Source organism: Nonomuraea salmonea (assembly GCF_042428605.1).
GTDB lineage: Bacteria > Actinomycetota > Actinomycetes > Streptosporangiales > Streptosporangiaceae > Nonomuraea > Nonomuraea salmonea.
In genome coordinates, this window is record NZ_JBHMCF010000029.1 from 739,327 (window position 1) to 783,059 (window position 43,733).

Genomic DNA, 43,733 nt, shown 5'->3' on the forward strand with positions numbered 1-43,733 from the left:
TGCATGGTGAGCGGCAGCTCGCCGAGCGGCCCGTACAGGGTGACGCGGAGCGGGCGCAGGCGGGAGCGGCGCAACGACCACCGCCGGGGGTCGGCGGCACCGGCGCGGGTGCGGCGGTGCACCTCGTCGAGGTCGATGCCCAGCGTGGCGAGCAGCGCGCGGGGGTCGGGCAGCGCGGCGTGCCGGCGCACGTCGGCGGGGGCGGCGGTGAAGTGCTCCAGCCGGAACGGCCGCACCTCCGCGAGCCCGAGCAGGAGCGGCCCGGTGTCGAGCGCGGGCAGTCCCGCGTCCAGCGCGTGGATCCCGCCCGCGACCACGGCCGCACGGGCACCCTCGGCGAACCTGGCGAACATCATCGGCTTCTCCCCGTCCTGCGTGCGTGCTTGCGGTGCGCCGACTGCCGCCGGACTCCCAGCGCGTCGGCGATCTGCTCCCAGGACCAGCCCTGCGCGCGGGCGGTGGACACGTGGACCGCCTCCAGCTCCTCCAGCAGCGCCCTGAGCGCGGCCACGGCCCGCAGCCCGTCATGGGGGTCGCGTCCTGCGGCCGTCTCGGCCAGTTCCTTGACGTCCATGGTGTCAGCATGCGCTGACACGAGGCCGTCTGTCAACACATGCTGACAGTCGTCCTCATGGTGAGCGCCGCGTCGTCCAGCGTGAGCGCGACCGAGACGCGGCCCAGCTCCGACGTACGGGTGAGATGGGTGCCGCCGCACGGGATCGACGCCTCACCTTCCGGCAGCGAGCAGTGCCACGTGCGCCGGGCGGTCAGCTCGGGCCCCGGCACCTCCACGCGTACGGGCGCGTCGGCGGCCACCCACCCCGCCAGCAGCTCGTTCACCTGCGCGGCGACCTGCGCGGGGTCGAGGTCCTCGGCGGAGAAGCCCTTCTTGCGCAGGGACTTGCCGAGCCGGTAGACGTCCACGCTGCCGTGGGGCTCGATGCGGGAGGAGGTGATCGCGGCCTGGTCGAAGTCGGGATTGCCGAGCGAGTCCGGCCGCGCCTCCTTGCGCCACCGATCGGCCAGCACGGCGTTGAGCGCGAGCGCGGCGAGGTGGCAGGCGGTGTGGCCGGCGGACAGCGCCGTACGGTGCTCGCGATCCACCGAGAGGTCCACCTCCTCGCCCACGGGCAGCGGCGACTCGGTGACGTGGACCACCAGCCACTCCCACCCCTCGGCGCCCCGCCGCACGGGGATGGCGGGACCCAGCAGGATCTCGCCGGAATCGTCGGCCGCCCCCGTCACGCAGTCGAGCACCGGCAGGCCGCCGAGCGTGCCCCGGTCGGCCGGCTGGTCGGGCCAGGTGTGATCAAGAGGATGGAAAGGGGTCTCGGACACGACGAGACCGTGCCTGCCCCCCTCAACCGGCACGGTCCCGACGATCTGTGAGCGGCCGCTGGTCAGGCCGCTGGGAAAGGTGACGACAGTGGATTTCACCCGGTCATTCTGGCAGCGTCGCGCTCGTCCTCCAGATAGCGGGCGCGGCCGGCGTACAGGCCGGTGAGGAGCTGGACGACGAGGACGACGAAGATCATCCCGAACGGCAGCGACCAGCCCCCGGTCGTCTCCCGCAGCACGCCGACCAGCAGCGGCCCCGCGCCGGCGATGAGGTAGCCGGCGCTCTGGCCGAAGGCAGACAGGGCGGCCGTGCTCTCCGGCGTACGGGTGCGCAGCCCCAGCATCATCAGCGCCAGCGGGAAGGAGCCCATGCCCACGGCCACGAACACCACCCACACCATGGCCGTCGAGGCCGGCGCGAACCACAGGCCGAGGAAGCCGACCGCGTAGAACGCGACGAGCCCGACGACGGGCGGCCGCTGGTCGCGGAAGCGCGAGGCGACCATGGGGACGACGATCGAGACGGGGATGTTCAGCGCGGTGAAGACGCCGAGGATCAGCCCCGCCTCGGGGGTGGTGTAGCCGTTGTCGGTCAGCATGGCGGCGAGCCAGCCGAACATGATGTAGGCGATCATCGACTGGGTGCCGAAGTAGATGGCGATCATCCAGGCGAGCCTGCTGCGGAGCAGGGTGCGGATGCCCGCGTCCCGGCTCCCGGTGTCCCGCTCCGGCTCACTGCGCAGCAGCGCGAGCCACGGAATGGCGGCGACGAGCGCCAGGGCCGCCCAGACGCCGAGCGCGACGTGCCAGTCCCCCGCCGCGCGCTCGATCGGCACGGTCGCGGCTGCGGCGAGCATCGTGCCGACCGCCAGGGCCGTGGTGTAGACGGTGGTCATGATCCCGGTACGCGCCGGGAAGTGCCGCTTGATCAGCGTCGGGATGAGCACGTTGCCGACCGCGCCACCGGACAGCGCGACCGCGCTGCTCACCAGGAACACGGGGGCGGAGCCGACCAGCGACCTGACCAGCAGCCCGGCGCCGAGCGTGATGAGGGCGAGCAGCAGCAGCCGGTGCTCGCCGATCCGCCTGGCCAGCGTCGGGGTGATCGCGCCGACGCTGGCGAAGGCCAGCACGGGCAGGGTGGTCAGCAGGCCGGTGCCGACGCTGGACATGCCGAGCCCGGCGGCGAGCTGGTCGAGCAGCGGGCCTACGCTGGTGACCCCGGTGCGCAGGTTGAGTGCGGCTAGGACGATCCCCAGGACGAGGAGCCAGGCGAGGCGGGTGTTGCTGCCACGGGACTCTTGTGCGAGCACGGTCATGCTGGGGAGGTCCTCCATTCATCAAATCATGGGACGAATGACCACCCTAACAGGAGTGAAATGTCGCTTTATTCCTGGCAGCGGAGAACCCCCGGACAGGTCCGGGGGTTCTCCGCGCTTTCGGGGTACCGCGCCTGACCGGTCAGAGCACCGGCCTGGGCGGCATCGCGGGGGGCTCGTTCGGGGGAATCGGGCCGGGAGGAGGCAGGGTGCCTCCGGGCTCCTGGCCGCCGCCGCCGATCGTGCCGGGGGGAACGGGCTGGCCACTGCCGCCGTACGTGGAGCCCTCCTGATGCGGCCCCGGGACGTCGCCGCGCCAGGCGCCGGTCTCGCCGCCGCGCGACTCGATGAACGTCTTGAACCGCTTGAGGTCGCCGACCACGCGCATCCTGACGAGCTGCAGCCAGTCGCCGGCCGTCTCGATGAACCCCTCGGGGTCGTACTCCATCTGGAGGGTGACCCTGGTGGTGTTCTCGTCGATGCGATGGAAGGTCACCACGCCGGCGTGGTGGGGGCGCTCGACGCTGCGCCAGGCGACGCGCTCGTCCGGGTGCTGCTCGGTGATCTCGGCCTCGAACTCGCGCCGGACACCGGCGATGTCGGCCACCCAGGCCGTACGCGTGTCACTGAGCTGTTTGACCGATTCCACACCCTCCATGAACTCGGGGAAGCTTTCGAACTGCGTCCACTGGTCGTACGCGACGCGTACGGGGACCCTGACGTCTTCGGAGTGTTCGATCGTGCTCATGGGATCAGCCACTGCCCAGGCACGTCCGGCGTTAACGCCGGCGCCACAGCCAGAAGAGGCCGACGAGGGGCAGCACGAGGGGGATGAACAGGTAACCCTTGCCGTACGCGGACCACACGGTTTCGTCGGGGAAGGCGGCCGGGTCGAGCACGCTGAGCGTGCCGATGACGAGCACCCCGGCCAGCTCGATGCCGAGCGAGACGAACGCCAGCCGGCGGGCGCCGCGCCACAGCGCGACGGTGAGCAGGATGTAGACCGCCGCCGCGAACGCCGACAGGCTGTACGCCAGCGGCGCCTCGCCGAACCTGGTGGCGATCTGCACGCCCGCCCGCGCCCCTGCCGCCAGCGCGAACAACCCGTAGACGGCGATCAGCGCACGCCCAGGCCCGGTGCCGATCGAGCCGGTCACGCCACGCCCTGCCAGATCTGCAGCAGCCTGGCCGTCATCACCGCGATCGCGAACCCGGCCACGGCCAGGATCGCCGAGCCCCACCTGCTGCGCTCGGCCAGCGCGAGGAACACCGCGGCGGGCGGGATCAGCACCTCGCCGCCGACGTAGCCGAACAGCGTGGCCTTGTCGCCGGGCCCCGCGCCGCCCGCCACCCCGGCGATCACGAACCCGGCCTGCACCAGCACCGCCACCTCCAGCAGGGCGAAGCCGACCAGCAGCACCATGCCCATCGGACGGTTGCGGATCGCGACGATCAGGCTCATCAGCATCAGCAGCAGCGAGCCGGAGATGACGATCGTGGAGACGGTGGTGTTCATCGGGGGTAAGGCTATCGCCCAGGGGCCCCGCCCCCGCTGACGACCGGCCTCGTGACGTCGTCGCCGACGCCCGGCCTCACCGGCCTTCCGACGCCCTCACCGGCCTTCCGGCGCCGCCGACGACCCGCCTCACCGGTCTTCCGGCGGGGGCCGGTCGCGCAGGTGCGCCTCGATGCCGTCGAGCACCCAGCCGAGCCCGCGCTCGAAGTTGTCGTCGGCTCCCTGCACGCCCTGCTCGATCATCGGCCCCAGCAGGGGGAACTCACCGCCCGCGATCAGCTCCCTGACGTGCGGCTCGGCCGGCGCGGCCCGCTCGGCCTCGCTGATGCCCGCCTCACGCGACGCCGCGCGCTCCAGCGCCTGCCTGATCACGAAGCCGGTCATGTAGTCGTTGAACGCCGCGAGGATCCGCCAGGCCGTCAGCCGCTCGACGCCCAGCTTGCCGATGGCCGCCAGCTTCTGCTCGACGTGCCGCAGCCCGTTGGGGCCGACCGCGACGCGCTGCGAGATGAGATCGACCCGCCAGGGGTGGCGGCGGACGAGGTCGCGTTCGAGGCGGGCGAGCAGCAGCAGCGCCTCGCGCCAGTCGTCAGGGAGCGGCTCTGCGGCGTGCGCCTCGGCGGCGATCTCGTCGGCCATCAGCGCGAGGAGGTCCTCCTTGCGCTCGATGTGGGAGTACAGCGTCATCGTGCGGGCGCCGAGCTCGGCGGCCACGCGCCTGATGGAGACCGCGTCCAGTCCTTCGGCGTCGGCGAGCGCGATGGCGGCGGCCACGATCGCCTCCCTGGTCAGCGCCGGGCGGCGGGGCGGTGCGGGCTTCGACCATGGAGACGTCACGGGATACAGCGTACGAGGGTGATACGGTGTACGACATGCGATACGCCGTACGAACTCCCCTCTGGGCCACCGGCACCGCCGTCCTGCTCGGCGTGATCATGACGATGCTCGACACCACGATCGTCAACGTCGCGCTCGGCACCCTTGCCCGCGCCTTCGGCTCTTCCCTGTCCGAGATCCAGTGGACGGTCACCGGTTACCTGCTGGCGCTGTCCATGACGGTGCCGGTCACCGGCTGGGCGACCGGGAGGTTCGGCGCCCGCCGCGTCTGGCTGACCGCTCTGGTGCTGTTCGTGGCCGGGTCCGCGCTCAGCGCCGCCGCCTGGTCGGTCTGGAGCCTGGTCGCCTTCCGCGCCGTCCAGGGGATCGGCGGCGGCCTGCTCATGCCGGTCGGCCAGGCGATGCTGGCACAGGCGGCGGGCAAGGAGCGCATGGGCCGGGCGATGGCCGCGCTGTCCGTGCCGGCGATGCTGGCGCCGGTGCTCGGGCCGCCGCTCGGGGGCGTGATCGTGGAGGGGCTCGGCTGGCGGTGGCTGTTCCTGATCAACGTGCCGATCTGCGCGCTCGCGCTGGTGGCCGCGCTCGTCCTGCTGCCCGGCGGTCCTGGCGAGCGTCCGCAGCCGCTCGACGTGGCCGGGCTCGCGCTGCTCTCCCCCGGGCTCGCGGCCGTCGTCTACGGGCTGTCGGAGCAGGGCGGCGCCGCGCTCGCCGTGCTGCTCGCCGGAGTGGTGCTGGTGGCGGCGTTCACGGTACGGGCGCTGCGCCGCCAGGGGACGCTGCTCGACCTGCGGCTGTTCGGCGACAGGACGTTCACCGCGGCGGTCGGCGCGCTGGTCTGCTACTCGGCCGCGCTGTTCGGGTTCACCGTGCTCGTGCCGCTGCACGCCCAGCTCGCCGCCGGGGGCAGCGCGCTGGACGCGGGCCTGCTGCTCGCGCCCATGGGCGTCGGGGCGGCGATCACGATGCCGCTGGCGGGCCGGCTCACCGACAGCAAGGGGGCGCGCGGCGTCGGCGCGGCAGGGGTGGTCGTCGCGGTGGCCGGCATCGCGGCGTTCACGCTGCTCGGCGGCGGTCTCGCGCCGATGTTCCTGCTGGGGCTCGGGCACGGGCTGGTGTCCACGTCGGTGATGGCGGCGGCGTTCACGACGCTGGAGCGGGCCGCGATCCCGGCGGCGACCACGCTGAGCACCATCGCCGTACGCCTGGCCGCGCCGTTCGGCGTCGCCGTGCTGACCGTGCTGCTGCAGGCGTTCACCCGGGCGGGCGTGGCGCAGCCGTTCACGTACGCGTTCTGGGTGGTGGCGGCCCTGACCGCGGTCTCGCTGGTGCCGATCGCGCTCATAGGATCGAAGGCGTGGAGAGAATCCTCGTCAGCGCCTGCCTGATGGGCCGCAGGGTGCGCTACGACGGCGGCGCCAAGACCAGCTCCGACGCGCTGCTCGCCGGGTGGCGGGAGGAGGGGCGGCTGGTGCTGTTCTGCCCCGAGGTGGCGGGCGGGCTGCCCGTCCCGCGTCCGGCGGCCGAGATCGAGGGCGGTCTGGGCGGCGCCGCCGTGCTCGACGGCACGGCCCGCGTGCTCGCGACCGACGGCGCCGACGTGACCGCGGCGTTCGTGGCGGGCGCGCGGGGCGCGCTCGCGGTCGCGCGCTCCCAGCAGGTCCGCATGGCGGTGCTCAAGGAGGGCAGCCCCTCCTGCGGGGTCCTCACCGTCTACGACGGCTCCTTCTCCGGACGCCGCGCACCGGGCCAGGGCGTCACGACGGCCCTGCTGGAGTCACACGGCATCCGCGTCTTCGCGGAGGACCAGGTGGCCGAGGCCGCCGACTACCTGCGCACCCTGGAGGCGTGACCGGACCGCATCCGAGGCCGGCGGCCGGCGCGCCCTCTCGCCGGTCATCCGCGCACGCGGGAGGCGTAGAAGGCGGCCGCCAGGCCGGCGGTCAGCGCGGCGGCCATCACGCCGTGATACCAGAGCAGCACCACGGTCGTCCCGCCGCCCGGGCTCAGGGTCGTCGCCGCGATACCGAGCAGCACGCCGCCCAGCGCGGCCGCGTGCCCGTAGAGGAGGCCGTCCCAGGCCCACGCCCGGCGGGCCGCCGCGCCGTACGCGCCGATGGCGACGGCCACGGCGCACAACGTCTCGACGACGACGGCGGGCGCGATCACCGGCTCACGGAGCGGGCCGATCCCGACCCCGGCGTGCGCCAGCGCGAACGTCAGGAAGACGAGCGCGTACACCGCCGAAGAACCGGCGAGCACCCGGCGGAGCAGATCCATGCGCCCCACACTCCCACCCGGCTGCCCCGCGGTCATCGTCCCTAGGGAGACGGCTCCGCTACGCCGTGCGGTGTAGGCAGCAGCCGCCTCACCAGCCGGATCACCTCGTCGATCGTCGCCGCGGCGTCGTCGTCGGTCTCGCACGCGGCCACCTCTCGGCCCGCCTCGCCCATCATCGTGGTCAGCAGCACCACCAGCACGTGGCTCTCCCGCGTGTCCGCGAGGCCGAGCACCCGCTTGTTGCCGCCGATCCAGCCCCACCCGCGCTGCCGGCGCAGCGTGGTGAACTCCGCGGGCCCGTCGCTCTCCAGGAAGAGCCTCGCCACCTCGCGCTGCTCCCACGTCCCTTCGAGATAGGCGCGGGCGCCCGCGAGAAAACGTTCTGAGGCGCCGTCGGCAGCCTTGGCCGCCCGCGCGGTGCGTTCCTCCTGCCCGCGCGTGAACTGCTCCCACAACGCCAGGAACAAACCGGGCTTACCGCCGAAATGGTGATAAAGACTGCCGACGCTGATGCCCGACGCCGCCACGATGTCGGCCACCGTGGCGTCGGCGTACCCCTTGGCCAGGAAGACGTCGCGAGCCGCGCGTAACAGCGTGTCGCGCGTGGCTCCGGAACGGCTCCACTGCCGGCTCTTCATGGCCGCCTCCGGGCGCTCCGCGACGCATCGATTTTCACCGTCACCACCCTAAAGGAGCCCTGAATGGGCATTCCCCGTTTCCGCCCAACGGGAAATCCAGCAATCCCGTTGGCGCCGAAACCTTCGCGGGCGTTCGCGAGTCGAAGAGGTGGGACGCGTTGAAAGGTGAGAGATTCTTGCGAACCTTTCTCCCTCAACGCGTAGGGGGTCCGATTTTTCACATAATCGGGAAACGGGGAAAGGGACACGCACGATGCCTGTCGACCTGACCAACGAACGACCTCTCGCCTGGGACTCGGCCGCGCTCGACGCCGACACCAAGGCGATGCTCGACAATCTGCAACCGAACATCCTGCGCGCCCACGTACGCGAGCACCTGTCCGTACTGTTCGTCCGGTTCAACGACGTGGCCGAGGGCCGGGCGTTCCTGCGCCGCCTCGCCACCACGAAGATGAAGTCGGCCCGTCAGCACCTGCAGGAGATCCGCGACTTCGGGGCAGGACGAGGGCCTGGCACCCCTTACGTCGGGGTCGGCATCAGCAAGGCCGGCTACCGCGACCTCGGCCATTCCGTCGAGGACGTCCGCACGTTCGACGACCCGGTCTTCCGCGACGGCATGAAACGCCGCACCGCCGAAGTCAACGACCCGCCCGTCGAGGAGTGGGAGCGCACCTACCAGCGGGAGATCCACGCCGTCATCCTCATCGGCGACGCCGAGGGCGGGCCCGTCGACCGGCTGCGCGAGGAGATACTCGGCGACCTGCCCGAGAGCGCCAGGCTGCTGGGCGAGGAGCGCGGCCAGGGCATGCGCAACCCGGCGGGCGACGGCATCGAGCACTTCGGCTACGTCGACGGGCGCAGCCAGCCGCTGTTCGTCAAGGACGAGGTGGACAAGGAGCCGAAGAAGCACTGGGACCCGGCGTTCCCGCTGTCCAACGTCCTGGTGCCGGACCCCTTCGCCCCGAACCCCAAGCGCCACCACGGCAGCTACCTGGTCTTCAGGAAGCTGGAGCAGAACGTACGGGCGTTCAAGGAGATCGAGCGCGACCTCGCCGACAGCCTCGGCCTGAAGGGCGCCGACCGCGAGCGGGCGGGCGCCATGCTCGTCGGCCGCTTCAAGGACGGCACCCCGCTGACGCTCAAGTCGAGGCCGGCCGGCGGCCCCGTCGCCAACGACTTCACCTTCGACGCCGACGACGGCTCCAAGTGCCCGTTCTCCGGGCACGTCAGGAAGACCAACCCGCGCTCGTTCGGCCGTGAGGTGGTCATGGCGCGGCGCGGGCAGACGTACGGCGAGCGTGCCGACGACCCGTGGGACGACTCCCCGCCGGAGGAGCGCCCGAGCGGCGAGGTGGGCCTGCTGTTCATGGCGTTCAACGCCAGCCTCCTCGGCCAGTTCGAGTTCATGCAGCAGACCTGGGCGAACAACCCCGACTTCGAGATGCCGGCCACCGGGCACGACCCGGTCATCGGTCAGGGTGACCGCGACATCAAGGTGCGCTTCCCCAAGGTGTGGGGCAAGCCGGAGATGTCGGTCCCGCAGCCTCAGGTGCCACAGACGGTCACCATGAAGGGCGGCGAGTACTTCTTCGCCCCCTCCCTGGCCTACCTGCGGAATCTCTGACGTCAGCGGCCCTCCTCCGGCGGCATGAGCACAAGGATGTACGCCGGGTTCACTCCGCCGGAGGAGGCAGGCCGGGGGGCGCGTTCCGCACACTTGTCCCCATGACCATCGCACTGCTGCTCACCCTCGCGGCCCTGGCGGTGATCGACAGCACGAGCTTCGGCACCCTCGGCATCCCCGTCTTCCTGCTGCTGACCACCGACCGTGACCGAGGCCGCCGGCTGCTGATCTACCTGGCCACCGTGGCCGGCTTCTACTTCCTGGTCGGCGTGGCGCTCATGCTGGGCGCGAGCGCCTTCATGGAGGCGTTCGGCGACGCGCTGCAGAGCAGGACCGCCTACATCGTGCAGCTCGCGGCCGGCGTCGGGCTGTTCGCGCTCAGCTTCAGGTTCGACCCGAAGCGGCGGGCCAAGCGGGGCCGGCCCGAGCGCGCGTTCGTCCCCAGGACGGGCGGGCCGCGCACGATGGTGCTGCTCGGGCTGACGGCCGGGGCCCTGGAGGTGGCCACGATGGTGCCGTACCTCGCGGCGGTCGGGATGATGACGAGCGCCGGGCTGGCGGCCGGGCAGTGGCTGCCGGTGCTGGGGACGTACGTGCTGGTGATGATCGTGCCCGCGCTGGCGCTCATGGCGCTGCGCGCGGCGGCGGGCGGCTGGCTGGAGCCCAAGCTGGAACGGCTGCGCGCCTGGCTCGCCAAGCACTCCGCGTCGATGGTGGGCTGGGCGCTGGCGATCATCGGGTTCCTGCTCGCCCGCGACGCCGCCTTCTCCCTGTTCTTCCAGCCCTCCTAGCCCCAGGGGGCGCGCTTCACCTGCTGCTCGGGCCCGCCTAGGATCGGGCTTCGGAGGGTGAAGATGCTGCGGGCGTTCTTCCGTACGGAAGCGGGCGGCACCACCGTGCTGCTCGTCGCCACGGTGGTGGCCCTGCTGTGGGCCAACTCCCCCTGGGGCGACAGCTACGAGGCGTTCTGGCACATCAACACCGGCCTGTCGTTCGGCGACGCCCACTTCATGCTCGACCTGCGCCACTGGGTCAACGACGGCCTCATGGCCGTCTTCTTCTTCCTCATCGGCCTCGAGGTCTCCTACGAGGTGCGGCTCGGGCAGCTCAGAGACCGGCGGCTGCTCGCGGTGCCGGCGGTGGCGGCGTTCGGCGGCATGCTCGTCCCCGCCGCCGTCTACCTGGCGCTCAACTTCGGCGGGCCCGGCGCGTCCGGCTGGGGCGTGCCGATCGCCACCGACACCGCGTTCGTGCTGGGCGTGCTGGCCGTGGTCGGGGCCCGGTGTCCCGAGCCGCTGCGCGCCTTCCTGCTGACGCTGGCCATCGTCGACGACGTGCTCGCGATCATGATCATCGCGATCTTCTACACCGACTCCCTGGCCCTGCCCGCCCTGCTCACCGCCGTGGTGCTGCTCGCGGCCATCCTCACACTGCGGTGGCTGAAGATCTGGCGGGCGCCGGCGTACATCGTGCTGGGGTTCGCGCTGTGGGTGGCCACGCTGGAGAGCGGCATCCACCCCACGCTGGTCGGCATCGCGCTCGGCATCCTCGTCTTCGTCTACGCCCCCACCGACCACAAGCTGCTGCTGGCCGGCGAGGCCGTCCAGGGGTTCACCAGCTCGCCCACCGCCGAGGCCGCCAGAGAGGCCACGCGGCGGGTCCAGCGGGCCGTGTCGGTGAACGAGCGGCTGCAGCTGCGCCTGCACCCCTGGAGCAGCTACGTCATCGTGCCGATCTTCGCGCTGGCCAACGCCGGGGTGCGGCTCGACGGCGAGACCCTGAGCGCGGCCATGACCTCGCCGATCGCGATCGGCGTGGCGCTGGGGCTGGTCCTCGGCAAGTTCGTCGGCATCGCGCTCGGCACCTGGCTGCCCCTACGCCTCAAATGGGGCGTCCTGCCCGGCAACCTCGTGTGGGGCCAGCTGCTCGGCGGGGCCGCGGTGTCCGGCATCGGGTTCACCGTCTCGCTGTTCATCGTGGACCTCGCCTTCGACGACTCCGCCCTGCACGACCAGGCGAAGATCGGCATCCTGGCCGGGTCGCTGCTGTCGGCCGTCCTGGGCTGGGTGATCTTCCGCCTCGCGTGGGACCGCGGCGGCGTGTGCGCGCCGCCCGACGCCGAGCCGTCAGAAGACCTCCCCAAGACGCTCGCCGTGCCCGTGGGGCCCGCCGACCACGTGCGCGGGCCCGCCAAAGCCAAGATCACGATCGTCGAGTACGGCGACTTCGAATGCCCCTACTGCGGCCGCCTCCAGCCCATCCTTGAGGAGGTCCGCAGGAGCAACCCCGACGTGCGGGTGGTCTTCCGCCACTTCCCGATCCGCACCCTGCACCCGCGCGCCGCCCCGGCCGCCATCGTCGCCGAGGCCGCCGCCGACCAGGGCCGCTTCTGGGAGATGCACGACATCCTCTACGCCAATCAGCGCTTCCTCACCGACGCCGACCTGGAGCACTACGCCGCCCAGCTCGACGTCGACCCCTGGACCGACGTGCCGCGCCACGTCGCCAGGATCGCCGTGGACGAAGAGTCGGGGCAGGCGAGCGGGGCGCGCGGCACGCCCACGCTCTTCCTGAACGGCGTGCGCTACGAAGGCGGCCACGACCTCGACTCGCTCACACGTGCGGTGGAAGATCTCCGCGAGTCCGCGTAGCGTCGTCGAGTCACTTTCGTCCCCTTTTGGAGATCTCACCGGATGACCATGCTGACCGTCATCATCAACATCGCGAATCTGCTCCTCATGGTCATCGTTCTGGGTGGTGGCATCGTCATGATGGCGATGCGCAGGAAGGATCACGGGCGAGGGGCCGGCCTCGGCATCGCCGGGTGCGTCGCGCTCCTCATCGGAGCCGTCGTCCTGACCGCCATCCAGTTCTCCGTCACCACGCTGGTCACCGAAATGGGGAGAACGGCGTACGAGATCATCTTGCCGCTGGGCAACCTGCTCGTGATCATGCTCCAGGTGACCGGCACGGCCCTGCTGGTCTTCGGCGTGGTCGCCCGCCGCACCCCGCAGCCCGCCGCCACCGGCCCCCAGCCCTGGCCCACCCAGCCCGGCCAGCACCAGCAGCCGGGCCACCACCCGGAATGGCAGCCCACCCACCCCGGCCAGCAGCCCGCCTGGCAGCCCCAGCCCGGCCAGCAGGGCCCGAGGCCGTCCGAACCCGGCGCGCAGGCGCCTTGGCAGCCCGAGTCCGGCCAGCAGGCGCCTTGGCAGCCCGAGTCCGGCCGGCAGGGGTCGTGGCCGTCCGAGCCGGGCCCGCAGGGGCAGCCTGGTCAGCCTGGTCAGCCTGGTCAGCCGCAGAATGGGCAGCCGCAGCCCGGTTGGTCGCCGCAGCAACCCGGACCCGGCCAGCAGCCCGGCGGATCGTCCCCTCAGCAGGGCTGGCAGCCACCGGCCCAGGGCTACCAGCAGCCCCCGTCCTGAGCAGCGCCTGGGGCGGTCGTTTCAGGGGCGTGGGTGCGCGCCGAGGTAGTCGTCCCAGGTGATCGTGCCTCTGGGGTGTGCCTCCGTGGTGAGGTGGCCGGCGCGGAAGGCGCGCCCCGAGGCGCCGGGCAGTCGTAGGCGGAGCACCGGCCGCCGCAGTCCCCGCGCCCGCTGCCACCGCCGTACGGCATCCTCCATGGGGAGCACCTCGGGCCCGCCGTACTCCTCGATCGTGCCGCCGGGCCCGCGAGCGACGAGCGCGAGGAGGCGCCCGGCCACGTCCCGGACGTCCACGGACTGCATGGGGACGCCCGGGTCGGCGACCATGAAACCGAACCCGGCCATCCCCTTCAGCCCGGCCGCCACGAACTCGTGGAACTGGGTGGCCCGCAGGATGGTCCACGGCACGCCATCGTCACGGACAAGCCGCTCAGCCTCCACCTTCGTCCGGAAATATCCCCACGGCACCCGATCCACGCCCACGATCGAGACGTAGACCAGATGCCGCACCCCGGCCGCCCGAGCCGCCCGCAGCAGCGCCGCCGTGCCGCCGAGCTCCACCCGCCGGGTATACCTGCCCTTATAGGGGGCCGACGCCAGATGCAGCACCACGTCGGCCCCCGAAACGGCCTCGGCCACGCCGGCCCCGGTGGTCAGATCCGCCACCACCCACCGCACGTCCCCGGCCGCGGCCCTGGGCACCCGGCTGGCGGCCCGCACGTCGTACCCCGCCCCGACCAGCTTCTCCAGCACGACCCGGCCGAGCCGCCCGCTGCCTCCGGTCACCAGAACAGTTTCCATGCAGGCTGGACGACGCAGCCGGGAGAAGTGTGACAATGTGGGCGTAAATCCCTACTGCGCACGATCGTCTGAGGGGATCATGACGCGAGAGCAACCCGGCCCGCACGAGCCCGACCCCAACCAGACGATCAGGCACCGCTTCCCGCATCCGGCCCCACCTCCGCAGGGCCCACCGGAGTCGCCCTACACGCAGCGCCTCCCGTACACCCCCGACATGCTCCCCGACGTCCCCGTCTACGAGACCAAGCCGCCCAGGTCCGCCTGGTGGTGGGTGATCGTGGCGGGCGGGCTCGTCCTGCTGATCGCCGCCGTGGCCGTCGCCGTCGTCCTGTGGATCCGCAGCAACGCCGACACCACGTCAGGAGCCCTCCCCCACCCGGCCGCCGCGCAGACCGTCACGGGAGCCGCGTAGTCGGTCACGCCCGGCTGAAGTCCATGGTCCAGTTCGTCTCCCACGTACGCCCGCCGTCCCCCGAGAACGCCTGCTCCCACCGGGCCGCGCCGGCGCCCGGCACCGTCCAGACGAACCTGCACCGCACCCGCCGCCCCGCCACGCTCTCCTCACCGTGGAACTCCCCACGATCCCCCTCGAACCCGCCCACCATGGCCGAGGTGTCCAACCGGCCGGTGGCGCTGTTCGCCCAATAGATGGCCCACTGCCCGGCCCGCTCGTCGTACACCCGCACGGTCATCCCGCTGAACCCCTTGGTCGGGAACACGATCTCATCCACACTGGCCGCGCCGTCGAAGTGCCGCGTCGCCACCGTGAAGCCGGGGAACTCCTCCCATTCGTCGCTTCCCGACAGAGGCTTGATGAGGCGGCGGCTGGTGACGTTCCAGCGGCCGGCGAAGAAGTCGAAGTCGTTCATGCGGAGCACGGTATGCCCGGGTCACTGACAGGTAATGTCAGTGATGTGCGCGCCTCCCGCCTCGTGTCCATCCTCCTGCTGCTGCAGACGCGCGGCCGGATGACCGCGCAGGAGCTGGCCGACCGGCTGGAAGTGTCCGTACGCACGATCTACCGCGACGTCGAGTCCCTCCACGCGGCGGGCATCCCGTTGTACGGCGACGCCGGCCCCAAGGGCGGATATCAACTCCTCGACGGCTACCGCACCCGCCTGACCGGCCTGACGGCCGACGAGGCCGAGTCCCTGTTCCTCGCCGGCCTGCCTGGCCCGGCCGCTGAGCTGGGCCTCGGGGCGGTGGTGACGGCCGCACAGCTCAAGCTGATGGCCGCGCTGCCGGTCGAGCTGCGCGACCGCGCCGGACGCATCCAGGAGCGCTTCCACCTCGACGCTCCCACCTGGTACCGCGACCGGGAGCCGGTGACCCATCTGCCGGCCGTGGCCGACGCCGTCTGGAACGAGCATCCGATCCAGGTGCGCTACCGGCGCTGGCGGGCACCGCAGGAGGTGGAGCGGCGGCTGGAGCCGTACGGGCTGGTCGTCAAGGCCGGGCGGTGGTACCTGGTGGCGCGGGCGGGCGAGCACGTACGCACGTACCGCGTCTCGCAGATCCTCGACCTGCATCCGCTGCCCGGTACGTTCACCCGGCCTCCGGAGTTCGACCTGGCGGCGTACTGGCAGGGCTACCTCGCCGAGTTCGAGGCCCGGCTGCGCTGGGGCGAGGCGGTCGTACGCCTGTCACCGCGCGGCCTGGAGCGCCTGGCCGACCTGATGACGCCGGGCGTGGTGGCGGCGGCAGGGGAGAGCGCGTCGCCGCCCGACGAGGAGGGCTGGACGCGGGTGACGGTGCCGATCGAGTCGATCGAGCACGCCGTGGGCGAGTTCCTGCGTCTGGGCATCGACGCGGAAGTGCTGTCACCGCCCGAGTTACGCGACCGCCTGGCCGAGACGACGTACGAACTGTCCGCCCGCTACAACCCGCCCTGACGCGTGCGCGATGTCACACTTCCGGACGGAATCCCGGCGCGGCATCCCAGGTTGCACCGATCGACTGACCAAAAGGCCAGCCGAGCCCATACGCCCTTGGCGGAGGTTCTCATGAAGGCATGGTCACGCTGGCAGGACTGGGTCACCCTGGTCGCCGGCATCTACGCGGCACTCTCCCCGATCTGGGTCGACGGCGCGTCGGGCGCCGCCGCCGCACTGATCGTCCTGGGGGTGCTCACCGCGCTCACCTCGCTCGTGTCGCTGGCGAGACCGGGCATCGTGGCGACGGAATGGCTCAACGCCCTCTGGGGTGTGCTGCTGTTCGTCGCTCCGTGGGCCGTCACGTACACCGAGGCTCTGGGGGCGACCGTGACGTCCTGGATCGTCGGAGTCGTCACCCTGGTCCTCAGCCTCACCGCCATACCTGCGAGCCGCGCCGCACATCGTCAGGCAATCCAGCACTAACCGCTCATCCAACGGCCGGGCCCCGCGCCCGGCCGTTGGCATGACATCCACAGAACGACCCGGACAACAGCTCCCCATCCACAGAACCCGCGGAACGTGCGCCTCCAGCTGCCGCGCCGGCTCACCCGCAAGCCGATGCCCCGGCCACGTGGGTCGTCGTGACCCTCCTGGAGATCGTCCTCGCCCCGCTGTGGTGGCTCACCCCGCCGGCCCTCACCATGGGCCTGCACGAGCCGCTGCCGGCGACGCGAAAGGCCCTCCTCGTGGAGCCGATCCTGACCCCCTGCGCCTGTCGCAGGGCCTGACCGTATACGAAAAGGGCCGCTGAAAACTCAGCGGCCCTGACGCGAAAAGGGTGGAGCTATGGGGATTCGAACCCCAGACCTCCTCCATGCCATGGAGGCGCGCTACCAACTGCGCCATAGCCCCTGGTCACCGCTCCGAGTCCACCCGTTGCGGCGCTCCGAGAGCATATAGCCATCCGCCCCCATTCACCTAATCGCCACCCACCCCGCCCCCGCACCCCAACCACACACCAACCCAGGCCGGACATCCACCATGAACCGGCAGCCAGGCATCGACCGGCGACCCGGCATCGATACCCGCCCGGGCATGGTGCCGCCGGGTTCGGCCGTTACTCCGGCCGCACCCGGCGGGTCAGCCGCCCAGGGACCACTCCCAGGCGGGTCATACCTCCGCATCCGGTTTGTCGTCGCTGCGTACCGGCTCAGGCAGGGTGCCGGCGTTGTGTTCGAGCAGCCGCCACCCCCGGCGCCCTTCCTGCAGCACGGACCACGAGCAGTTCCCCAGCCCGCCCAAGGCGGGCCAGAGCTGCTCGGGCAGCCCCAGCAGCTCGCAGATGCCGAGCCGCAGGGCGGCCCCGTGCGAGGCCACGACGAGCAGCCCGTCGGCGTCCAGGCGGGCCGCCCAGCGCCGCATGGCTCCGGCGACCCTGGTGGCGACGTCGGTGACGGGCTCGCCGTCAGGCGCCTCCCAGGCGGCGTACTCCTCGGGCCACCGTGCGGCGATCTCCTCCCGGGTGAGGCCTTCCCACTGGCCTCCGCCACGTTCGCGGAAGTCCTTGTCGATCGCCACGTCGAGCCCGACGATCCGGCCTAGGGCGAGCGCGGTGTCGTTGGCCCGCTGGAGGTCGGAAGAGACGATCATGGTCGGCCGCAGCGAGGCCAGCAGCGAGGCAGCACGTGCGGCCTGCGCGACGCCGGTCTCGTCGAGGGGGATGTCGGAGTGGCCCTGGAAACGCTGCTCGACGTTCCACAGAGTCTGCCCGTGACGCAGACACACGATCCTTTTGCTCATGCAGATTGCTCGCAATCGACACGAGACTCCACGTTGTGTCGGTCGGTCACGCGCGCGCCCGCTGGAGGTTGGCCTGCATGACGCTCTCCGGCAGGGTGATGGCCGGGCAGTCCTTCCACAAGCGCTCAAGCGCGTAGAACGTACGGTCCTCTTCGTGTTGTACGTGCACGACGATGTCGATGTAGTCGAGCAGCACCCACCGCCCTTCACGCTCGCCTTCACGGCGTACGGGCTTGGCGTCGGCCTCGGTGCGCAGCCGCTCCTCGATCTCGTCGACGATGGCGCGGACCTGACGGTCGTTGGTGGCGGAGCAGAGCACGAAGGCGTCGGTGATGACGAGCTGTTCGCTCACGTCGTAGGCCAGGATGTCATCGGCCAGCTTGTCGGCCGCGGCCTCCGCGGCGATGCGCACGAGCTGGACGGATCTGTCAGATGCGGTCACGATGCGGGTCTGTCCTCCTGTGTCGGCAGCATGCCCTTATGTTGAGGGTACCCTTCCAGGCCGAAACCCCTCACCTACGCCACGAGGACGCCCTGAGAAGGCTCATCCGGCCGCGTGATACAGCCCTCGCTTGTTGATGTACTGAACGATTCCGTCGGGCACCAGATACCAAATGGGCTCGCCCTTTGCGACCCGCTGACGGCATTCGGACGAAGAGATGGCCAGGGCGGGGATTTCCAGCAAGGTCACGCGGCCTTCCGGCAGGCCGGGGTCGTGCAGGGTGTGCCCCGGCCGGGTGCAGCCGACGAAATGGGCGAGCTCGAAGAGTTCGTCGGCGCTCTGCCAGTCGAGGATGGCGCCGAGCGCGTCGGCGCCGGTGATGAAGAACAAATCAGCGTCAGGACCGTAAATTTCCGCAATATCACGCAGTGTGTCGATCGTAAACGTCGGTCCCGGCCGGTCGACGTCCACCCGGCTGACGGAGAAGCGCGGATTCGAGGCGGTCGCGATGACCGTCATCAGATAGCGGTCCTCGGGCGCCGACACCTCGCGCTCCGACTTCTGGTACGGCCGCCCCGTCGGGACGAAGACCACCTCGTCGAGCTGGAAGTGGTGAGCCGCCTCGCTGGCGGCGACGAGGTGGCCGTGGTGGATGGGATCGAACGTCCCACCCATCACACCTACTCGCCGCTTCCCCTGCATACCAGGCGCGTTCATCATGAAACGGACCTTACGCGGACGCTCCCGGACAACATGACAGCACCCCCCTGCACGATGACCGCGCATCACTTCCGTTGCGGACGTAGCATGCCGGGCATGACGACCACCCCGGACCGCAGCCGCGTCCAACTGCCAGGCATCTCGTCCCGAGCCTACGAACACCCAGCAGACCGGTCCGCCCTGGTCGCTCTGCGTAAGTTGAGTGGGTTCGACACCGTTCTCAAGCAGATGTCCGGCCTCGTCAGCGAGCGCCGGCTCCGCCTGATGTACCTCGCGTCCGCCGTACGCGTGAGCGAGACCCAGTTCCGCTCCCTCTACGACATGGGCCGCGACGCCGCCTACACCCTCGACCTGCACCGCATCCCGGAGATCTACGTCCAGCAGGACCCGCAGGTCCAGGCCAAGGCCATCGGCTTCGACGACCCGTTCATCGTCGTGACCACCGGCCTGCTCAACCTCATGAACGAGGAGGAGCAGCGCTTCGTCATCGGCCACGAGACCTCGCACATCCTGTCGGGGCACGCGGTCTACCGGACGATGCTCGACATCCTCACCCGCCTCGCCACCCGCGTCGCCTGGATCCCGCTCGGCTACATCGGCCTGCGGGCGATCGTCGCGGGCCTCGAGGAGTGGTACCGCAAGTCCGAGCTGTCCTCCGACCGCGGCGGCCTGCTCGTCGGGCAGGACCCCGAGGCGGCCAAGCGCGCGCTGATGAAGCTGGCGGGCGGCGACTACACCCACGAGATGAACATCGAGGCGTTCCTGGAGCAATACCAGGAATACGACACCGCGGGCGACCTTCGCGACGGCTTCCTCAAGGTGCTCAACCTGCTCGGCACCACCCACCCGTTCGCGGTGGTGCGCGTGGCGGAGCTGGACAAGTGGCAGCGCAGCGGCGAATACGACCGGATCATCGGCGGCGACTACCCCCGCAGGGAGGACGACGCCAATGCCAGGGTCACCGAGGAGATCAAGGCGGCGGCCGAGTCCTACCGCGCGTCGTGGCAGCAGTCGCAGGACCCCTTCATCGGCGTCCTCCGCGACGTGGCCGAGGGCGCGGTCAACGCGGGCGAGCGCATCTTCAACCGCTTCTCCCGCCGCGACGGCGGCCAGGGCTGAGCACCGCCTCGCCACCGCGCGGCGGATCCGCCTGATCGGCCGCGCCGGCCCGCCGCACCACGGCGGCGGGCCACCACCGGCCCAGCAGAAAGCCCGCACAAGGACAGCCCGCACGAGGACAGCCCGCACGCCACTCGGCCAGGCGCCGAACGCCGCCGCGGGGAGCGCGGGTCAAAGCAGCAGGGCGATGGCTCGGACGGCCGCCGCGCACAACGCGACGAAACCGCCCAGCACGGCCAGCGCCCGCAACCCTTCCCTGCGCAGATCGGGCAACCGCTGACCGATGCGCTCGATCTCGCGGCCGGTGATCCCGCCGCAGAGCATCCCGAACACCACGCCTGCCACGGTCACGGGCGCGGCCTGCTGCCACCAATCGGGGGTGATCTCCCCGCCGCCGACGGCCCACAGCGCTCCGCCCGCCGCCACCGCGACGGGCACGCCCGGCCAGACGACGGCGGTCGAGGCCGCCCCGGTCAGCGCGATCGGGAAGGACAGCACGCGCAGCGCCACCCGCGTACGCCGCGAGCTGCGCTTCCTGACCATCCAGTGCCCCATCCACAGGGTCCTGGTCAGCACCACGAACGCGGTCGTGATGGCGATCGAGGCGATCGGCCAGATCACCGACACCACCACGCACGGCACGGCCAGCACCGCGAGCAGCAACAGCGCCCCGTTGCCCGCGGGCAGCGTGGTGTGCGACTCGCCGCGCAGCCCGGCGGCCTTGCGCCGGTCCTGCGTGGCCGTCCTGCTCCTGACGGCCGCCGCCGTACGCTGCCGCGACGCGGTGACCTTGGCCCGTGGCCCGGTGTTCTTGCCGTCACCTCCGGTACGCCCGCGCGGCGCCGGCACCTTGCCCTCGGCCCGGCTCCGCGCGAGCGCCGACCCTCCGCCGTCGGGCACCGCCCGGTTCCCGGACCGCCCGCTCTCAGGCGTGACCCGCCCGGAACGGTCCGGCACGGCCCGCCCGGTACGCCCGTTCTCGGGCGCGGCACGTCCGGAACGCCCGCTCTCAGCGCGCCCGGTACGCCCGCTCTCAGGCAGCGCCCGGCTGCCGCGCCCGCGCGGCGGCGGCACCTTGCCCTCGGCCGGCACCGCGTTGGGCCGGCTCCTGGCCCTGGCCTCGCCGCGCGGCGTGGCCGCCTCCTCGGCCGTCCTGCTGCGCACGGCCGTGCCCTTGGGCGGAGTGTCCTCCGCGGAGTCGGCGGCACGCCCGGCGGCGGCCTGAGGCTCGGGCTCGGCCGCGCTCGTGGCCTTGGCCAGCCGCGACAGCCGGTCGGCCAGCAGCGCCGCCGTGGGCCGCTTGCCCGGCTCCCTGTTGAGCGCCGCGCGCACCAGCGGCAGCAGCTGGACCGGCACGCCCTTGAGATCGGCCTGCCCGTTGAGCACCGCGTACATCTGCGCCTCGGCCGTGCCCCGCCCGAACGCCGGCCGCCCGGTCGCCGCGAACGCCACCGTCGCGGCCCAGGCGTGGATGTCGGCCGGCGAGTCCACCTGCTCGTCGGCGAAGATCTCGGGAGCGGTGTAGCCGGGGGTGCCGAGGAACGTACCGGTCATGGTGAGCCGCGTCGCGTCGAGCACCTGCGCGATGCCGAAGTCGATGAGCACGGGCCCCCGCGCGCCCATGATGATGTTGCCCGGCTTGAGGTCGCGGTGCACGACGCCGGCCGCGTGGATGATCGCCAGCGCGGCGGCGATGCCCTGCGCGAGATCGACGAGGTCGGAGACGTCGAGCGGCCCGTTCTGGCGCACCCGCTCGAGCAGCGTGACGCCCTCGATGTGCTCCATCACGAGGTACGGCCGCGCGCCGTCGAGGTCGGCGTCGAGCACCTTGGCGACGTACGGGCTCTCGACCCTGCGCAGCGCTCGCACCTCGCGCTCCAGGCGGATGCGCGAGGTCTCGTCTTCGGCTAGGTCGTGCAGGACCTTGAGCGCGACTCGCTCACCGCGGCGGGTGGTCGCGAGGTAGACCTCGCCCATGCCACCCCGGCCGAGCCGCTCGACCAGGCTGTACGGCCCGACCTTGCCGAGCTTGCTCACCGTCCCTCCCCGCCCGGCGCGCCCATAAGGGACACAACCCTAGCGCCGGTGAGCGTGTCGCCGCGTGAGGCACGCCGAAGGTTTATCGGCGTGTGTGGTCGGAGAGCATGCTGTCGAGCCGCGCGGTGGGCTCGTCCGACAGCTGCCGACGTCCTTTCCTGCGCCAGTTGACGTGGCCGCGGCTCTCCAGCCACAGCATCAGCCGGTCGGCGCCGAAGAGCACCGCGGCGGAGAAGACGAGGGCGACGACGATTTCCATGTGCCCCAGTCAAGCGACGCCACCCGGCGCCGGTCAGGCCGACACGCCGACTAACCGGCCACCACCGTACCCTCTGACGTGCGCAAATGCCCCTCACCCGTATAGATCCACTTGGTGGAGGTGAGCTCGGGCAGCCCCATCGGGCCGCGCGCGTGCAGCTTCTGGGTGGAGATGCCGATCTCCGCGCCGAACCCGAACTCCCCGCCGTCGGTGAACCGCGTCGAGGCGTTGACCGCCACCGCGGCCGAGTCGACGAGCGCGACGAACCGCCTGGCGGCCCCCTGCGACCGGGTGACGATGGCGTCGGTGTGGCCGGAGCCGTAGCGCCTGATGTGGGCCACGGCCTCCTCCAGGGAGCCGACGACGGCGGCGGCGATGTCGAGGGAGAGGTATTCGGCGTAGAAGTCGTCCTCGGTGACGGGCACGACCTGCGCGTCGTAGCCGGCGATGCGCTCGTCGCCGTGCACGGTCACGCCGGCCTCGCGCAGCGCGGCCAGCGCCTTGGGCACGAACGCGTCGGCGACGTCCTGGTGGACGAGGAACGTCTCGGCGGCGTTGCACACCGACGGCCGCTGCGCCTTGGCGTTGACCAGGATCTGCACGGCCAGGTCGACGTCGGCCTCGGCGTCGACGTAGACGTGGCAGTTGCCGACGCCGGTCTCGATGACCGGCACCGTGGACCCCTCGACCACCGAGTTGATCAGGGACGCACCGCCGCGCGGGATCAGCACGTCGACCAGGCCGCGGGCGCGCATCAGCTCCTTGACCGAGTCGCGGCTTTGGCCCGGCACGAGCTGGACGGCCCCGGCCGGCACCTCGGTGCCCGCCAGCGCGTCCTGCATGACGCGGACGAGCGCGGTGTTGGAGGAGTAGGCGCTGGAGGAGCCGCGCAGCAGCACCGCGTTGCCGCTCTTGAGGCAGAGCGCGGCGGCGTCGACGGTGACGTTGGGGCGGCCCTCGTAGATGATGCCGATCACGCCCAGCGGCACCCTGAGCTGGCGCAGCTCGAGCCCGTTGGGCAGGGTCGTGCCGCGCACCACCTCGCCGACCGGGTCGGGCAGGTCGGCCACCTGGCGTACGGCCTCGGCGATGGCGCCGATCCTCGCCTCGTCGAGCCGCAGCCGGTCGATCATCGCCTCCGACGTGCCCTGCGTCCTGGCCCGCTCGACGTCCTCGGCGTTGGCCGTGACCAGCTCCGCCGCGTGGGCGACCAGGGCGTCGGCGACGGCGCGCAACGCCCGGTCCTTGGGCGCCCGCGGCAGCGGGGCCAGCTCGGCGGCGGCCTCTCGTGCCGCGCGGGCGACCTTCAGGAACTCTTCGGACATCGCGTGCTCCTCGATGGAACGTTCAGTTGTGGGATTCCAGTATGACGATGTCGTCGCGGTGGATGAGCTCGCGTTCGTATTCTGGACCGAGCGTGCTCGCCAGCTCCTTCGTCGAACGCCCGAGCAGGCCGGGGATCTCGACGGCGTCGAAGTTCACCAGCCCGCGCGCCACCACGGCGCCCTGCGGGGAGCACAGGTCCACCGGGTCGCCCGCCGCGAAGTCACCCTCCACCGACGTCACCCCGGCGGGCAGCAGCGACTTGCGGCGCCCCACGATGGCCTCCACCGCGCCGTCGTCGAGGTGGAGCCGGCCGCGCCCGGTGGTGGCGTGGGCGAGCCAGAGCAGCCGCGTGCCGGGGTGGCGGCCGCCGGGGTGGAAGTAGGTGCCGACGTCGGCGCCGGCCAGCGCCTGGGCCGCGTGGGCGGCCGCGGTGAGCACCACGGGCACGCCCGCGCCGGTCGCGATCCTGGCCGCCTGCACCTTGGTCACCATGCCGCCGGTGCCGACGGACGCGCCGTTCTTGCCCAGCTCGACCCCGGCGAGGTCTTCGGACCCGCGGATCTCGGCCAGCCGGCGCGAGCCGCTGCGGCTGGGCGGGCCGTCGTAGAGCGCGTCGACGTCGGACAGCAGGACCAGCGCGTCGGCGTGGATGAGGTGCGTCACCAGCGCGGCCAGCCGGTCGTTGTCGCCGAAGCGGATCTCGTCGGTCGCCACCGTGTCGTTCTCGTTGATGATGGGGACGATGCCCAGCTCGAGCAGCCGGTTGAGGGTGCGCTGGGCGTTGGCGTGGTGGGCGCGGCGCATCATGTCGTCGGCCGTCAGCAGCACCTGGCCCACGCGCAGCGAGTAGCGGGCGAAGGAGGAGGTGTAGCGGGCCACCAGCACGCCCTGGCCGACGGAGGCGGCGGCCTGCTGGGTGGCGAGGTCGCGCGGTCGCGCGCTCAGCCCGAGCGGGCCGAGGCCCGCCGCGATCGCTCCGGAGGAGACCAGGACGATCTGCGTCCCGGCCCGGCGCCGCGCCGCCAGCACGTCCACCAGGGCGTCGACCCGATCGACGTCGATCATGCCCTGGGGGGTGGTGAGCGAGGAGGAGCCGACCTTGACAACGACCTTCGACGCTGAGCTGATCTGTTCCCGCACGTCTGGCAGCCTATCCGCTCACACCAGGACGGACCGCATCGAGCACCACCCCCGAGAACCCACTCCACCCCCGCACCCAGCCCCCGAACGATCTACCGGGAACCGGTTCCATTTCCCTGGAACGGCTTCGCCCGCCGATCGTCCGGGCGCTTGCGCACCCGCGTGCCCCTCTGGCCGGGCGGGGCGGGGTGCAGCGCGGGTCAGCCCAGGCGGTTGTCGGTGCCGCGTGGCCCCTGTCGTACGGACTCCGCCCGCATCGTCGGCTGCCAGTCGAAGATGTAACCGCCCTCCATGGGCCCGATGACCACCTCGGCCCCCGCCTCGGCGCCGGCCTTGGCCAGCTCCTCCTCGACCCCCAGCCGCTCCAGCCGGTCGGCGAGGTAGCCGACGGCCTCGTCGTTGCTGAAGTCGGTCTGCCTGATCCACCGCTCCGGCTTCTCACCGGTGATCTGGAACAGGTTCTCGTTGACTCGCCGCACCCTGAACCCGGCGTCCCCGAGCTGCTTGGGCCTGATGACGAGCCGCGTGGGCTCCTCGACCGGCTTGGCGGCCCTGGCCGCCGCGACCCACTCGCCCATCTCGTACGCGAGCTCCCGCAACCCGTCGTGCGTGGCCGCCGAGATCGTGAAGACCTTCAGCCCCCGCTCCTCGAACTCGGGCCTGACCATCTCGGCCAGCTCCCGCGCGTCGGGCACGTCGGCCTTGTTGAGCACGACCAGCCGCGGCCGGTCCGCAAGCTTCCCGTACGCCCGCAGCTCGCCCTCGATCACCTCGTAGTCGGTGACCGGGTCGCGCCCAGGCTCCATGGTGGCGCAGTCGATGACGTGCACGAGCATGTCGCACCGCTCGACGTGCCGCAGGAACTCGTGCCCGAGCCCCTTGCCCTCCGACGCCCCGGGGATCAGCCCTGGCACGTCCGCGACGGTGAACACGTTCTCCCCCGCGGTCACGACGCCCAGATTGGGGATCAGGGTGGTGAACGGGTAGTCGGCGATCTTCGGCTTGGCCGCGCTCAGCGCCGCGATGAGCGAGCTCTTGCCCGCGCTCGGGAAGCCGACCAGCGCCACGTCCGCGACGCTCTTCAGCTCCAGCATCACGTCGAGCGCGTCACCCGGCTCGCCGAGCAGCGCGAACCCGGGCGCCTTCCGCTTGGTGGTGGCCAGGGCCGCGTTGCCGAGCCCGCCGTGGCCGCCCTGCGCGATGACGTAGCGGGTGCCGGCCCCCACGAGGTCGACCAGCACCTCACCCGTGGCCGCGTCCTTGACCACGGTGCCGTTGGGCACGGAGAGGATCACATCATCGCCGTTGGCGCCGTCGCGGTTGGAGCCCTGACCCTGCTTGCCGTTGGGCGCCTTGCGGTGGGGGCGGCGGTGGTAGTCGAGCAGGGTCGCCGTGTTGGGATCGACCTCCAGGATGACGTCGCCGCCGCGCCCGCCGTTGCCCCCGTCGGGGCCGCCGAGCGGCTTGAACTTCTCCCGGTGGATGGAGGCGCACCCGTTCCCTCCGTCACCGGCCTTGACGTGCAGGACCACCTGGTCCACGAAGTCCGGCATGCCTTATCCCTCCATCGCCCCCCAAGGAGGCATCTCATACCCACACAACCCGGCCGCACGGCCGTACCAACACCAAAGGGGTGGATCGACGTGTCGATCCACCCCTGAAAGGTCGAAGGAGAAGGAGGAACCTTACTCCGCGACGGGAACGATGCTCACGGCCCGCCGGCCGCGCTTGACGCCGAACTGCACGTGGCCGGCGGCCAGCGCGAACAGCGTGTCATCGCCACCACGGCCGACGTTGTCGCCGGGGTGGAAGTGGGTGCCGCGCTGGCGGACGATGATCTCGCCCGCGTTGACCAGCTGCCCACCGAAGCGCTTGACGCCCAGGCGCTGGGCGTTGGAGTCACGACCGTTCCGGGTGGACGACGCGCCCTTCTTGTGTGCCATCTCTCAAACTCCCGTCAGGCCTGCTCGATACCGGTGATCTTCACCTGGGTGTACCGCTGGCGGTGACCCTGGCGCTTCTTGTAACCGGTCTTGTTCTTGTACTTGAGAATGCGGATCTTCGGGCCCTTGGTCTCGCCGAGAATCTCGGCGTTGACCATGAACTTGCCCGCCTCGGTGGTCACGTCGCCATCGTTGACGACGAGCACCGTCGGCAGCGCTACCGAAGAGCCGACCTCGCCGGCGACCTTGTCCACCTCGAGGACGTCACCGACGGAGACCTTCTGCTGCCTGCCGCCGCAACGAACGATCGCGTACACCGCGGAACCCTTCTACTGACTCACTGTTGCTTTCGATCATCAGCCGCCTCACGAAGAGGCGGCCGCCGAATGCTGCGCCCGTCATTCGGCCGGTCTGAAACCGACGAACCGAGTAAGCGCGCCAACAGGGCACGTCACCTGACGCACCGGTTCACCAGGGTACCGGATTAACGGGCCCCTAGGCGAACCGGACGGATCGTCGGAAGCTCGCCGAGTGCTACTCGGCGGACTTGGCTCGGCGCGAGCGTCGCCGCCCCCTGCCGGAAGTCTGGTTTGCCTGGTCGTCCTCAGCCGGGACGTCTTCAAGCGCACCGGTCACGGTATCACGGCCAGAGGTGTCCTTGGCCGCGGAAACCTTGTCCGAGACCGCCTTCTCGACCGCCATCTTGCCCTGCGTCCCGCGCGGCTCCGGCTTGCTCTCGACCGGCTCGGTCGAGACCAGCAGACCCCGCCCGTTGCAGCACTCGCACGGCGTCGAGAACGCCTCCAGGAGCCCTTGCCCGACCCGCTTACGGGTCATCTGGACCAGGCCCAGCGACGTCACCTCGGCCACCTGGTGCTTGGTCCTGTCGCGGGCCAGGCACTCGAGCATCCGCCGCAGCACCAGGTCGCGGTTGGACTCCAGCACCATGTCGATGAAGTCGATGACGATGATGCCGCCGATGTCGCGCAGCCTGAGCTGGCGCACGATCTCCTCGGCCGCCTCCAGGTTGTTCCTGGTGACGGTCTCCTCCAGGTTGCCGCCCTGGCCGGTGAACTTGCCGGTGTTGACGTCGACGACGGTCATCGCCTCAGTGCGGTCGATCACCAGCGAGCCGCCGCTCGGCAGCCACACCTTGCGCTCCAGCGCCTTGCCGAGCTGCTCGTCGATCCGGTACGACTCGAACACGTCGCCCTGCTCGGCGTCCCACTTCGACAGCCGCTCGCCCAGGTGGGGCGCGACGTACTTGACGTAGTCGTCCACCGTCTCCCAGGCGTCGTCGCCCTGCACGACCAGGTTCGTGAAGTCCTCGTTGAAGACGTCACGAACGACCCGGATCGTCAGGTCGGGCTCGGCCGACAGCAGCTCGGGCGGGCTGGCCGACTTGGCCTTCTTCTGGATGTTCTCCCACTGCGCCGACAGCCTGGCCACGTCGCGGGCCAGCTCCTCCTCGGAGGCGCCCTCGGCCGCCGTACGCACGATCACGCCCGCGTTCTCCGGCATGACCTTCTTCAGGATGCTCTTGAGCCGGCTGCGCTCCTTGTCGGGCAGCTTGCGGCTGATGCCGGTCATCGACCCGTCGGGGACGTAGACGAGGTATCGCCCAGGAAGGCTGATCTGCGAGGTCAGCCGCGCGCCCTTGTGGCCGATCGGGTCCTTGGTGACCTGCACCAGCACCGACTGGCCCGACTTCAGCGCCGACTCGATCCGCTTCGGCTGGCCCTCCATGCCGACGGTGTCGAAGTTCACCTCTCCGGCGTACAGGACCGCGTTCCTGCCCTTGCCGATGTCCACGAACGCCGCCTCCATCGACGGCAGCACGTTCTGCACCTTGCCGAGGTAGACGTTGCCCACATAGGACTGGCTGGCCTCGCGGTTGACGTAGTGCTCGACGAGCACGCCGTCCTCCAGCACCGCGATCTGCGTACGGTCACCCTGGCGGCGCACCACCATCATCCGGTCGACCGACTCGCGGCGGGCGAGGAACTCCGACTCCGTGATGATCGGCGGACGCCTGCGGCCCAGCTCGCGGCCCTCGCGGCGGCGCTGCTTCTTGGCCTCGAGCCGGGTCGAGCCGCGCACGCTCTGCACGCCGTCGGTGGCGGTGTCGAGCGTCGTCGTACGTCCGGAGCGCGGCGCGCGGATCCGCACCACCGTGTTCGGCGGGTCGTCGCTGGCCGGCTCGGCGCCCTCCTCGGTGCCCCTGCGGCGGCGCCGGCGACGGCGGCGCGAGCTGGACTGCTCCTCCTCCTGTCCCTCCTCGGCCGGCTCCTCGTCGGTCTCCTCCTCGGACTCCTCGGCGTCCTCGGAGTCGTCGCGCTCACGGGTCTTGCCGCGGCCCCTGCCGCCCCTGCGGCGGCGACGGCGCCGGCTGCCGCCCTCTTCCTCCTGCTCATCGGAGGTGTCGAGGTCGGTCTCCTCCTCGGTCGCCGTCTCGTCGACGACCTCCTCGACCTCTTCCTGCTCGGGCTCGGGCTCCGGCTCCGGCTCCGGCTTGCGCGTCACGGCCGGCTTGGCCTTGCTGGGGTCGGGCGCCTGGAACAGCGGCTCGAAGATCGCCGCAGGACGCCGGAAGGAGGCGCCTCCCGGCTCGGTCTCCCTGCGCACGGTCAGCCCGAAGGGGTCGGCGAGCAGGCTCGGCCGCACGTTGTCCTCGTCGAGGTCCTCACCGGCGGGCTCGTCGTCGAGCGGCTCGTCCTCGGGCAGGATCTCGATGATGTCCTCATCCTGGTCGTCGACGTCCGCGCCTTCCGCGACCGGCTCGGCCGCACCGGCCGCGTCGCCCGCGACCGCACCGGCCGCCTGAGCGTCCCCGCCCGGCGCCGGCTCTCCGGCCTGGCCTGCGACGCCCTGAACGGCCTCTTCAGCCTGCGTACCGGCCACCTGGGTGCCTGCCGCCGCCCGCGCCCCCGCGACGGGCTCTGCGCCCGTCTCAGGCCCGCCCTCGGCGGTCTCATCAGCGGCGCGGGTCCTGCTGCGGCGCGTCGAGGTGGTGCTCCTGGTACGGGTCCGGGTCGTCCGCGTACGCCCGGCCGGCGCCGCCTCAGCTTCACCTTCAGCTTCACCGGCGACGACGGCCGCATCACCGGCGCCCACCGCGGCACCGGCATCCTGACCACTCACCACGGCACCGGCGCCCTGAGCGGCACCGGCATCCTGGCCGACGCCGCCCTGGGCACCCGCCTCGTCACCGGCAGACGCGGCCGCCCCGGCGTCCACGGCGGACTCCCCTGCGGCCGGCGCCTCGGCAGCGGCCTCCGCCTTCTTGCGCGTCCTGGTCCGCTTCACCGGCGCAGGAGCCTCGCTCTCGAGCAGCTCCCCCTCGGCCTCCGCCTCGGCGGCCTTCTTCGTGACCCGCCGCCGCGTCGTCGTGGCGGTGGACCGCGTCCGCGTCGTCTTCTTCGGCTTCTCTTCAGCCGCCTGAACGTTCTCGGCCCCGCTCTCCGGCACGCTCTCCGCCGCGGCGGCCTCGACCGGGCTCTCCCCGGCGGCGCCATTGGCTTCGGCAGGCGTGACGACGGCAGCCGTACCGGCAGCACCGGTGGTCACCGCCGGCGTGTCGCTCGCGGAGGCGAGCAGCTCAGGCGCCGGCTCACCCGCCGCACGCTGGACGGCCTTGACCTGCACCGGTTGCACCTCGGCCACCGAAGGCGCCGCCTGGGCGGCGACGACGGTGACCGGCACGGACGCCGGCTCCTCCGGCAGCTCCGGCGGAGGACCCGCGGGCCTGCTGGAGCGGCGACGCTTCGTCACCTGCGGCTGTTCATTTGTCTCCCCGTCAGGGCCAGTGGCCCCGGCGTTGGGCTCGTTGTCGAGCATGCGGGCGCTCTCCCGTCAGCTCCCGGGCGCGTCGCCGCGCCGCGCAGGAGCCCTCGTGTCTCGTTGTCCGCCGGCACGCTCATCGCGAGCGCACCGGCGCCAAGTCCTGTCAGCGGTCGTGCTCGGCTCGCGCCGGGCACATCCTTAACCGGCGACGTGCTCACCCGCCGACGCCGCCTCGCCGCCGCGCGTGTCGTCGCGGTCCAGGCCGAGCGGATCGGCAAGCGCACCAGTAGTCGCGTCGAGCGGCCCCTGCGCCAGCCTGGTCACCTCGGGGGGAACCGGCGGCGCGAAGTCGGCCACAAGGCGCAGCCCTGTGAGCACATCGTCGGGTCGAACGGCAGGCGTCATGTGCCGAACAACCATGCGCAGTATGACACACGGCTCCTCGCGCACCTGAGCTGCGGTTCTGGCTGTTCCCTCGGACACCGTGAGCCCCAGGACGGCCTCCCGCGCGTCGAAGCGGCGGGGGCCCTTCTTGGTGAGGCGCTCGACTTCCACCGTGCCTGCCGCGAGGAACTTCTGCGCCGCCACCTCGGCGAGCTCGCGATCGGCACCGTACAGCCGCACCTCCCAGTCGGAGACCTCCAAGCGGTCGGCCAGCCCCCCCGGACCCGCCTCCACAACGTCGAGCACATCGAGCCCAGGCGGCAACGACGCGTCCAGGTCCTGTCTGACCTGTCCGGGGTCGCACGGCGCGGTAACACCGATCTCGAGGTATTCGGCTTCGCTGGCGACGCCGGTCGGCGCCGCGCCCGCGTAGGAGATCTTCGGGTGGGGCGAGAAGCCCGCGCTGTAGGCCACCGGAATGCCGGCACGGCGGACCGCTCTCTCAACGGCCCGCGAGATGTCGCGGTGGCTGGTGAAGCGCAGGCGACCGCGCTTGGCGTAACGCACACGCAGGCGCTGCACCGTGGGCGCGGGCGGAGGCCCTTCGGGAACAGGTTTCAGAGCTTGTCGTCCTTCCCTTGTAAGAGTTCCTACGTCTCAGGATAAGCCGCCCCGGCGCGTGAACGTGTACGCCGAGACACGGCTCGCCCACTGAGCGCGCTAGACCACCGTCAGAGGAAGGAGTTTCCGCCCTGTGGGGCCGATCTGAATCTCAGTGCCCATAGTCGGACAGACACCGCAGTCGTAGCACGGGGTCCAGCGGCAGTCCTCGACCTCGGCGCCGGAGACGGCCTCCTGCCAGTCCTGCCAGAGCCACTCGCGGTCGAGCCCGGCGTCGAGGTGATCCCACGGAAGAACTTCGTTCTCCTCGCGCTCGCGGGTGGTGTACCAGTCGACGTCGACGCCCACCTGCTCGGCGGCGGTCATCCAGCGCTCGTACGAGAAGTGCTCGCTCCACCCGTCGAAACGGCCGCCGTCCTCCCAGACGGCCCTGATGACGGCCCCGACCCTGCGGTCGCCCCGCGACAGCAGCCCCTCCACGATGGACGGCTTGCCGTCGTGATAGCGGTAGCCGATAGCGCGGCCGTAGTTCTTGTCGCTCCGCAGCGCCTCGCGCAGTGCCTTGAGCCGCCGGTCGACGGTCTCGTGGTCGGCCTGAGCGGCCCACTGGAACGGGGTGTGCGGCTTGGGGACGAACCCGCCGATGGAGACCGTGCAGCGGATGTCGCGGCTGCCGGTCGCCTCGCGGCCCGCCTTGATGACCTTTTTGGCCAGGTCGGCGATGCCGAGCACGTCTTCGTCCTGCTCGGTGGGCAGCCCGCACATGAAGTAGAGCTTGACCTGCCGCCACCCCTGCGAATAGGCCGTGGTGACCGTGCGGATCAGGTCTTCTTCGGTGACCATCTTGTTGATCACCTTGCGCATGCGCTCCGAGCCGCCCTCGGGCGCGAACGTCAGGCCCGAGCGCCTGCCATTCCTGGAGAACTCGTTGGCGAGATCGATGTTGAACGCGTCGACCCTGGTCGAGGGCAGCGACAACGACGTGTTGCTGCCTTCGTAGCGGTCGGCCAGGCCCTTGGCGATGTCGCCGATCTCGGAGTGGTCGGCCGACGACAACGACAGCAACCCGACCTCGTTGAAGCCGGACTGCTTGACGCCGTTGTCGACCATCGCGCCGATCGTGGTGATCGAGCGCTCGCGTACGGGACGCGTGATCATGCCCGCCTGGCAGAACCGGCACCCGCGCGTGCAGCCGCGGAAGATCTCCACGCTGAACCGCTCGTGCACCGTCTCGGCCAGCGGCACGAGCGGCTTCTTCGGGTAGGGCCACTCGTCGAGGTCCATCACCGTGTGCTTGTGCACCCGCCAGGGCACGTCGGGCCGGTTGGGCGCGACGCGCTTGATGCGGCCGTCGGCGTGGTATTCGACGTCGTAGAACTTCGGCACGTAGACCCCGCCCGACTCGGCGAGCCGCATGAGCAGCTCGTCACGGCCGCCGGGCCGGCCCTCCGCCTTCCACTCGCGGATGACCTCGGAGATGGCGATGGAGATCTGCTCACCGTCGCCGAGCACGGCCGCGTCGAGGAAGTCGGCGATCGGCTCGGGGTTGAAGGCCGCGTGGCCGCCCGCGAGCACGATCGGGTCGTCCTCGCCGCGGTCGACGGCCAGCAGCGGAATGCCGGCCAGGTCGAGCGCGGTCAGCATGTTGGTGTAGCCGAGCTCGGTCGAGAACGACACGCCGAGCACGTCGAAGGCGCGCACCGGGCGGTGCGCGTCGACGGTGAACTGCGGCACGCCCTCGGCGCGCATGAGCGCCTCGAGGTCGGGCCAGACCGCGTACGTGCGCTCGGCCAGCGTGCCCGGCAGCTCGTTGAGGATCTCGTAGAGGATGGCCACGCCCTGGTTGGGCAGCCCGACCTCGTAGGCGTCCGGGTACATCAACGCCCACCGCACGTCGGCGGAGTCCCAGTCCTTGACGGTCGAGTTGAGCTCACCCCCGACGTACTGGATGGGCTTCTGCACCTTGGGCAGCAGCGCTTCCAGGCGGTGGAAAATCGACTCGACAGGCATACGTCAAGCGTAGCGGCGCTCGACCCCTGCCGTGTCCGCCCGCCGGCCGCCACGCCGTCACGGCCGCTATTCGAACGACTGTCTGCGCACCTTGATGGCCTGCAGCAGCCCCACCGCGATGAGATTCGCGAAAGTGGCGGTGCCGCCGTAGGAGACGAACGGCAGCGGCAGCCCCGTGATCGGCATGATCCCGATGGTCATGCCCACGTTGATGAACGCCTGGAACGCGAACCAGCACACGATCGTGCCCGCGACCAGCGTCCCGAAGCGGTCCTCGCACTGCCGGGCGATCTTCAGCCCGCGCAGCAGCACCACCCCGAGCAGCAGCACCACCGTGACGGACCCGAGGAATCCGAACTCCTCCCCCGCCACCGTGAAGATGAAGTCGGTGTGCTGCTCGGGCACGAACCGCCCGGTCGTCTGCCCGCCGCCGAGCAGCCCCTTGCCCAGAAGCTGCCCCGACCCGATGGCGATCATCGACTGCGTGCTGTTGTAGCCGACCCCGCGCGGATCCACGCTCGGATCGACGAACGCCGTGAACCGCGCCACTTGGTACGGCTCCAGCATCTGGAAGTAGAACACCGCGAACACCGCGCCACCGGCGGCCAGCACCATCAGCGCGATGACCCGTTTCCGCACGCCCCCGATGATCAGCCCGGCCGCCGTGATGACCGCGAGCACCATCGCCGTGCCCAGGTCGGGCTGGAGCATGACCAGCCCCATCGTGATGCCGGCGGCGACCAGGGCCAGCACGACGTCGAGCCCGCGCGGCCGGTCGGTGCCCTCGGCAGGTTGCGCCAGCAGCATCGCGATGATGAGCAGCAGCCCGACCTTCGCGAACTCCGACGGCTGCACCGCGAACCCGCCGCCCAGCAGGATCCACGAGTGCGACCCGTTGATCGTCGCTCCCAGCGGGGTGATCACCAGCCCCAGCCCGACCAGCGACAGCAGGAACACCAGCGGCGCGTACGCCCGCATCGCCCGATGGTCGATGGTCGCGACCAGCCCGCACATCACCATGCCGATGGCCTCGTTGAGCAGGTGCTTCTTCACCAGCCCCGTGGACCCTGGCGCCCACGTCCTGGTGGACGACCACACCAGCAGCGTGCCGATGATGGACAGGCCCGCGACGGCGACCAGCATCAGCCCGTCGAGGCGCCGCACGGTCGAGTTCTCGCGAGCCATCCGCCGAAGGAGCGAGGGCCGCCGAATCGCCACCGTACGCGCGTTCACCCCGCCCCCCTCTCCCCGCCGACCCCGCTCATCCCCCGGTCACCGTCCCGTCGGGCAGGAACTTGGGCAGCCGTGTCGTCAGCCGCCCGCCCGGCACCGCGGCCTTGCGCTTGATGCCGTAGATGCCCTCGTAGATCTCCCTGGCCGCCGGCGCCGCCGTCTGCGCGCCCATGCCGCCCTGGGAGACCATGACGACGACCACGAACTGCGGGTTCTTCGTGGGCGCGAAGGACGCGAACCACGAGGTGTCCTGCTTGCCCCAGACCTCCGCGGTGCCGGTCTTGCCGCCCACGCGCACCTTGTTCATCGGGAACCCGGCGAAGGCTCCCGCCGCGGTGCCGTCCTGGGCGACCTGGCTGAGCGCGTGCTTGATGTAGAGCCGCTCCTTCTCGCTCAGCGGCAGCTTGCCGACGACCGGCACCGGGATCGTACGGACGACCTTGCCGTCGGGCCGCACCTGCGCCCACCCGATGCGCGGGCTGCGCACCTTGCCGTCGCTCACCAGCGCCGCATACGCCCTGGCCAGCTGCATCGGCGTGACGAGCACGTCGCCCTGTCCGATGGAGAAGTTGGCCGAGTCACCCGGCCGCAGCAGGAAGCCCTCGGTGCAGTTCTCCAGCGCCAGCCGCTTGAGGAACTCCGCCCGCGCCTTGTCCTTGACCTCCGGATAGCCCCTGCGCGACCGCTCACAGTTGATCGCACTGGTCTGGTTCCACAGATTCTTCTTCCAGGCACGGTCCGGGATGCGGCCCGACGACTCGCCAGGCAGGTCGACCCCGGTCGGCGAGCCGAACCCGAAGGCCCTGGCCGTGTTCGCGAAGATCTCCTTCGGCTTCTTCTTCGGATGGCGCCCGCCGTCCTTGAGGTATTGCTCGTAGGCCGCCTTGTAGAAGATCGTGTCGCACGACTTGACCAGCGCCGTGTGCATGCTGAGCGTGCCCAGCGGAATGCCGCGGAAGTTGTTGAAGGCCCGGCCGCCCACGTTGACGGAGCCGGGGCAGCCGTAGGTGCCGTTGATCGGGTAGCCGGCCCGCAACATCGACGCCACCGAAGTGATCTTGAACGTCGAGCCGGGCGCGAACTGCCCGTTGATCGCCCGCGACACGAGCGGCTTGCCCGACTTCTCCGACATCAGCCACTGGTAACCGCGTGCCGAGATGCCGCCCGCCCAGATCTCCGGGTCGTAGTTGGGCGCGCTGGCCAGCGCCACCACCCGGCCGGTGCGGGCGTCGAGCACCACGGCCGCTCCACCGTCCGCCGACGGCGCCGACTTCATGGCCTTGCTCAGCGCCTTCTCGGTGACGTCCTGCACCCGCGCGTCGATGCTGGTCACCAGATGGTCGCCGGGGATCGGCGTGACCTGCTCCTCGACCCCGAGCGCCTTGCCCATGCGATCGACCTGGACCCTGCGCAGCCCGGCCTTGCCGCGCAGCGCGTCGTCGTAGACGTACTCGATCCCGTCGCGCCCCGCCAGGTCGACCCCTGAGAAGGCGGCCTTGAGCCCCTCCCGCTTCTCCAGCTCGGCCTCGGTGACGGGCTGCAGGTAGCCGAGCATCTGCGCGCCCGCCCTGCCCAGCGGATATTGCCGCACGGGGTGGATCTCCGCCGTCACGCCGGGGAACTCCTCCTGCCGCTCCAGGATCTGCAGCGCCTCGCGGGTGTCTACCTTCTCGTCCAGCGGAACCGGCTGGTACGGGGACCCCGTCCAGCACGGCTTGCCCACCCCTGGACCGCACGGCGTGATGCGCTGCTGCAGGTCGGAGACCGGCTTGCCGAGCACCTGCGACAGCTTGCGCAGCACATGGACGCCGCCGTCCTTCATCCGCAGCAGCCGGGTCCTGTCGACCGAGACCACGAGCGCGGTCTTGTTGCGCACCAGCGGGCGGCCCCTGGCGTCGAGGATCTGCCCGCGCACGGCCGGCACGATCACCGCCCGCGTCCTGGTCTCGGTCGCCCGCGTCACGAACTCCTGCCCGCGTACGACCTGCACCTGCCACAGCCGCATCGCCAGCACGACCAGCAACGTCAGCACGATCACGTGCAGCACCAGCAGCCGGGCCCGCATCCTGGTCATGTCGAGAACCTCGCCTGTCTGCCTCTCGTCGTCAGCCAGATCACGATCGGCGAGACCAGCAGCGTGTAGACGATCGTGACCGGCACCTGCTCGGTCAGCGTGGCCATCGTCACCCGGGGGTCGGAGATCAGGCCCCCCACGGCCGCCGCCAGCAGCGGCGCCATGAGCACGCACAGCACGACGGTGGTGACCGGCCCGCCCGCGCCGCGCCCGGCGACGTAACCGACCAGAGCCAGCACGAACGCGTACTGCCCGACGAGGTGCGCGGTCGGCGGCATGACGTCGACGAGCAGCCCGGTGCAGAACCCGAGCACAGCGCCCGGCGCGGCCCCCCTGGTCAATGCGATGCCGATGACAGCGAGCAGCACCAGATCAGGCGCACCACCACCGGGCAACGCCACCCGATTGACCAGCATCACCTGCGCCAGCAACGCCAGCACCACCGAGAACCCGCCGATCACCACGCCCCCTTCCCACGCACCCCGCCACCGCCAGACGCGAACGACTCGTGCCTCGTCATCACACCCGTCCCGCGACCACGCGCCTCGGCACCGCGCAACGCCCGCCTGCCACCGGCGAACGCGAGCGGCTCCCGCCTTGCCATCGCGCCATCTCCTGCACGAGCCCCGCGACCACGCACCTCAACACCGCACAACGCCCGCCTGCCACCGGCGAACGCGAGCAGCCCCCGCGACACGCCGCCTCCTCCGCAGGTCCCGTGACCGTGCAGGCGCCCCGTCACCGGGCCGTCTCCTTCGCGGGCAGCACCGCGTCACGCGGGTCCCGCTTCGGCGCCTCCACCACCACACCGACCACGTCGAGCGCCGTCAGGTCGGCATACGGCCGCGCGTAGGCGATGCGGGTCAGCTCGCCGGGCGTGGACTCCACCCGCTCGATCACCCCGATCGGCACCCCCGGCACGTACGGCCGCCAGTTCTGTGACCCGAAGCTGACGATCCGCCCGCCCCTGCTCATCGGCGCCGTCGAGTCGAGCAGCCGGAACTGCACCAGCCGCCCGTGCTCCCCCACGCCGTGCACGACGCCGATCTCCTTGCCGCCCTCGAGCCGCGCACCCACCGACGAGGCGGGATCGCTGACCAGCACCACCGTCGACGTACGCGAGGTGGTGTGCACCACCCGCCCCACCAGCCCGTCGCCGTTGATGACGGTCATCTCCGGCCGGACCCCGTCACTGGCGCCCACGTCGATCTGCACGGCGTCCTCGAACCCCGGCAGCCCGCGCCGCGCGATCACGCTGCCGGTGACCATCTTGTAGCCCCCGGTGCCGGCCAGCCCGATCAGCTTCTTCAGCTCCTTGGACCGATCGGCGTCGAGCTTGCCCGCCACCAGCCCGGCCCGCAGCTTCGCGTTCTCCTCCTTGAGCGTCTCGATGCGCTCCTGAGCGGCCGGTGCGGTGACGATCGCGTGCAGGAACGCCCCGACAGGCCGCACCACCACGTTGCCGAACTGCTCCGCCGTGCCGAACAAGTAGGCGCCGGCCGCCCGCAGCGGGCGCAGCGGCGAGCTGTCACCCGTGCGGTGGTCGACGGTCAGGATGACGAGTGCCGCCGCCAGCAGCACTCCCAGGATCAGCCGGGCACGGCGCGAATCTCTCATCAGTGCCGCGACTCCGGAACCAGGACCTGCTGCAGGGCCTCGAATTCCTCCGCGCACTTGCCCGATCCGATGGCCACCGAGTCGAGCGCGTTGTCGACCAGGTGGACCGGCATGCCCGTCTCCGCCTTGACCCGCTCGTCGAGCCCCTTGAGCAGGGCGCCGCCGCCGGTGAGCGCGATGCCGCGGTCCATGATGTCGCCGGACAGCTCGGGCGGGCACTTGTCGAGCGTGGTCTTGACCGCGTCGACGATCGCGTTGACCGGCTCCTCGGTGGCCTTCCTGATCTCTTCGCTGGACACGATGACGGTCTTCGGCAGCCCGCTGACCAGGTCGCGCCCGCGCACCTCCGCGTGCGACTCCTCGCCGATCGGGCAGGCGGAACCGATGGCGATCTTGATCTCCTCGGCGGTGCGCTCGCCCAGCATCAGCGAGAACTCCTTCTTCGCGAAGGCGATCACCGCCTGGTCGAGCTCGTCGCCGCCGATCCTGATCGACTGGCTGGTGACCACGCCGCCCATCGAGATGATGGCCACCTCGGTGGTGCCGCCACCGATGTCGACGACCATGTTGCCGGTCGGCTCGTGCACCGGCAGCCCGGCGCCGATGGCCGCGGCCATGGGCTCTTCGACGATGTAGACCTTCCTGGCACCCGCCTGGTAGCCGGCCTCTTTCACCGCCCGCTGCTCCACGCTCGTGATGCCGCTCGGCACGGCGATGATGATGCGCGGCTTGGCGAAATGGCGTCGCCGATGGACCCGCTGGATGAAATATCGCAGCATCCGTTCGGTGACGTCGAAGTCTGCGATCACGCCGTCTTTGAGCGGACGGACCGCGATGATGTTGCCTGGCGTGCGGCCTATCATCCGCTTCGCCTCGATGCCGACCGCCACGATCTTGCTGGTAGCCGTGTTGATCGCGACGACTGACGGCTCGTTGAGCACGATGCCGCGGCCACGCACGTAGACCAACGTGTTGGCGGTGCCCAGGTCGACCGCCATGTCACGGCCGAGGAACGCGAGCTTGCTGCCCATGGGGAACGGAGCCCTCCGTAACGTCGTTCGCGAGTGACTACGGAATGAATTCGAATCGTAACGTGACGTACCCACCGATGCGCGCAATGAGCCATCGCGCCCGTCAAAAATCTCCAGCCCCTACCTCAACCGCAGCTTTGCCCGGATTGCACCACAACATCCGATCGCGACCTGGAACGGTCCACCCAGCGATCTCTCCGCACCCTACGGCAACCCGCCGGCAAAATCCTCGTCATCAACATCCCGCGCTTGCGATGTCAGAACCATACGCCGCCCCGCCGACAGAAAAGCCCGCGCAGCCGGAACTGCGCGGGCTCGAAAGTGCGGATCGGTCAGAACCGGTCCGGGAAGAAGATCTTGATCTCCCTCGCGGCCGACTCGGGCGAGTCGGAGCCGTGGACGACGTTCTCGCCGATCTCGAGGGCGTGGTCGCCGCGGATCGTGCCGGGAGCGGACTTGACCGGGTCGGTGGCGCCGGCCAGCGCGCGGAAGGCCTCGACGGCCCGCGGGCCCTCCAGGACCATGGCGACGAGCGGCCCGGAGGTGATGAACTCGACCAGCTCACCGAAGAACGGCCGCTCGGAGTGCTCGGCGTAGTGCGCCTTGGCGGTGTCGGCGTCGAGGGTGCGCAGGTCCATCGCGACGACCTTGAGGCCCTTGCGCTCCACACGGGCGATCACGTCACCGATGAGGCCGCGCTTAACCCCGTCGGGCTTGATCAGGACAAGAGTGCGCTCGGACACGTGGGGTTCTCCTTCGAACATGGGTGTGGTCGCGGCTGCAGGCACCCGCCCGGCCGCGAGGTCGCGTCGCGGGGCACGGGCCCACGCGCCGCCGTAGCAGGGCCCTCAGCTTACCGTTACCGCGCCCCTGCCCTCGTTTCCGCGGTAGCCGCTCATCCTGACCCGGCATCCTCGGGCGACTGCCCAGGAGGAGGCACCGCCGGCTTGCCCGCCCCACCGAACGCCCCCCACTTCACGACGGGCGCCGCCACCTGCGGCGCATCACCGTCAGCGCGGTCATCGTCGACCGGCGCACTGACGAGCAGCACGTCGCCGGGCTCGGACGGCCCCGCACAGGGCCCCTGCGGCACCGCAGGCTCCTTGCCGGGCCGCCGCGCCATCAGCGAAGCCAGCACGATGATCGCCACGACCAGGAACCCGCTGATCAGCGCCCACCAGTGCAACGCTCCCACGAACCCGTCGACCAGCTCCTGCGGCGACCGTACGCCGTCCAGCATCGCCATCTGCACGCCCGCGCCGAGCAGGAACCCGGTCAGCACTCCCGTGCAGCACAGCGTCAGCCCGTAGACGGCCGCGCCGAGCCCGACGTCCTGCAGCACCGCCGTGATCGCGACCGCCGCACCCACGGCAAGCAGCGTGAACGGCACCGCCAGCACCATCCCGTCGGCCGACGGCACCACCAGCCGTACCGAACAGAGCCCGCCCACCACGGCGAGCAGCCCCAGCGGCGCGAGCCACCGCCGGCCACCCCGCCCGAGCAGCCGCACCGCCACCGCGGCCGCGATCGCGAGCACCCCCGCCACCGCGTACGGCACCCACAACCCGCGCAGCCCCGGCCCGCCGAGCCCGCCCATCTCGACCAGCGTGATCTGCGCCGCACTCGGCAGCAGCACCACGCCGACGGCCACCATCGTGTACGCCGACACCCGCCGCACCGCGCCCCCGATGGACGCCAGCGCCAGCAGCCCCGCCACCGCGAGCGCCGCCAGCAGGACCACGGCTCCGGACCGCCACCCCGCGCTCGCCGTGCTGACGGCCGCAGCCGCGACCACCGCGACCGGCGCCACGGCCAGCAGCAACCGCTTCAGCTCGCCGTTCTCGAGAGGGTCGCCGTCGGGCCTGCCGAGCACCAGCCACACGACCAAGTGCACCGCCGCCAGCGCCAGCGCGATGCCGGTGACCAGCGGATACGGCTGCAACGTCACCCGCCAGCTGGTCACCTCGTCGAGCGGCCACAGCGCGAGCGCCTGTGCGGTGAGCAGGCTGAGCGCGAACACGCCCGCCCACAACCCGCGCAGGACCGGCGCCCGGTGCCAGGCGGCGGCGAGCGTGACGGCGATGACGGCGCCGGAACCGGCGCCGCGCAGCACCCGCACCACGCCGACGACGAGCTCCGACGCCGCGTAACCACCCGCCGCGTCGGACAGCGCCACCAGCGCGAGCGCGCCGACCAGCAGCGGCGCCGCCGGCACCCGCCGCATCAACGCCACCGCGAGCGGCACCGCCAGCATCAGCGCGGGCAGGGCGAGCCCGTGCGTACGCATGAGCCCGGCCTGGTCGAGATCGTCCGGCAGCAGCCCGGCGACGACGGAGAGCGTGTTGGGCACCGCGACCACCGCCAGGGGCAGCGACGTCACGATGAGGAGCCCGAGCAGGATGTCGAGCGACCAGGGTCGACTGAGGCGCGCCTGAAGCGGCGGCCGCGTGTCTGGGGGGACGGCCATACCGGCCGACTTTAGCGGGAAGTAGCGCCCTCGACACGGCGAGCGACGATAATCGCCGTGATCCACAGTGCGGCGAAGATCGCGCCCAGGAAGAACATGGTCGGTACGAGGAAGCCCGTGCAGATGGCCAGCACCTGCACGACGGTCCCCGCGACGTAGCCGAACGGCCACTTGAGCAGGCCCGCGATGACCACGCACAGCACCGCGAGCCCGATGCCGACCGTCACCGCCAGCCCGGTCGCGACCCCGCCGCTGATCGCCACCGGCGTAAGAAGCCCGACCACGATGGCCTCCATGCCGAGCACGGTGCCGCCGAGCCTGCGCATGCCTGGGGTGACCTCGAACTTCATGGCTTTCCGTCCGCTTTGAGCAGCAGCCGCGCATCGCCCGCCGTGACGACGGACCCGGTGATGAACACGCCGGTGCCGCTGAACTCGCCGTCGGCGTCAGCGATGCCGATGGCCTGGTCGATGGCGTCGTCGAGCCGCTCGACGACACGGATGCGGTCTTCGCCGAAGAGCGGCACGGCCAGCGCCGCGAGCTCATCCACCGGCATGGACCTGGGCGAGGAGTTACGCGTGAGCACCACCTCGTCGAGGATCGGCTCAAGCAGCTCCAGCAGCGCCTCGACGTCCTTGTCGCGCATGACGCCGACCACGCCGATCACCTTGGCGAAGTCGAACGCCTCATGCAGCCCCTCCAGCGTCGCCTGCATGCCGCCGGGGTTGTGCGCCGCGTCGATCACCACCGTCGGCGTACGCCGCACGACCTCCATCCGCCCCGGCGACGAGGCCTGAGCGAACGCTTGGCGCACCAGATCAACGTCCAGCGGATCGTCACCTCCGGTCAGCGCCTCGACGGCGGCCAATGCGCACACCGCGTTGCTCGCCTGGTGAGCCCCGTAGAGCGGGAGGTAGACGTCGTCGTAGACGCCCTTGAGCCCGCGCAGGGTGACCAGCTGCCCGCCGATCGCCACCTCACGGCTCATCACCCCGAACTCCAGGCCCTCACGCGCCACCACCGCGCCCACCTCGGCCGCCCGCCGCATCAGCACCTCGGCCGCTGCCAGCTCCTGCTGCGCGAACACCGCGGTCTGCCCCGGCTTGATGATGCCCGCCTTCTCGGCGGCGATGCTGGGGATGTCGGGCCCGAGCCGGTCGGTGTGATCGAGCGAGATGGGCATGATGACGGACACCATGCCGTCCGCGACGTTCGTCGCGTCCCACGACCCGCCCATGCCGGCCTCGACCACCGCGACGTCGACGGGCGTGTCGGCGAACGCCGCGAACGCCATCGCCGTCAGCAGCTCGAAGAACTGGATCCGCCGCCCCTGGGTGTCGGTCAGCTCGACGTACGGGATGATCTCCTCATAGAGCTGCGCGAACCGCTCCTCGCTGAGCGGCTCCCCGTCCACCGTGATCCGCTCGCGCATCGACACCAGATGCGGGCTGGTGAACCTCCCCACCCGCAGGTTGCGCTCCCGCAACAGCGCCTCGGTCAGCCGCGCCGTGCTCGTCTTGCCGTTGGTGCCGGCGATGTGTATGACCGGGTACGCCCGCTGCGGCGAGCCGAGAAGGTCAAGAAGGGCCGCGATCCGATCGAGCGTCGGCTCGAAATCCCACTCGACGCCACGATCCATGATCGCGCGTTCTACCGCACGATAATCCACCCCTCAACCCTACTGACCCCCCACAGCAGTCCGTACGCCCCACCCAGGCGCCCGGTCCCCGGGAAAAGCAAAAGGCCCGGACCCACCTCGGCCCGAGCCTTCATCCCCACAACAACCACCGCGCAACCCAGGACACCGCCTAACCGCCGCCCGCCCCGCATACAAAGCACTGACCGAACCCCGACAACCGGCACCAGCGCCAGGAGCCGCCACCACCCGAAGAAACAGCGACCCCCGAAGACGCCCGCCCAGACGACGGGACCGCGACCTCCCAAAAAAGACCGGGAACACACCGAAAAAGACCCCAGCCCCCAAAGACCCCCGGGGCATGCGGAAGAAAAAAGGGGGTCCGGACATGCGGAAAGGGCCCCAACACCAGAACCTGGTGTCGGAGCCCTTTCCTTGAAAG

45 protein-coding genes and 1 tRNA gene (1 of these 46 running past the window's edge) are annotated in these 43,733 nt (G+C 71.0%); 11 read left to right on the plus strand and 35 right to left on the minus strand.

Going from position 1 to position 43,733, the window contains the following annotated elements; translation table 11 throughout:
* The 8 genes from ACFFR3_RS27505 to ACFFR3_RS27540 form a co-directional block, all read right to left on the minus strand.
* A protein-coding gene (locus ACFFR3_RS27505) for a hypothetical protein (RefSeq protein ID WP_379484073.1) crosses the window boundary here: on the minus strand, positions 1-356 show its 5' portion. The gene continues 178 nt to the left of window position 1, outside the view; the window shows 356 of its 534 coding nt (coding positions 1-356); it begins with the start codon at positions 354-356; the stop codon falls past the left edge of the window.
* Positions 353-574, minus strand: coding sequence for a helix-turn-helix domain-containing protein (locus ACFFR3_RS27510; protein ID WP_345387892.1), 222 nt, complete (start codon positions 572-574; stop codon positions 353-355). The genes ACFFR3_RS27505 and ACFFR3_RS27510 overlap by 4 nt, the downstream gene beginning before the upstream one ends.
* Before the next feature lie 32 nt (positions 575-606).
* Positions 607-1,338: an alanyl-tRNA editing protein gene (locus tag ACFFR3_RS27515; protein WP_379484074.1), complete on the minus strand. Its 732-nt coding sequence runs from the start codon at positions 1,336-1,338 to the stop codon at positions 607-609.
* 95 nt (positions 1,339-1,433) lie between these two features.
* On the minus strand, positions 1,434-2,675 hold the full coding sequence (locus tag ACFFR3_RS27520) for a CynX/NimT family MFS transporter (RefSeq protein ID WP_379484075.1): 1,242 nt from the start codon (positions 2,673-2,675) through the stop codon (positions 1,434-1,436).
* A 124-nt stretch (positions 2,676-2,799) separates the two neighbouring features.
* The gene (locus tag ACFFR3_RS27525; protein WP_364384639.1) at positions 2,800-3,405 is read right to left on the minus strand and encodes an SRPBCC family protein; all 606 of its coding nucleotides are present in this window, start codon (positions 3,403-3,405) and stop codon (positions 2,800-2,802) included.
* Between the two features lie 31 nt (positions 3,406-3,436).
* Positions 3,437-3,814 carry a hypothetical protein gene (locus tag ACFFR3_RS27530; RefSeq protein ID WP_364384642.1) on the minus strand — a complete coding sequence of 126 codons (378 nt, stop codon included), beginning with the start codon at positions 3,812-3,814 and terminating at the stop codon, positions 3,437-3,439.
* Positions 3,811-4,173: a hypothetical protein gene (locus tag ACFFR3_RS27535; protein WP_345387902.1), complete on the minus strand. Its 363-nt coding sequence runs from the start codon at positions 4,171-4,173 to the stop codon at positions 3,811-3,813. Before ACFFR3_RS27535 ends, ACFFR3_RS27530 begins: the two co-directional genes overlap by 4 nt.
* A 129-nt stretch (positions 4,174-4,302) precedes the next feature.
* Positions 4,303-5,010 carry a TetR/AcrR family transcriptional regulator C-terminal domain-containing protein gene (locus ACFFR3_RS27540; RefSeq protein WP_345387904.1) on the minus strand — a complete coding sequence of 236 codons (708 nt, stop codon included), beginning with the start codon at positions 5,008-5,010 and terminating at the stop codon, positions 4,303-4,305.
* A gap of 35 nt (positions 5,011-5,045) precedes the next feature.
* Here ACFFR3_RS27540 and ACFFR3_RS27545 point away from each other — a divergent pair, with 35 nt between their 5' ends.
* Complete coding sequence (locus tag ACFFR3_RS27545) at positions 5,046-6,395, plus strand: DHA2 family efflux MFS transporter permease subunit (protein ID WP_345409323.1); 1,350 nt, start codon at positions 5,046-5,048, stop codon at positions 6,393-6,395.
* A complete protein-coding gene (locus ACFFR3_RS27550; protein WP_345387906.1) occupies positions 6,365-6,859 on the plus strand; it encodes a 2-thiouracil desulfurase family protein in 495 nt (164 codons plus the stop codon). Before ACFFR3_RS27545 ends, ACFFR3_RS27550 begins: the two co-directional genes overlap by 31 nt.
* 44 nt (positions 6,860-6,903) lie before the next feature.
* Here ACFFR3_RS27550 and ACFFR3_RS27555 read toward each other — a convergent pair whose 3' ends face one another.
* Both ACFFR3_RS27555 and ACFFR3_RS27560 read right to left on the minus strand, forming a co-directional pair.
* Positions 6,904-7,287 (minus strand): hypothetical protein, encoded by a 384-nt coding sequence (locus ACFFR3_RS27555; RefSeq protein WP_345387908.1) that lies wholly within the window; start codon positions 7,285-7,287, stop codon positions 6,904-6,906.
* A 41-nt stretch (positions 7,288-7,328) separates the two neighbouring features.
* Positions 7,329-7,925, minus strand: a complete 597-nt coding sequence (locus tag ACFFR3_RS27560) for a TetR/AcrR family transcriptional regulator (protein ID WP_345387910.1) — start codon at positions 7,923-7,925, stop codon at positions 7,329-7,331.
* 253 nt (positions 7,926-8,178) lie between these two features.
* Between ACFFR3_RS27560 and ACFFR3_RS27565 the strand changes: the two genes are divergently transcribed.
* From ACFFR3_RS27565 to ACFFR3_RS27580, 4 genes are all read left to right on the plus strand, one after another.
* Positions 8,179-9,549, plus strand: a complete 1,371-nt coding sequence (locus tag ACFFR3_RS27565; protein WP_345387912.1) for a Dyp-type peroxidase — start codon at positions 8,179-8,181, stop codon at positions 9,547-9,549.
* Between the two features lie 101 nt (positions 9,550-9,650).
* A complete protein-coding gene (locus tag ACFFR3_RS27570; protein ID WP_345387914.1) occupies positions 9,651-10,340 on the plus strand; it encodes a GAP family protein in 690 nt (229 codons plus the stop codon).
* Between the two features lie 63 nt (positions 10,341-10,403).
* Positions 10,404-12,200, plus strand: a complete 1,797-nt coding sequence (nhaA, locus tag ACFFR3_RS27575; protein ID WP_364384723.1) for a Na+/H+ antiporter NhaA — start codon at positions 10,404-10,406, stop codon at positions 12,198-12,200.
* A 42-nt stretch (positions 12,201-12,242) separates the two neighbouring features.
* Positions 12,243-12,974 (plus strand): ABC transporter permease family protein, encoded by a 732-nt coding sequence (locus ACFFR3_RS27580; RefSeq protein WP_379484076.1) that lies wholly within the window; start codon positions 12,243-12,245, stop codon positions 12,972-12,974.
* A gap of 21 nt (positions 12,975-12,995) precedes the next feature.
* On the opposite strand, the gene ACFFR3_RS27585 is transcribed toward ACFFR3_RS27580, so the two are convergent.
* Positions 12,996-13,760: an SDR family oxidoreductase gene (locus tag ACFFR3_RS27585; protein WP_379484077.1), complete on the minus strand. Its 765-nt coding sequence runs from the start codon at positions 13,758-13,760 to the stop codon at positions 12,996-12,998.
* A 94-nt stretch (positions 13,761-13,854) separates the two neighbouring features.
* On the opposite strand from ACFFR3_RS27585, the gene ACFFR3_RS27590 reads away from it, so the two are divergent.
* Positions 13,855-14,187 (plus strand): hypothetical protein, encoded by a 333-nt coding sequence (locus tag ACFFR3_RS27590; RefSeq protein WP_379484078.1) that lies wholly within the window; start codon positions 13,855-13,857, stop codon positions 14,185-14,187.
* 4 nt (positions 14,188-14,191) lie between these two features.
* On the opposite strand, the gene ACFFR3_RS27595 is transcribed toward ACFFR3_RS27590, so the two are convergent.
* Positions 14,192-14,644: a hypothetical protein gene (locus ACFFR3_RS27595; RefSeq protein WP_345387923.1), complete on the minus strand. Its 453-nt coding sequence runs from the start codon at positions 14,642-14,644 to the stop codon at positions 14,192-14,194.
* Between the two features lie 45 nt (positions 14,645-14,689).
* On the opposite strand from ACFFR3_RS27595, the gene ACFFR3_RS27600 reads away from it, so the two are divergent.
* From ACFFR3_RS27600 to ACFFR3_RS27610, 3 genes are all read left to right on the plus strand, one after another.
* Positions 14,690-15,667 (plus strand): helix-turn-helix transcriptional regulator, encoded by a 978-nt coding sequence (locus tag ACFFR3_RS27600; RefSeq protein ID WP_345387925.1) that lies wholly within the window; start codon positions 14,690-14,692, stop codon positions 15,665-15,667.
* A 111-nt stretch (positions 15,668-15,778) separates the two neighbouring features.
* Positions 15,779-16,132, plus strand: coding sequence for an SPW repeat domain-containing protein (locus tag ACFFR3_RS27605; RefSeq protein ID WP_364384671.1), 354 nt, complete (start codon positions 15,779-15,781; stop codon positions 16,130-16,132).
* A gap of 158 nt (positions 16,133-16,290) precedes the next feature.
* Positions 16,291-16,437, plus strand: coding sequence for a hypothetical protein (locus ACFFR3_RS27610; RefSeq protein ID WP_345387930.1), 147 nt, complete (start codon positions 16,291-16,293; stop codon positions 16,435-16,437).
* A 51-nt stretch (positions 16,438-16,488) separates the two neighbouring features.
* On the opposite strand, the gene ACFFR3_RS27615 is transcribed toward ACFFR3_RS27610, so the two are convergent.
* The 4 genes from ACFFR3_RS27615 to nadD all read right to left on the minus strand — a co-directional run bounded on the left by ACFFR3_RS27615 (position 16,489) and on the right by nadD (position 18,611).
* A tRNA-Ala gene (locus ACFFR3_RS27615) sits at positions 16,489-16,561 on the minus strand.
* 258 nt (positions 16,562-16,819) lie between these two features.
* The gene (locus ACFFR3_RS27620) at positions 16,820-17,449 is read right to left on the minus strand and encodes a histidine phosphatase family protein (RefSeq protein ID WP_379484079.1); all 630 of its coding nucleotides are present in this window, start codon (positions 17,447-17,449) and stop codon (positions 16,820-16,822) included.
* Between the two features lie 46 nt (positions 17,450-17,495).
* On the minus strand, positions 17,496-17,891 hold the full coding sequence (gene rsfS, locus ACFFR3_RS27625; RefSeq protein ID WP_345387932.1) for a ribosome silencing factor: 396 nt from the start codon (positions 17,889-17,891) through the stop codon (positions 17,496-17,498).
* Positions 17,892-17,993: 102 nt separating this feature from the next.
* Positions 17,994-18,611 (minus strand): nicotinate-nucleotide adenylyltransferase, encoded by a 618-nt coding sequence (gene nadD, locus ACFFR3_RS27630; RefSeq protein ID WP_345387934.1) that lies wholly within the window; start codon positions 18,609-18,611, stop codon positions 17,994-17,996.
* An 87-nt stretch (positions 18,612-18,698) separates the two neighbouring features.
* Between nadD and ACFFR3_RS27635 the strand changes: the two genes are divergently transcribed.
* Positions 18,699-19,730, plus strand: a complete 1,032-nt coding sequence (locus ACFFR3_RS27635; protein WP_379484080.1) for a M48 family metallopeptidase — start codon at positions 18,699-18,701, stop codon at positions 19,728-19,730.
* Positions 19,731-19,901: 171 nt separating this feature from the next.
* On the opposite strand, the gene ACFFR3_RS27640 is transcribed toward ACFFR3_RS27635, so the two are convergent.
* The 19 genes from ACFFR3_RS27640 to ACFFR3_RS27730 all read right to left on the minus strand — a co-directional run bounded on the left by ACFFR3_RS27640 (position 19,902) and on the right by ACFFR3_RS27730 (position 43,294).
* Complete coding sequence (locus ACFFR3_RS27640; protein WP_364384685.1) at positions 19,902-21,767, minus strand: serine/threonine protein kinase; 1,866 nt, start codon at positions 21,765-21,767, stop codon at positions 19,902-19,904.
* An 82-nt stretch (positions 21,768-21,849) separates the two neighbouring features.
* Positions 21,850-22,026, minus strand: a complete 177-nt coding sequence (locus tag ACFFR3_RS27645) for a hypothetical protein (RefSeq protein WP_345387938.1) — start codon at positions 22,024-22,026, stop codon at positions 21,850-21,852.
* A gap of 50 nt (positions 22,027-22,076) precedes the next feature.
* Positions 22,077-23,351, minus strand: coding sequence for a glutamate-5-semialdehyde dehydrogenase (locus ACFFR3_RS27650; protein WP_379484081.1), 1,275 nt, complete (start codon positions 23,349-23,351; stop codon positions 22,077-22,079).
* Positions 23,352-23,373: 22 nt separating this feature from the next.
* Positions 23,374-24,492, minus strand: a complete 1,119-nt coding sequence (gene proB, locus ACFFR3_RS27655) for a glutamate 5-kinase (RefSeq protein ID WP_379484082.1) — start codon at positions 24,490-24,492, stop codon at positions 23,374-23,376.
* 200 nt (positions 24,493-24,692) lie between these two features.
* Positions 24,693-26,045, minus strand: a complete 1,353-nt coding sequence (gene obgE, locus ACFFR3_RS27660; protein ID WP_364384692.1) for a GTPase ObgE — start codon at positions 26,043-26,045, stop codon at positions 24,693-24,695.
* 132 nt (positions 26,046-26,177) lie between these two features.
* Positions 26,178-26,435 (minus strand): 50S ribosomal protein L27, encoded by a 258-nt coding sequence (gene rpmA / locus ACFFR3_RS27665; protein WP_012893687.1) that lies wholly within the window; start codon positions 26,433-26,435, stop codon positions 26,178-26,180.
* A 14-nt stretch (positions 26,436-26,449) separates the two neighbouring features.
* A complete protein-coding gene (rplU, locus tag ACFFR3_RS27670) occupies positions 26,450-26,752 on the minus strand; it encodes a 50S ribosomal protein L21 (RefSeq protein WP_345387940.1) in 303 nt (100 codons plus the stop codon).
* Positions 26,753-26,969: 217 nt separating this feature from the next.
* Positions 26,970-30,206 carry an Rne/Rng family ribonuclease gene (locus tag ACFFR3_RS27675; RefSeq protein ID WP_379484083.1) on the minus strand — a complete coding sequence of 1,079 codons (3,237 nt, stop codon included), beginning with the start codon at positions 30,204-30,206 and terminating at the stop codon, positions 26,970-26,972.
* A 210-nt stretch (positions 30,207-30,416) separates the two neighbouring features.
* Positions 30,417-31,184, minus strand: coding sequence for a TIGR03936 family radical SAM-associated protein (locus tag ACFFR3_RS27680; protein WP_364384699.1), 768 nt, complete (start codon positions 31,182-31,184; stop codon positions 30,417-30,419).
* A 138-nt stretch (positions 31,185-31,322) separates the two neighbouring features.
* Complete coding sequence (locus ACFFR3_RS27685) at positions 31,323-33,233, minus strand: TIGR03960 family B12-binding radical SAM protein (RefSeq protein WP_364384702.1); 1,911 nt, start codon at positions 33,231-33,233, stop codon at positions 31,323-31,325.
* Between the two features lie 66 nt (positions 33,234-33,299).
* Positions 33,300-34,418: a rod shape-determining protein RodA gene (gene rodA / locus ACFFR3_RS27690; RefSeq protein ID WP_355412877.1), complete on the minus strand. Its 1,119-nt coding sequence runs from the start codon at positions 34,416-34,418 to the stop codon at positions 33,300-33,302.
* Between the two features lie 76 nt (positions 34,419-34,494).
* On the minus strand, positions 34,495-36,540 hold the full coding sequence (gene mrdA / locus ACFFR3_RS27695; RefSeq protein WP_364384706.1) for a penicillin-binding protein 2: 2,046 nt from the start codon (positions 36,538-36,540) through the stop codon (positions 34,495-34,497).
* Positions 36,537-37,001 carry a rod shape-determining protein MreD gene (gene mreD / locus ACFFR3_RS27700; protein WP_345387952.1) on the minus strand — a complete coding sequence of 155 codons (465 nt, stop codon included), beginning with the start codon at positions 36,999-37,001 and terminating at the stop codon, positions 36,537-36,539. Before mreD ends, mrdA begins: the two co-directional genes overlap by 4 nt.
* A gap of 277 nt (positions 37,002-37,278) precedes the next feature.
* On the minus strand, positions 37,279-38,157 hold the full coding sequence (mreC, locus tag ACFFR3_RS27705; protein ID WP_364384711.1) for a rod shape-determining protein MreC: 879 nt from the start codon (positions 38,155-38,157) through the stop codon (positions 37,279-37,281).
* On the minus strand, positions 38,157-39,188 hold the full coding sequence (locus tag ACFFR3_RS27710; protein WP_345387961.1) for a rod shape-determining protein: 1,032 nt from the start codon (positions 39,186-39,188) through the stop codon (positions 38,157-38,159). The genes mreC and ACFFR3_RS27710 overlap by 1 nt, the downstream gene beginning before the upstream one ends.
* Before the next feature lie 332 nt (positions 39,189-39,520).
* Positions 39,521-39,931: a nucleoside-diphosphate kinase gene (ndk, locus tag ACFFR3_RS27715; protein WP_020546379.1), complete on the minus strand. Its 411-nt coding sequence runs from the start codon at positions 39,929-39,931 to the stop codon at positions 39,521-39,523.
* 152 nt (positions 39,932-40,083) lie between these two features.
* Positions 40,084-41,655, minus strand: coding sequence for a hypothetical protein (locus tag ACFFR3_RS27720; protein ID WP_379484084.1), 1,572 nt, complete (start codon positions 41,653-41,655; stop codon positions 40,084-40,086).
* An 11-nt stretch (positions 41,656-41,666) separates the two neighbouring features.
* Entirely contained in the window at positions 41,667-42,005 is a 339-nt protein-coding gene (locus tag ACFFR3_RS27725; protein ID WP_345387969.1) for a DUF4233 domain-containing protein, read from the minus strand.
* The gene (locus tag ACFFR3_RS27730) at positions 42,002-43,294 is read right to left on the minus strand and encodes a bifunctional folylpolyglutamate synthase/dihydrofolate synthase (RefSeq protein ID WP_345409326.1); all 1,293 of its coding nucleotides are present in this window, start codon (positions 43,292-43,294) and stop codon (positions 42,002-42,004) included. The genes ACFFR3_RS27725 and ACFFR3_RS27730 overlap by 4 nt, the downstream gene beginning before the upstream one ends.
* Positions 43,295-43,733: the final 439 nt, after the last annotated feature.

Excerpts from the sequence above, each read along its gene's own strand:
- ACFFR3_RS27510 (WP_345387892.1), bottom strand. The coding sequence starts at position 574 with ATGGACGTCAAGGAACTGGCCGAGACGGCCGCAGGACGCGACCCCCAT.
- ACFFR3_RS27520 (WP_379484075.1), bottom strand. The coding sequence starts at position 2,675 with ATGGAGGACCTCCCCAGCATGACCGTGCTCGCACAAGAGTCCCGTGGC.
- ACFFR3_RS27525 (WP_364384639.1), bottom strand. The coding sequence starts at position 3,405 with ATGAGCACGATCGAACACTCCGAAGACGTCAGGGTCCCCGTACGCGTC.
- ACFFR3_RS27535 (WP_345387902.1), bottom strand. The coding sequence starts at position 4,173 with ATGAACACCACCGTCTCCACGATCGTCATCTCCGGCTCGCTGCTGCTG.
- ACFFR3_RS27545 (WP_345409323.1), top strand. The coding sequence starts at position 5,046 with ATGCGATACGCCGTACGAACTCCCCTCTGGGCCACCGGCACCGCCGTC.
- ACFFR3_RS27555 (WP_345387908.1), bottom strand. The coding sequence starts at position 7,287 with ATGGATCTGCTCCGCCGGGTGCTCGCCGGTTCTTCGGCGGTGTACGCG.
- ACFFR3_RS27560 (WP_345387910.1), bottom strand. The coding sequence starts at position 7,925 with ATGAAGAGCCGGCAGTGGAGCCGTTCCGGAGCCACGCGCGACACGCTG.
- ACFFR3_RS27565 (WP_345387912.1), top strand. The coding sequence starts at position 8,179 with ATGCCTGTCGACCTGACCAACGAACGACCTCTCGCCTGGGACTCGGCC.
- ACFFR3_RS27570 (WP_345387914.1), top strand. The coding sequence starts at position 9,651 with ATGACCATCGCACTGCTGCTCACCCTCGCGGCCCTGGCGGTGATCGAC.
- nhaA (WP_364384723.1), top strand. The coding sequence starts at position 10,404 with ATGCTGCGGGCGTTCTTCCGTACGGAAGCGGGCGGCACCACCGTGCTG.
- ACFFR3_RS27580 (WP_379484076.1), top strand. The coding sequence starts at position 12,243 with ATGACCATGCTGACCGTCATCATCAACATCGCGAATCTGCTCCTCATG.
- ACFFR3_RS27590 (WP_379484078.1), top strand. The coding sequence starts at position 13,855 with ATGACGCGAGAGCAACCCGGCCCGCACGAGCCCGACCCCAACCAGACG.
- ACFFR3_RS27595 (WP_345387923.1), bottom strand. The coding sequence starts at position 14,644 with ATGAACGACTTCGACTTCTTCGCCGGCCGCTGGAACGTCACCAGCCGC.
- ACFFR3_RS27605 (WP_364384671.1), top strand. The coding sequence starts at position 15,779 with ATGAAGGCATGGTCACGCTGGCAGGACTGGGTCACCCTGGTCGCCGGC.
- ACFFR3_RS27620 (WP_379484079.1), bottom strand. The coding sequence starts at position 17,449 with ATGAGCAAAAGGATCGTGTGTCTGCGTCACGGGCAGACTCTGTGGAAC.
- nadD (WP_345387934.1), bottom strand. The coding sequence starts at position 18,611 with ATGATGAACGCGCCTGGTATGCAGGGGAAGCGGCGAGTAGGTGTGATG.
- ACFFR3_RS27635 (WP_379484080.1), top strand. The coding sequence starts at position 18,699 with ATGCCGGGCATGACGACCACCCCGGACCGCAGCCGCGTCCAACTGCCA.
- ACFFR3_RS27645 (WP_345387938.1), bottom strand. The coding sequence starts at position 22,026 with ATGGAAATCGTCGTCGCCCTCGTCTTCTCCGCCGCGGTGCTCTTCGGC.
- ACFFR3_RS27650 (WP_379484081.1), bottom strand. The coding sequence starts at position 23,351 with ATGTCCGAAGAGTTCCTGAAGGTCGCCCGCGCGGCACGAGAGGCCGCC.
- obgE (WP_364384692.1), bottom strand. The coding sequence starts at position 26,045 with ATGCCGGACTTCGTGGACCAGGTGGTCCTGCACGTCAAGGCCGGTGAC.
- rpmA (WP_012893687.1), bottom strand. The coding sequence starts at position 26,435 with ATGGCACACAAGAAGGGCGCGTCGTCCACCCGGAACGGTCGTGACTCC.
- ACFFR3_RS27685 (WP_364384702.1), bottom strand. The coding sequence starts at position 33,233 with ATGCCTGTCGAGTCGATTTTCCACCGCCTGGAAGCGCTGCTGCCCAAG.
- rodA (WP_355412877.1), bottom strand. The coding sequence starts at position 34,418 with ATGGCTCGCGAGAACTCGACCGTGCGGCGCCTCGACGGGCTGATGCTG.
- mrdA (WP_364384706.1), bottom strand. The coding sequence starts at position 36,540 with ATGACCAGGATGCGGGCCCGGCTGCTGGTGCTGCACGTGATCGTGCTG.
- mreC (WP_364384711.1), bottom strand. The coding sequence starts at position 38,157 with ATGAGAGATTCGCGCCGTGCCCGGCTGATCCTGGGAGTGCTGCTGGCG.
- ACFFR3_RS27710 (WP_345387961.1), bottom strand. The coding sequence starts at position 39,188 with ATGGGCAGCAAGCTCGCGTTCCTCGGCCGTGACATGGCGGTCGACCTG.
- ACFFR3_RS27720 (WP_379484084.1), bottom strand. The coding sequence starts at position 41,655 with ATGGCCGTCCCCCCAGACACGCGGCCGCCGCTTCAGGCGCGCCTCAGT.
- ACFFR3_RS27725 (WP_345387969.1), bottom strand. The coding sequence starts at position 42,005 with ATGAAGTTCGAGGTCACCCCAGGCATGCGCAGGCTCGGCGGCACCGTG.
- ACFFR3_RS27730 (WP_345409326.1), bottom strand. The coding sequence starts at position 43,294 with ATGGATCGTGGCGTCGAGTGGGATTTCGAGCCGACGCTCGATCGGATC.